Consider the following 56,966-nt stretch of genomic DNA (forward strand, 5'->3'; position numbering starts at 1 on the left):
CCACCGTTACGTTCTGCATACTTAGGAGCAATTTCATCAAATAGCTTTTGTAATGCAGTAGTAACAGTTACGTCATCACCATCTTCTTTAGCATCAGCAACTACGTTTTGTAAGAAAGCAGCAGCTTGACGACGAGCATGAAGATCTCCACGCTTACCAAGAGTAATCATCTTTTCAGCAGTTGAGCGTACTTCTTTAGCACGAGCTTCAGTGGTCTTAATTTCACCGTTTACTAATAAGTCAGTAGTTAGGTTACGTAGTAATGAACGACGGTGTGCACTAGTACGTTGTAATTTACGGTAACTCATAAATGGATGTCCTCCTTTATACTAATCTTCTTTACGTAATGACAATCCAAGGGCTTCTAACTTATGTTTTACTTCAACAAGAGACTTACGTCCTAAGTTTCTAACCTTCATCATGTCAGCTTCACTTTTGTTGGTTAATTCTTGAACTGTGTTGATACCAGCACGTTTCAAACAATTGTATGAACGAACAGATAAGTCCAATTCTTCAATTGTCATTTCTAGCATTTTTTCTTTATGTGTTTCTTCCTTTTCCACCATAACTTCAGTGTTCTTGGCTTCATCAGTAAGATCAATAAACATAGCTAGGTGATCATTTAGGATCTTAGCAGCTAAACTAATTGCTTCACTTGGAGTGATAGAACCATCAGTCCAAACGTCAAGAGTTAGTTTATCAAAGTCAGATCTTTGACCAACACGCGCATTTTCAACTTGATAATTAACACGTTCGATTGGGGTATAAATGGAATCAACTGGTAAGACACCGATTGGCATTCCATCATTACGAGCCTTATTCTCATCCGCAGAAACGTATCCGCGACCCTTATTTGCAGTCATTCTCATATGGAATGTAGAACCTTCAGCAACTGTAGCAATGTGTAGATCTGGATTTAGAACTGTCACATCACCGTCAGCTTGAATGTCACCAGCAGTTACTTGAGCTGGACCTGTAACGTTGATTTCCATTTCTTTGTCTTCGCCATCTTCGGCTTCCAACTTCAATGAAATCTTTTTAACATTTAAAATGATTTGAGTTACATCTTCTACAACACCAGGTACTGTAGAAAATTCATGTAATACATCATCGATTTGAATGCTAGTTACGGCTGCACCAGGTAAAGATGAAAGTAAAATTCTACGCAACGAGTTTCCAAGAGTTGTTCCGTATCCACGTTCTAGTGGTTCAACAACAACTTCTCCATAATTATCAGTTTCATCAATCTTATGAATATTAGGTTTTTCAAATTCAATCATTCTTATCTTCTACCCCTTTCAAAACGCTCTGAGTTAATAATTAATTATTTCTCCATACAGAGACGAGAATAAATTAAACTCTACGACGCTTTGGAGGACGAGATCCATTATGTGGAACTGGAGTAACATCACGAATAGCAGCAACTTCTAAACCAGTTGATTGAAGTGCACGGATAGCTGATTCACGACCTGAACCAGGACCTTTAACAGCAACTTCAACAGTCTTCATACCATGTTCCATAGCTGTCTTAGCAGCGGCTTCTGAAGCCATTTGAGCAGCAAATGGAGTTGATTTACGACTTCCACGGAATCCTAAAGCACCAGCAGATGACCAAGCAATAGCATTACCTTGCATATCGGTAATCATAACTAATGTGTTATTAAAAGTAGAGTGAATGTGAGCAACACCGGCTTCGATGTTCTTCTTTACTCTACGTTTACGAGAACCTTTCTTTTGAACCATGATTTACTAACCTCCTTTATTTATTATTTTTTCTTACCAGCGATAGTTACTTTTTTACCCTTACGAGTACGGGCGTTGTTCTTTGTGTGTTGACCTCTAACAGGTAAACCACGACGGTGACGCATTCCACGGTAAGAACCAATTTCTTGAAGCTTCTTGATATTCATTCTTACTTCACGACGTAAGTCACCTTCAATTTTGTAATTGTCAACAACTGCACGAATCTTATCTTCTTGGTCTGGAGTTAAATCGCGAACACGAACATCTTCTGAAACGCCAGCCTTTTCAAGAATTTCTGCAGCTCTACTTTGACCAATTCCAAAGATGCTAGTTAGACCAATAACGATACGTTTATCACGTGGTAAATCAATTCCGGCGATACGAGCCATTCAAACACACCTCCTGTTTTATTAAAATTACTTGCCTTGTCTTTGTTTATGTTTTGGATTTGAACAAATGACCATAACACGGCCTTTTCTTCTAATTATTTTACAATTTTCACACATTGGTTTTACTGATGGACGAACCTTCATTATATAACCCTCCTATACTTCAAGACAGTATCCTTACTTATAACGGTAAGTAATACGTCCCTTGCTTAAATCATATGGTGACATTTCAACAGTGACACGGTCACCAGGCAAGATACGAATGTAATGCATTCTGATCTTTCCGGATACGTGAGCTAAGATTTCGTGACCATTTTCTAGTTCAACACGAAACATAGCATTTGGTAAAGTTTCACTAACTTTACCTTCAATTTCAATAACATTATCTTTAGACAAAGAATTTCCTCCTCGAAAAATACGATTCTACACGGTTAGCCATATGCCAAGATATCAAGACAAAAGCCCGTTGTATAGCAATCGCAAATACACATGGGTTAGTTTATCACACAAATATACTTACGGCAACAATACCAGTCATCTCAACGATTTCTAGAATTGTTTAAGTATTTTGTCAATGTCCTTAGTAACATCATTAATATCTTGACTACCATCTACAGTAAATAGTAAATCACGTTGTTTGTAAAAATCGATTAATGGTGTATTCATTTCGATATTTACATCTAAACGGTTCTTAACTGTTTCAGGCTTGTCATCACTACGTTGATAAAATTCATGGCCACCACAAATATCACAAGTATCTTCAACTTTAGGCATTTTGTAAAGTTTGTGGTAAGTAGCACCACAGTTCTTACAAATAAATCTACCTGATAGTCGATCAACAAGAACTTTAGGGTCAACGTCAATATTTATAACAGCATCCAATGGTCGATCAAGCTCTTCACAAATTTCTTGTAAAGCATTTGCTTGTTCGATAGTTCTAGGAAAACCGTCTAACATATAGCCTTTTTTAGTATCATCTTGTGCAAGACGATCTTTAACAATTCCACATGTTACATCATCAGGAACTAAATTCCCTTTATCAATATATTGTTTTGCCTTTAATCCCATTTCAGTTTGGTCTTTTATAGCAGCACGAAAGATATCTCCAGTAGAGATATGTGGAATTCCATAATTTTCAATAATGGATTCTGCTTGTGTACCTTTACCAGCTCCAGGAAGCCCCATTAAGATTAAGTTCATTGACATTTTTAATTACCTCCATACACACTTTTATAAATCATTTGGTCGAGTTGATTGAATGAATCCAACATATTCTTGTTTCATCATCAATCCACGAATTTGTCTAATTGTTTCGATGGCAACACCGACAACGATTAGTAAACTAGTACCACCTAAACCGATGGATTCGTCTAAATTCCAAACGTTTTGTGCAATTAAAGGAATTAATGCAACAACCCCTAGGAATAAAGCACCAACAACACTTAGTCTCATCAATACTTGAGAAACATAAGTTTGAGTACCATTCCCTGGCCAAACACCAGGAATGTAACTTCCTTGCTTTTGTAAGTTTTCTGAAAGTTTTTCAGGGTTAACTTGAACAAATGCATAGAAGAATGTAAAGACAACAATTAATACAGTGTATAGGGTAGCACCAGATAGAGTTTGCATATTGAATATGCTACTCATAAGTTGGTACCAACCATCACCAGAATGTTTACTTGCAAAGAAAAGCAAAATAGCTTGTGGTGTTGAAATAAACGAACTGGCGAAGATAACAGGGATAACACCAGCAACGTTAACCTTCAATGGAAGGTAACTGTTTTCGCCAGCACCTGTTTCTCTTCTAGTATATTGAATTGGAATCCTACGTTCAGCTTGTTGGAACCAGGTAACAAAAGTAACAATTACTAGGATTACTAAGAATAGCGCAACTAAGAATAAGATAGATGGCCATAATTGTGAAGAAGTATCTCCAACGATGTATTCCTTATATAATTGTTGAACTCCTGTAGGGATTCTTGCGATGATACCAGCGAAAATGATCATTGAAACACCTTGACCAATTCCTCGATCTGTAATCATGTCACCCATCCAAGTTGTTAACATTGAACCACCGGTTAAAATTAAACCGATACTCAAATAAGTAGCAGGACCAGGATTTTGAACAAGGTTCAAACTGCTTAAAGTGTTAAATCCGGCTGTAATTCCAATTGACTGCACGAAAGCAAGGAATACTGTAAGTACTCGAGTAACTTGGTTCAACTTACGTCTACCAACGTCACCTTGCTTACTCCATTCAACAAAACGTGGGACAATGTCCATTTGTAATAGTTGAACGATGATTTGCGCAGTAATATATGGTGAAACACCCATAGCAAATAGTGAATAATTAGTTAATCCACCACCACTAAAGGTGTTTAAAATGCTAACTAAGCCAGATGAAGCAACGCTTTGGAGTGCTTTAGCGTTTATACCAGGGACTGTAATATAAGCACCTAGTCTAAATACAATCAATACTCCCAAAGTAAACATGATCTTATTTCTAATATCTTTCACTTTAAAAGCGTTTTTCAAGGCTGATAGCATTAGATCACCTCGATCTTACCGCCAGCATTTTCGATTGCTGACTTAGCAGCGTCAGAAAACTTGTTAGCTTTAACAGTTAGCTTCTTGTTAAGTTCACCGTTACCAAGAATCTTGATACCGTCTTTAGCGTTCTTAACAATACCAGCTTCCATTAGGCTTTCTGGTGTAACTTCAGCACCGTCGTCAAATAAATCTAAAGTAGATAAGTTAACGATAGCGTATTCCTTACGGTTAATGTTAGTGAAACCACGTTTTGGAATTCTACGGTAGAAAGGCATTTGGCCCCCTTCGAATCCTACACGTGTCTTACTACGAGCCTTTTGACCCTTTTGTCCACGACCAGAAGTCTTACCTTTACTTCCTAATCCACGACCTAGACGTTGTCTTGATGAGCGTGAACCTTCGGCAGCTTTTAATTCATGTAATTTCATTTGAAGTGCACCTCCTTGTTATTTATTACTTAACTTGTTCAACTTTAACTAAGTGTGCAATATGGAACAGAGCTCCACGAGTTGCTTCGTTATCAGGTTTAACAACAGTACTGTTAATACGACCTAAACCTAGCGCCTTAACAATTTTACGTTGTTTGGGGAGACGGTGTTCTGCACTGTGAGTTAAAGTAATCTTTAATTGAGCCATCTTCTAACCCCTCCTTATTCTGCTAAATGTTGAGCAGATACGCCACGTAAAGTAGCAACTTTGTCTGCACTCTTCAATGCTTTTAGTCCTTCGAAAGTAGCACGAATTGCATTGATTGGAGTATCTGAACCTAAACGTTTACTTGTAACATCGTCAATACCAGCTAATTCCATAACTGAACGAACGGCACCACCAGCGGCAACACCAGAACCTTCTTCAGCAGGTTTTAACATGATCTTACCGCCACCGTAAGTACCGATAATTTCATGAGGAATAGTAGTACCAACCTTGGGAACAGTAATTAAGTTCTTACGACCATCTTCAACAGCTTTACGGATTGCGTCTGGAACTTCTTGAGCTTTACCAGTACCAAATCCTACGTGACCGTTTCTATCACCAACAACAACTAATGCAGCAAAACGTAGACGACGTCCACCCTTTACAACCTTAGTAATACGGTTGATTGATACGACAGTATCTTCAAGTTCTAATTTATTTGGATCAATAAATTCAGCCATTGTGGTTATTCCTCCTTTTATTAAAATTCTAGTCCGTTTTCACGTGCAGCTTCAGCAAGAGCTTGAACACGTCCGTGGTATAAGTAACCACCACGATCGAAAACAACATTTTTAACATTTTTTTCAACGGCACGTTTTGCGACTACAGCACCAACAGATGATGCTTGTTCAGTCTTGTTTGAACCGCTAACTTCTTTATCTAGAGTTGAGGCACTAGCAAGCGTAACACCCGCTACGTCATCAATAACTTGAGCGTAGATGTTTTTGTTAGAACGGTAAACGTTCAAACGTGGGCACACAGCAGTACCAGAGATTTTGTTACGGACACGTAAATGACGACGTTGACGTGTCTTATTTTTATCTGGTTTATTAATCAAAATAGTCACCTCTTAAATATTAATTAAAATAGTTAAGCAACGAGATTTAACTCATTACTTACCAGTCTTACCTTCTTTACGACGTACAACTTCGTTTTCGTAACGAATACCTTTACCCTTGTAAGGTTCTGGTGAACGTACGGCACGAACACGAGCTGCAAAGTCACCAACGTGTTCTTTGTTAATACCGCTAACAGTAATAGTTAAACTGTCAGGAGTTTCAACTTTAAGATCTTCGTTGATTTCCATTTCAACAGGGTTAGAGTAACCAACGTTTAATTCTAGGACAGAACCTTTAGCTTGAGCACGGTAACCAACACCGACTAGCTTAAGTGTCTTAGTAAAACCATTTGATACACCTTCAACCATGTTGTTTAAGTTAGCACGCATAGTACCGTGCATTGCACGGGTCTTGTTATCGTATCTAACTGCTGGTTCGAATGATACGACGTTTCCGTCAACATTCATCTTGATGATTGGTGAGAATTCACGAGTTAGTGAACCCTTAGCACCTTTAACAGTTACGTTGTTACCTTCAGTTGATAATTCAACACCTTCAGGTAAAACAATCTTTCTGTAACCAATACGACTCATTTCATTACACCTCCAGTTCAAGCAAAAAGTATTACCAAATGTATGCTAATACTTCTCCACCAATTTTTTTAGCACGAGCTTCTTTATCAGTGATAACACCTTCAGAAGTTGAGATAATTGCAATACCTAAACCATTTAATACCTTAGGAATTGAATCAGATTTTACGTATGAACGTAGACCTGGTTTTGAGATACGTTTCAAACCAGAGATAACACGTTCGTTGTCTTTACCATATTTTAGGAATACGCGGATAACGCCTTGTTTGTCGTCTTCAACGTATTCAACGTCGCGTACGAAACCTTCACGTTTTAAGATTTCAGCGATGTTCTTTTTGATTTTTGAAGCTGGAACTTCAACAGAATCGTGACGTACCATGTTGGCGTTACGAATTCTAGTTAAAAAGTCAGCGATTGGATCTGTCATGGACATTAACGTAGACCTCCTATCTAAATGTAGTTAATTTTACCAACTTGCCTTCTTCATACCAGGGATTTGGCCTTTGTGAGCTAGATCTCTGATACATAGACGGCATAAATGAAATTTCTTGTAAACTGAATGAGGTCTACCACAGCGTTCACAACGAGTGTAATTTCTTGTTGAGAATTTGGCAGGACGTTCACTTTTTACAACTAATGCTTTTCTAGCCATAGTATTTATACCCTCCTATTATTTTGCAAATGGCATACCGAATTGAGTTAACAATTCTTTGGATTCTTCGTCAGTGTTAGCAGTTGTAACAATAACAATGTCTAATCCACGTACACGATTAACGTTATCGTAGTTAATTTCTGGGAAAATTAATTGTTCACGAATACCTAGAGTGTAGTTACCACGTCCATCAAATGAACGCTTGTTAACACCGTGGAAATCACGAACACGTGGTAATGAAACGTTAACTAACTTGTCTAAGAAGTCGTACATACGTTCACCACGTAAAGTAACTTTCGCACCAATTGACATACCTTCACGTAAACGGAAACCAGCGATTGATTTCTTAGCTTTGGTAACAAGTGGTTTTTGACCAGAGATTTGAGTTAATTCAGCGACAGCTTCGTCTAGGTTCTTAGCGTTAGTAACAGCGTCACCAACACCCATGTTAAGAACGATTTTTTCGATCTTTGGAGCTTGCATGATTGATGAGTAGTTAAACTTATCAACTAATGCTTTTGAAATTTCAGTTTTGTATTTATCTTGTAAACGGTTTGACATGGAAAGGTATCCTCCTTTCAATTAAATTTTAATCGATTGATTTGTTTGATTTTTTAGAAATACGAACTTTCTTACCATTTTCAAATTTGAATCCAACCTTAGTTGGTTCGTTTGTTGATGGGTCAATTAACATAACGTTTGAAACATGAATTGGAGCTTCAACTTCATTAATGCCACCTTGTGGGTTAGCTTGAGAAGCTTTTTGATGTTTCTTTACGATGTTAATACCTTCAACGATTACGCGATCTTTTGAGGCAATAGTCTTGGTAACAGTTCCTTCTTTACCTTTGTCTTTACCACTAATAACGCGAACTTTGTCACCAGTTTTAATAAACATTTATTGGCACCTCCTTGGTTGACATTTGTTAATTAAAGTACTTCAGGGGCTAGAGAAACGATCTTCATGAATTCGTTGTCACGTAGTTCACGTGCAACTGGTCCAAAGATACGAGTTCCCTTAGGACTTTTATCATCTTGAACAAGTACGGCAGCATTTTCATCGAAACGGATGTATGAACCATCTGCACGACGTGATACTGACTTAGTTCTTACGATAACAGCTTTAACAACGTCACCCTTTTTGACAACGCCACCTGGTGTTGCTTGTTTTACAGTAGCAACAATAATATCACCGATACCTGCATATCTTCTGCTTGATCCGCCTAAAACTTTGATAGTTAAAAGTTCACGAGCACCTGAGTTATCAGCAACTTTCAAACGACTTTCTTGTTGAATCATAGCTAATACCCTCCTTCCGGTATTTACTCAGAATACGATAAAAATTAATCACTTATATTAGATAATAACGGCTTTTTCAACGATATTAACTAAACGGAAATTCTTAGTAGCTGATAGCTTACGTGTTTCCATAATTTCTACAATGTCACCAATTTTTGCTTCATTGTTTTCATCATGAGCTTTGTACTTCTTTGAGTACTTAACACGTTTTCCGTAAGTAGAATGTGTTTTGTAAGTTTCAACAACAACTGTGATGGTTTTGTCCATCTTGTCAGAAACAACACGGCCTCTGTAGACCTTACGCATATTACGTTCCATATTACGTTGACCTCCTATCGTATTCTATTTGTTTAGTTCTTGTTGACGCAATGCAGTTTTGATACGTGCAATGTTCTTACGAACTTGTTTCAATCTTGCAGTGTTTTCCAATTGACCAGTAGCTAATTGAAAACGAAGGTTGAATAATTCTTCTTTGTAGCTTTGTTCTTTTTCATGCATTTGAGCAGTGGTTAGTTCATTAATTTCTTTAGCCTTCATTTGATTCGCCACCTACTTCCTCACGTTTAATAATCTTTGTTCGAACAGGAAGTTTAGCTGAAGCTAAACGTAAAGCTTCTAGAGCAACTTCTTCAGAAACTCCACCAACTTCGAATAGGACTTTTCCACGTTTAACTGGAGCAACCCATCCGGCTGGAGTACCTTTACCATTACCCATACGAACCCCTACACCTTTTTCAGTGTAAGACTTGTGAGGGAAAATTTTAATCCAAACTTTCCCACCACGCTTCATGTGTCTTGTCATAGCAATACGACAAGCTTCGATTTGACGGTTAGTGATCCAATGTGAATCAGTTGATTGTAAACCAAATTCACCGAATGAAACAGTGTTTCCACCTTTTGAAGTACCGCGTAATTTACCACGGTGTTCACGACGGAACTTAACACGTTTTGGTACTAGCATGTTTATTTCCCTCCTTTATCGTTTTCTTGAGCATCGTTAACTGCTTGTGGTAAAACTTCACCACGGTAGATCCAAGTTTTTACACCAATTGATCCGTAAGTAGTGTGAGCTTCTTCCCATGAGTAGTCGATGTCTGCTCTCAATGTGTGCAATGGAACAGTTCCTTCAGCGTATGCTTCCACACGTGACATATCTGCACCATTTAGACGACCAGCAACTTGAGTTTTGATACCCTTAGCACCGGCACGACGAGCACGTTGCATTGATTGACGCATTGCACGACGGAATGCTACACGGCCTTCCAATTGACGAGCAATGTTTTCACCAACAAGTTTAGCATCTAAATCAGGTTTCTTGATTTCGATGATGTTGATGTGAACTCTCTTACCTGTTAAATTGTTTAATTCGTTACGAAGATTTTCGACTTCTGATCCGCCCTTACCAATAACCATACCTGGTTTAGCAGTATGAATTGAAACGTTAACACGCTTTGCAGCACGTTCAATAACAACTCTTGATACGGAAGCGTCAGCGAGTCTCTTACTAATGTATTCACGGATTTTTAGGTCTTCATTAATGTTGTTAGCAAAATCAGCTTTTTCAGCGTACCATTTTGCGTCCCAATCGCGAATAATTCCGACACGTAATCCAGTAGGATTTACTTTTTGACCCACGGCTAATCCCTCCTATTTTTCTGAAACTACAACTGTGATATGACTAGTACGTTTGTTAATTGGAGAAGCAGAACCCTTTGCACGAGGACGGAAACGTTTTAGTGTTGGTCCTTCGTTAACAAAAACTTCGCTTACTACCAAGTCTTCACGATCTAAATCAAAATTATTTTCTGCATTTGCTACAGCTGACATTAAAACTTTTGAAACAACTGGTGAAGCTCCTCTTGGAGTGAACTTCAAGATTGCAGCTGCTTCTGAAACGCTTTTACCTCTAATAAGATCAACTACAAGGCGGACCTTACGTGCGGCGATGCGAACAGTTCTAGCAGTAGCTTTTGCTGATGTAACTTGTTCAGCCATTTGTTATCCTCCTTGCTTAAACAGTTTTCTTATCGTCATTTCCATGTCCATGGAAAGTACGAGTTGGTACAAATTCACCTAATTTGTGACCTACCATATCTTCTTGAATATATACTGGAACGTTTTTTCTTCCATCATAAACAGCGATAGTGTAGCCAATGAAACTAGGGAAGATTGTTGAACGACGTGACCATGTCTTGATTACGTCTTTTTTGTCTTGGTCTTTTTGAGCATCAATTTTCTTTAAAAGATGCGCATCGGCAAAAGGTCCCTTTTTTAAACTACGAGACATTATGAAACCTCCTCTTCAAAATCAGTATAGGGAAGTATATACCCGAAGGTATAACTTAGTTTATTACATCTTTGATCCCTTACGACGGCGAACAATGAACTTGTTAGAACGAGCACTCTTACTACGAGTCTTCTTACCAACAGTCTTTTTGTGCCATGGTGATAATGGTGATGGGTAACCAACAGGAGCTTTACCTTCACCACCACCATGAGGGTGATCGTTAGGGTTCATTACAGAACCACGAACGTGTGGACGTTGGCCCTTGTAACGGTTACGACCAGCTTTACCAACATTAACTAATGAGTGTTCTTCGTTACCGATACTACCGATAGTGGCACGGTTAACTGAAAGAATCATACGAACTTCTCCAGATGCTAGACGAACTAGTACGTATTTTCCTTCCTTACCCAATAGTTGAGCTGAAGTACCAGCAGAACGAACTAATTGTCCACCCTTACCTGGTTTTAATTCGATATTGTGAATAACAGTACCTACAGGGATATCCTTCAATGCTAAAGCATTACCAGGTTTGATGTCAGCGTTTGGTCCTGATTGAACCTTATCACCAACTTTTAGACCCTTAGGTGCTAGAATGTATGACTTAATACCGTCAGTGTATACAACTAACGCAATGTTAGCAGTACGGTTTGGATCGTATTCGATAGTCTTAACGATACCGTCTACATCATCATGGTTACGTTTGAAATCAATAATACGGTATTGATTCTTGTTACCACCACCACGGTGACGAACAGTCATGCGACCAGAGTTGTTACGACCAGCTGAGTGTGACTTAGAAGCCAATAATGACTTTTCAGGCTTTGTCTTAGTCAAACCGCTGTAGTCAAGACTAGTCATGTTACGGCGACCATTGCTGGTTGGTTTGTATTTTTTAATAGCCACGGTGTTTTCCTCCTAAATTGATATTTTATTTATTGCTAAATAAGTTAATTTCTTTTGAATCGTTTGATAAAGTAACGATAGCCTTACGACGCTTCTTAGTGTAACCTGAGAAACGGCCTTGGCGCTTTAGCTTACCTTTTAGATTCATAATATTTACATTTGCAACTGTAACATCAAAGATGTCTTCGATTGCGTTTTTCACTTGTGTTTTAGTTGCTCGTAAGTCAACATCAAAAGTGTATTTCTTTTCATCCATCATTGCAGTTGATTGTTCTGTAATTACAGGACGTAGGATAATATCACGTGATTCCATTATGCGAGCACCTCCTCTACTTGAGAAAGAGCAGCCTTTGTGATGACAATCTTGTCACTGTTTACTACGCTCAAAGTGTTTAAACCTTTAGCTGAAACGATTTCAACATTCTTAAGGTTACGAGCTGATAAAGCAGCATTCTTGTTGTCTTCTTCCAAGACTACTAATGTCTTAGTTGAAGCATTTAGCTTGTTTAGTGCTTCTGAGAAATCTTTAGTCTTAGGAGCATCGAAACTTAATGAATCAACAACTACGAAGCTGTCGTTAGCAACTTTTTCTGATAAAACAGACTTGATAGCTAAACGGCTAACTTTCTTTGGTAAGTGGTAGCTGTATGAACGAGGAGTAGGTCCGAAGACGATTCCACCTCCACGCCATTGTGGTGAACGGATTGAACCTTGACGAGCACGTCCAGTACCCTTTTGACGCCATGGCTTCTTACCACCACCTCTAACAGCGCTTCTGTTCTTTACAGCGTGTGTACCTTGGCGCATTGATGCTCTTTGCATCAAAACAACGTCAAATACAACACTGTCGTTTTGTTCGATAGCAAAAATTTCATCGTTTAATTCAACGTTACCGTTTTTGCTACCATCTTGTTTGTATAATGCTACGCTTGTCATTTATGGTTCCTCCTTTCTTATTTTTGTGATCCGCGAGCTGCAGATTTAACAGTAAGGAATGACTTGTTGGCACCAGGAACGTTACCTTTAATTAAAAGTACGTTGTTGTCAACGTCAGCCTTAACAATTTCAAGATTTTGAATTGTAACTTGTTTGTTACCCATTCTACCTGGTAATTTCATACCCTTAGTAACACGGTTGATAATTACACCAAGTGAACCAGGACGACGGTGGTATCTAGAACCGTGAGTTTCAGGACCTCTAGCTTGACCATCCTTATGAATGTTACCTTGGTAACCATGACCCTTTGTGATACCTGTTACATCTACGATGTCACCGGCTTCAAAAATGTCTGCCTTGATTTCGTCTGCTACATTGTAATCGCTAAGCTCAACATCTCTGATTTCTTTAATGAAGCGCTTAGGATTTGTATTTGCTTTTGCTACATGACCCTTTTCTGGTTTGTTACTTAAAACATCACGTTTATCTTCGTAACCAAGTTGAATAGCATTGTATCCATCAGTTTCAGTTGATTTAGTTTGTAGAACAACGTTAGGAGTTACATCTACAACAGTAACTGGAACTAATTCACCGTTATCAGTGAAAACTTGAGTCATTCCGATTTTTCTACCTAAGATTCCTTTTTTGGTCATGAGTACACCTCCGATATATTGTAATTTTGATTAATTATAGTTTAATTTCGATATCAACACCACTTGGTAAATCAAGTTTCATTAATGAATCAACTGTTTTTGGTGTTGGGTTTAAGATGTCGATTAAACGCTTGTGAGTCAACATTTCAAATTGTTCACGTGACTTCTTAAACTTATGTGGTGAAGCTAGAACAGTATAAACGGTTCTATCAGTTGGCAATGGAATTGGACCAGAAACACTAGCACCAGTTCTTTGCGCAGTAGCCACAATCTTTTCAGCTGATTGATCTAAAGTACGGTGTTCATATGCCTTTAAACGGATACGAATCTTTTGTTTTGCCATTATTTTCCCTCCTCGTCTGTATTTAAAATACGACTAACTCCGTGGAAATTACCGGCACGCCCCATCATGGCAAAGCGGCCGGGTGTGTCGCAACCTCCCACATCAACGCTACTCTCGTATCTGCTTGAGAGCATACTAATCCCTCGAACAGGTACTTGTCTATAATACTAGAATTTTCAAGCCTTTTCAAGGGTTTTAGCTCTTTTTTTGAAATTTTTTTGAAATATTTTTTCATAAACTTTTTTCAATTTTTTGAAATTTTTTTATTTTTTTCGAAAAAAAGCATAAAAAAAGAAACGTAATAAAAATTACGTTTCTTTTTGAGGAAACTATTAAGCGTTTCCACCATTCTTTTCAATGATTTCAGTTTGTACTGCAGCAGGAACTGGTGAGTAGTGATCAAATGTCATTGAGAAAGTACCTCTACCTTGAGATGCTGAACGCAATGTAGTTGCGTAACCAAACATTTCTGATAGTGGAACCATAGCATGGATAAGTTGAGCTTTGTTTCTAACTTCCATACCATCAACGTTACCACGACGAGCAGTAACTTGTCCCATAACGTCACCCATGTATTCTTCTGGAACCACGATATCAACTTTCATGATTGGTTCTAGAATAACAGGACCAGCTGACTTAGCAGCTTCTTTCAATGCGATTGATGCAGCAACCTTAAATGCGGCTTCTGATGAATCGACATCATGGTAACTACCATCGTATAACTTAGCCTTAACGTCAATCAATGGGTAACCGGCAAGAACACCGTTTTCCATTGATTCTTTAAGACCTTGTTCTACTGAAGGAATGTATTCACGAGGAACAACCCCACCAACGATAGCGTTTTCGAATTCGAAACCTTTACCAGTTTCGTTAGGAGTAAATTCAATCCATACGTCCCCGTATTGACCTTTACCACCAGATTGACGAACGAATTTACCTTGAGCCTTAGTTGGCTTAGTAAATGCTTCTCTGTAAGCAACTTGAGGTTGACCAATAGTTGCTTCAACCTTAAATTCACGTTTCATACGGTCAACGATGATGTTCAAGTGAAGTTCACCCATTCCGGCGATAATAGTTTCACCAGTTTCACTATCAGTTTCAGCCTTGAAAGTAGGATCTTCTTCAGATAGTTTTTGTAGGGCAATGTTCATCTTGTCTTGGTCAGCCTTAGTCTTAGGTTCAACAGAAACAGAGATAACTGGATCTGGGAAGACCATTGATTCTAGATGTAATGGGTGCTTTTGATCAGTTAGAGAATCACCAGTAGTAGTGTTCTTCAAACCGATAGCGGCAGCGATATCACCTGAGAATACTTCATCAATTTCAGTTCTATCATTTGAGTGCATTTGTAGTAAACGACCAACACGTTCACGTTTGTCCTTAGTTGCGTTAAGAACGTATGAACCTGATTCTAGAGTACCTTGGTATACACGGATAAATGTTAGACGACCAACGAATGGGTCAGTTGCAACCTTAAATGCTAAGGCAGCAAATGGCTTTTCGTCATCAGCTTTAAGTTCGATGTTTTCACCACTGTCAGGATCAGTAGCCTTGTATGGGCGAACATCTAGAGGTGATGGTAGGTAATCTAAAACGGCGTCCATTAACATTTGGATACCTTTGTTCTTGAATGCAGAACCAGCAAGAACTGGGTAGAATTCAAGGTTCAAAGTACCTCTACGGATACCAGCTTTGATTTCATCGTTGGTAACTTCTTCACCTTCAAGGAATTTTTCCATAACACTGTCATCAATATCAGCAATTGCTTCAATTAAGTCAGCACGAGCTTGTTCAGCTTTTTCTTTGTATTCTTCTGGAATTTCAACGATGTCATATTCTGAACCGTTTTCATCCAAATCGTAAACGTATGCTTTCATTTCAATTAAGTCGATAACACCTTCAAAGGTATCTTCTTTACCAATTGGTAATTGAATAGCATGTGCGTTAGCATCTAGACGTTCATGTAATGATTCAACAGATGCTTCAAAGTCAGCACCTAGCTTATCCATCTTGTTAGCAAATACGATACGTGGTACTTCGTATTCTGAAGCTTGACGCCAAACAGTTTCTGTTTGAGGTTCTACCCCAGCGGCAGCATCCAAAATAGTAATTGAACCATCTAGAACACGAAGTGAACGTTCAACTTCGGCAGTGAAGTCCACGTGTCCTGGTGTATCGATAATGTTGATACGAGTATCTTTCCAACGAGCTGTAGTAGCGGCTGAAGTAATAGTGATACCACGTTCTTGTTCTTGAACCATCCAGTCCATTTGTGAAGCACCATCATGAGTTTCACCAATCTTGTGGATTCTACCAGTGTAGTACAAGATACGTTCTGTAGCAGTTGTTTTACCAGCATCGATATGAGCAGTGATACCGATGTTACGAGTTTTTTCTAATGGGAATTCACGTTTGTTAGCCATTATAAAAAATTTCTCCTCTCAAAATAAATCACTTTTGTAAAAAAGTGGCTAATACCAGTTCATTAGCCACTAATTAAATGTACGTTAGTCGTACGGTTATTTTACCAACGGAAGTGAGCAAATGCACGGTTAGCTTCTGCCATCTTATGAGTGTCTTCACGTTTCTTAACTGAAGCACCTGTATTGTTAGCAGCATCCATGATTTCACGACCTAGTCGTTCAACCATTGTGTGTTCACCACGTAGACGTGCGTAGTTTACGATCCAACGTAAACCAAGAGTAACACGACGGTCTGGACGTACTTCGATAGGAACTTGGTAGTTTGATCCACCAACACGACGAGCCTTAACTTCTAGTACAGGCATAACGTTGTTCATAGCTTCTTCGAATACGTCAACTGGTTCGTTACCAGTTTCTTTCTTAATAAGATCGAATGCACCATATAAAATTTCTGATGCAGTTCCTCTCTTACCATCTAACATCAAACGGTTAATTAAACTTGTAACTAACTTTGAGTTGTAGATTGGATCAGGAAGAACTTCACGTTTTTGAATGTTTCCTTTTCTTGGCATTTAAAAATCCTCCTCGTTTTTTATAGCGGAATTAATGTTTTAGTCCTTAGGTTTCTTAGTACCGTATTTTGAACGACTTTGACGACGATCAGCAACACCGGCAGTATCTAGAGCACCACGGATGATGTGGTAACGTACCCCAGGTAAATCCTTAACACGACCACCACGAATTAAAACAACACTATGTTCTTGAAGGTTGTGACCAATACCAGGAATGTATGCAGTAACTTCAATCAAGTTTGATAGTCTAACACGGGCGTACTTACGTAGAGCTGAGTTAGGCTTCTTTGGAGTCATAGTACCCACACGGGTAGCTACTCCACGTTTTTGAGGAGCAGGGTTGTTAGTTTGCTTCTTCTTGTAACTGTTATACCCATGGTTTAAAGCTGGGGCTTTTGATTTAGAACTTCTAGAATGACGACCTTTACGTACTAATTGGTTAATAGTAGGCATCTAAAAATTCCTCCTTCCAATAAAATTTATTTTTAAGTCCACACATCCAGGTGGTTCTTTTTTATGTAAAAGTTCACCGGATGAATAAGCACTTAATAATATTATCACGCTGATAAAATAGTGTCAACGTTTTTCCGAATTCTTTCGTATTTATTGTTGAGGTGTTTTTAATGTTAATTATTTCTATTTTAGGCGCTTGTGTTGGTTCGTTCATTGCTGCCCTCTTCAATCGCTACAAACATCATCAATCACTTTCTGGCAGATCACAGTGCGATCACTGTCATCATAGATTAAAGTGGATTGATTTAATTCCAATTATTAGTTTTGTATTACTGGCAGGAAAGTGTCGTTACTGTCGACAAACGATTTCTTCTTTCTCAACTTTTATTGAAATTAATTTATTGATTTTGTATCCGTTAATTTATTCAATTGCGCATTCAATATCCCTATTAATCATCATATCGATTTTATTATATTTATCAATGCAAGATATGGAATCGATGAAAGTTTCCAATAATCCGTTACTCGCTTTATTATGTTTTACTATCGTCCACAGTAATCTTTTATCTATTGAAATCATTCTGCCGATTTATTTATCATTTTCGATATTAAATCAACGACTATCTATGGTTGGCCAAGCTGACATTGATATTTTATGCATATTATATTTAATGTTCTCTACTGCCATTCTTTACATTATTATCATTGCCTGCGTATATGCATTAATCTATTTTTTTATAAACCGATTTCGAGTTCATTATATTCCATTTGTTCCATATATATACTTAGCCGTTTTAACTTTTCTATGTATACAAAAATAGCAACCACATAAATGTGGTTGCTATTTTTTAAATATTATTGATTTACATCGTCTTCGTTTTCGTGCATGCGTTGTTCAATATCGCTTAGCGTGAAAACATCGTTTGAACCTACTTTTGGTGTTTCTGGTTCTTCAACTTTAGCGTTAATTTCGCCGTAAGTCTTCATACCAGTACCAGCAGGGATTAGCTTACCAATAATAACATTTTCCTTAAGACCAACTAATGGATCGTTCTTACCACGGATAGCAGCATCAGTTAATACACGAGTAGTTTCTTGGAATGATGCAGCTGATAAGAAACTGTTAGTTTCTAGGGCAGCCTTAGTAATTCCTAGGATAACTGGACGTGCAGTTGCTGGAATCTTACCAGTAATAACTGCTTCAGCATTAGCTTCCTTAAAGTCATTAATATCCATTAAAGTACCTGGAAGAACATCAGTGTCACCTGAATCCATGATTCTAACCTTACGTAGCATTTGACGAACCATGATTTCAGCATGCTTATCACTAACTTCTACCCCTTGCATACGGTAAGTCTTTTGAACTTCACTTAGCAAGTATACTTCAGTTGATAGTGAGTCACGAACCTTGATAAGTTCCTTAGGATCAATTGAACCTTCGTTAATTGCTTGTCCTCTGTGGATGAAGTCACCTTCAACAACGTTCATACGAGCATTAATTGGAACTTTGTAAGTTCTAGTGTCAGCGTCACCCTTAATAGTAACTTCTTTAACTCTTTCAGCAGGGTTTTCTTCGATTAAGCTTACAGTACCAGTAACTTCGGTAATTTCAGCTTTACCTTTAGGATTTCTTGCTTCAAAGATTTCTTGAACACGAGGAAGACCTTGAGTGATATCGGCGTTACCGGCAACCCCACCAGTATGGAAGTTTCTCATAGTTAATTGAGTACCAGGTTCACCAATTGATTGAGCAGCAACAGTACCAACTGCTTCACCAACTTCAACAGGTGATCCAGTTGCTAAGTTACGACCATAACATCTTTCACAAACCCCGTGAACTGTGTTACAAGTGAATGCTGAACGAATTTCAACTTCTTCGATACCAGCAGCTTCAATTGCTTTAGCTTCTGGTTCGTTGATCATTTGATTATGCTTAACAATTACTTCACCAGTTTCTGGGTGTTTAACTGTCTTCATAGCATATCTACCAATGATACGATCGTATAATGGTTCAATCATTTCGTTACCTTGAGTCAAGGCAGCAACGATAACACCACGGTCAGTACCACAGTCTTGTTCTCTGATAATAACGTCTTGAGCAACATCAACCAAACGACGGGTTAAGTAACCTGAGTTGGCAGTCTTCAAGGCAGTATCAGTCATACCTTTACGGGCACCATGGGTAGAAATGAACATTTCCAAAACAGATAGACCTTCACGGAAGTTCGCAGTGATAGGAAGTTCCATGATTTCACCGTTAGGAGCGGCCATCAATCCACGCATACCAGCTAGTTGAGTAAAGTTAGAGATGTTACCACGAGCTCCAGAATCACTCATCATAAAGATAGGGTTTTGAGGGTCGAAGTTCTTCAACAAGTCGTTTTGAATTTCATCCTTAGCATCACTCCAGATACCAATAACTCTTTCATAACGTTCTTGATCAGTAATCAAACCACGACGGAATTGTTTAGTAACGTTTTCAACTTTCTTGTGTGATTCAGCAATAATTTGAGGTTTTGATTTCAAATCAGTGATATCAGTAACCCCAACAGTTAAACCAGACTTAGTTGATTCGTTGTAACCTAAGTCCTTCATTCTATCTAGTAGTTGTGAAGTTTCAGTTACTTTGTATTGTTTGTAAACTTCAGCGATGATATCTGATAGGAAACCTTTCTTAAATGCACCGTTTAATGGAGCATTCTTTAGGTGTTCATGGATATCTTCACCTGGTTCTAGGAAGAAACTATCTGATAAGTGACCGTGTAGGTTAGTATCAGTTGGTTCATTCAAGTATTGGAATGAATCTGGAAGAATACCGTTAAAGATAATCTTACCAATAGTTGTAACTAGAATCTTGTTCTTTTGTTCGTCAGTGAATGGCTTTTCACTCATTGATGAAGCAGCAATACCAACACGTGTGTGCCAGTGGGTTAAACCACTTTGGTATGAAAGCTTAGCTTCTTCAGGAGTGTTAAAGATCATACCTTCACCTTCACGACCTTCTTCTTCCATAGTTAGGTAGTAGTTACCGATAACCATATCTTGAGAAGGAGCAACGATAGGATTACCGTCACGAGGTGCAAGGATATGAGTTGCAGCAAGCATTAATAGTCTTGATTCAGCTTGTGCTTCATCTGATAAAGGAACATGGATGGCCATTTGGTCACCATCAAAATCGGCGTTGTAAGCTTCACAGGCTAATGGGTGAAGACGCATTGATTTACCTGAAACCAACACTGGTTCGAATGCTTGAATACCTAATCTATGCAATGTAGGCGCACGGTTAAGTAATACTGGATGTTCTTTAATAACATCATCTAAAACATCGAATACTTCTTCATCTTTACGTTCGATTTGACGTTTAGCAGACTTAATGTTTGATGCACTACCACGTTTTACAAGTTCTTTCATAATGAAAGGCTTGAATAATTCCATGGCCATTGGAACTGGAAGTCCCATTTGGTTGAACTTCAAGAAAGGTCCAACATCAATAACTGAACGACCAGAGTAATCAACACGCTTACCAAGTAAGTTTTGTCTGAAACGACCTTGCTTACCTTTAAGCATATGTGATAGAGACTTAAGTGGACGGTTACCAGGACCGGCAACAGGACGACCACGACGACCGTTATCGATTAAAGCATCAACAGCTTCTTGTAACATACGTTTTTCGTTTTGAACGATGATACCAGGAGCATGTAGATCTAATAGTCTCTTCAAACGGTTATTTCTGTTAATAACACGACGGTACAAGTCATTTAAGTCAGAAGTAGCGAAACGGCCACCTTCTAGTTGTACCATCGGTCTTAAGTCAGGTGGAATAACAGGAATTGCTTCCATTACCATCCAAGATAAGTCATTACCAGATTGTAAGAAGGCTTCTAGAATATCTAGACGTCTAACCGCTCTAACACGTTTTTGACCAGTAGCTTTCTTAAGTTCATCTTTTAGTTCTGCAACTTCTTTATTGATATCAACATTGTTCAATAAAGTTCTAATTGCTTCAGCACCAATTTTTGCTTGGAAACGATTACCGTATTCTAGTTTCTTGTCACGGTAATCTTGTTCTGAAATTAGTTGCTTGTTTTCTAGTGGAGTATCACCAGGATCAGTAACAACGTATGAAGCAAAGTAGATAATTTCTTCCAAAGCACGTGGACTCATGTCTAATACAAGACCCATTCTACTTGGAATACCCTTGAAGTACCAAATGTGTGTTACTGGAGCAGCAAGTTCAATGTGTCCCATACGTTCACGACGTACTTTGGCACGAGTAACTTCAACTCCACAACGGTCACAGACAATACCTTTATATCTAATACGTTTATATTTACCACAAGCACATTCCCAATCCTTTGTAGGACCAAAAATTCTTTCGTCGAATAGACCGTCTTTTTCTGGTTTTAAGGTTCTGTAGTTAATAGTTTCTGGCTTTTTAACTTCACCAAATGACCAACTACGAATCTTATCAGAAGAAGCTAATCCAATTTGCATGCTTGAAAATTTATTTACATCGACCAATGGATAGTCCCCTTTCTTTATTCCTTAAAGTTGGTGTTTGCTTTATCATCTTGTTCAGACTTTTCTTCGTCTGTTTCTTCCTTGCCTTGTCTTTGCTTTTCAGCTAGTTTGCTTAAAGCATCAGTGTTTAAGACATTGTCATCGTCTTCACTATCTAAGTCGCGAAGTTCGATTTCTTCATTGTCATCATTTAGAACCTTCATGTCTAATCCAAGAGCTTGAAGTTCTTTAACAAGAACACGGAATGATTCAGGAACACCTGGCTTAGGAATTGGTTCACCCTTAACGATTGCTTCGTATGTCTTAACACGACCAACAACATCATCTGACTTGTAAGTCAAGATTTCTTGTAGTGTGTATGCGGCACCATAAGCTTCTAGGGCCCAAACTTCCATTTCCCCGAAACGTTGTCCCCCAAATTGGGCTTTACCACCAAGTGGTTGTTGAGTAACTAATGAGTAAGGTCCAATTGAACGAGCATGGATCTTGTCATCAACCATGTGGGCAAGTTTCAAGTAGTGCATAACCCCAACAGCGACACGTTTGTCAAATGGTTCACCAGTTCTACCATCGTAAACAACTGATTTACCGTCTGAAGCCATACCAGCTTCCTTAACAGCATCCCAAATATCAGAATCACGAGCACCATCGAATACCGGAGTACTTACGTGGATACCAAGTTTTCTAGCAGCCATACCTAAGTGAAGTTCAAGAACTTGTCCGATGTTCATACGTGAAGGCACACCCATGGGACTCAATAGGATATCGATTGGAGTACCATCTGGTAAGTAAGGCATATCTTCTTCAGGGATAACAATTGATACAGTACCTTTGTTACCGTGACGACCAGACATCTTGTCCCCTACTTGAATCTTACGTTTTTGAGCAATGTATACTCGAACCATCTTGTTAACACCTGGAGCTAATTCGTCACCGTTTTCACGAGTGAAGACCTTAACGTCTTGAACGATACCGCCACCACCGTGAGGCACACGTAGTGAAGTATCACGAACTTCTCTAGATTTTTCACCGAAGATAGCATGTAGCAATCTTTCTTCAGCTGATAATTCTGTTACACCCTTAGGAGTAACCTTACCAACTAAGATGTCACCATCATGTACTTCAGCACCAATTCTGATAGTTCCTTCTTCGTCAAGGTTTCTTAGAGCTTCTTCCCCAACATTAGGAATTTCTCTAGTCATTTCTTCAGGTCCAAGTTTGGTATCTCTAGTTTCTGATTCGTATTCTTCAATATGAATTGAAGTATATACATCTTCTCTAACTAAACGTTCTGAAATACCAATGGCATCTTCGAAGTTGTAACCTTGCCAAGTCATAAATGCAACAACAGGGTTTTGACCTAGGGCCAATTCACCGTTTTCCATTGATGGACCATCAGCAAGAATTTCATCAGCGTCAACCTTGTCGTTTACACGAACGATTGGACGTTGGTTGTAGTTTTTACCACCGTTTGAACGTTGGAATTTCATTAGCTTGTAAGTATCTAATGAACCGTCTTCTCTTCTAACACGAACTTCGTCAGCGTCAACATATTCAACAGTACCTGGGTGTTTACAGATTAGAGCAACCCCAGAATCATGAGCTGCCTTGTATTCGATCCCAGTTCCAACAAGTGGAGCATGTGGATTTACCAAAGGAACAGCTTGACGTTGCATGTTGGCACCCATTAGGGCACGGTTGGAGTCATCGTTTTCCAAGAAAGGAATACATGCAGTCGCAACAGAAACAACTTGTTTAGGTGAAACATCCATGTAATCGACGTTTTCAATCTTAGTTTCGATGTTGTTTGACTTGTATCTAGCCATAACAACGTCGTTCTTGAATGAACCATCTTCATTTAATGGTGAGTTAGCTTGAGCAACTACGAAGTTATCTTCTTCGTCAGCTGATAAGTAATCAATCTTATCAGTAACTTTGTGAGTATCCCATGAAACACGACGGTATGGTGTTTCCACGAAACCGTACTTGTTAACTTTAGAATAACTTGAAAGTGAGTTAATCAAACCAATGTTAGGTCCTTCAGGAGTTTCAATAGGACAAATACGACCATAGTGAGTGTAGTGAACGTCACGAACTTCGTATCCGGCACGGTCTCTAGTTAAACCACCAGGTCCCAATGCAGATAGACGACGTTTATGAGTTAATTCACCCAATGGGTTAGTTTGGTCCATGAATTGTGATAATTGTGATGAACCAAAGAATTCCTTAATTGAAGCAACTACAGGACGAATGTTGATTAATTGTTGTGGAGTAACAGTTGTAGTGTCTTGAATTGACATACGTTCTCTAACAACACGTTCCATTCTAGCTAAACCAATTCTGAATTGGTTTTGTAGTAATTCACCAACAGAACGAATACGACGGTTACCTAAATGGTCAATATCATCAGGTTCACCAATTCCTTCTTGTAAGTTAAAGAAGTAGTTGATTGAGGCAATGATATCTGCCGGAGTAATGTGGTGGAAATCTTCAGGAATGTTATCATTTCCGATCATGTTAACAACATGGTCTGGATCAGTTTCTGATTGTACTTTAATGATTTGAACAGTCATTGGCTCAGGAACTACTGATTCATCTGAAGGGTTGAATGTGTATGCTTTGAAGTCTTCACGATCCAAGTATGGAGCTAGTTCCTTCATAACATTCTTATCAACAACAGTACCCTTCTTAGCAATAATTTCACCAGTATCTGGGTCAGCTAAAGTTTCAGCAAGGGTTAATCCAAGTAAACGAGTCTTTAAGCTCAACTTGTTGTTGGTCTTGTATCTACCAACTGGAGCCATGTCGTAACGTTTTGGATCAAAGAATCTAGTAGTTAATAGGCTACGAGAAGAGTCAGCAGTCTTAGGTTCACCAGGACGTAGACGTTCGTAGATGTCTTTTAGGGCTTCTTCAACACGTGAATCAGTTGTATCTTTGTGAACATCCTTTTCAAGAGTTAATGAAAGGCTGTCATTGCTACCTAAAATTTGAGTAATTTCATCGTCAGAGCCAAAACCTAAAGCACGTACTAATTCAGTAATTGGTAGCTTTCTAGTTCTATCAATACGTACGTAAGATAAGTTCTTTGCATCAGTTTCGAATTCCATCCATGCACCACGGTTAGGAATTACAGTAGTACCGTAACTGATACGGCCGTTCTTGTCTTCTTCTTTATGGAAGAAAACACCAGGAGAACGAACTAATTGTGAAACAATTACACGTTCTGCTCCATTGATAATAAAAGTACCTTGATCTGTCATTAATGGAAAATCACCAAAGAAAACATCTTGGGTCTTGATTTCACCAGTTTCATGATTAGTCAATTTTAATGTGATATGAAGTGGAGCTGAGTAGTTAGCCTCATGATCTCTTGCTTCATTAACAGTGTACTTAGGTTCTAATAGTTGGTAATCAACGAATTCTAAGGATAGTTTTCCTTGGAAATCATCAATTGGCATAATGCTGTTAAACATTTCACGCAAACCTTCATCTAAGAACCACTTGTATGAATCGGTTTGAATTTCAATTAAATTAGGTAAATCAAGAACTTCCTTGATTTGTGAGTAACTTCTACGAATACGGTGTTTACCATATTTAACTAAATGTCCTGCCAAGTTCTTCACCCCTCCAAAAAATTCTATGAAAATGAAATATTACAATTGTGTTACAATTGCACTTTTTTACTGATTTTTTCTAAAAATGAGCAAAAAAAAACCAAAACAAGCAATCTCGATTGACGCTTATTTTTGGTTGATATAGGCGCATCTGACGGACAATAGATCGCCGACACGCATTTCATTTCATAGTTATATACTCAGTATGATACTCTAAAAGAATAGTTAAGTCAATGCTTTGCATATAAAAAAGAGAGGGCTAAATCCTCTCTTTTTTTATGCGTGAACAGTTTCTTTTTTCGTAACTGTAATTTTTCCTTTGGAAGCTCCGATTGAAACTTCATCCCCTGGTTTAATTGAACCAGCAAGAATTTCTTCAGAAATTTTATCTTCAACATCATTTTGAAGCGCTCTTCTAATTGGACGCGCACCATATTCAGGATTAAAGCCATTCTTAGCAATCAATTCAATTGCAGCCGGCGTCATCTTGATGTTGATACCTAAATCATGAACTCTCTTCAACAAGTCGTTTGTCATTAACTTAACGATTTCTTGAACTTGTTTTTGGTTTAGTTCATGGAAAATAATTGTTTCATCAATTCGGTTTAAGAATTCTGGTCTGAAGAAACGTTTCATTTGTTCTTCAACAGTCTTCTTCATTAGCTTGTAGCTTTCATCGTCTTTATCTAATTCAGCACCGAAACCAACTGTCTTCTTATCACGAAGTGCGGCAGCACCTAAGTTAGAAGTCATAATTAGCACAGTGTTTCTGAAGTCAACGTGGCGACCCTTGGAATCAGTTAGGTATCCATCATCTAGCACTTGTAATAGCAAGTTGAAGACATCTGGATGGGCCTTTTCTACTTCATCAAATAAAACAACTGAGTATGGGTGTTGTCTTACCTTTTCAGTTAATTGGCCACCTTCTTCGTATCCAACGTATCCAGGAGCTGAACCAACCATTCGAGAAGCTGATTCCTTTTGCATGTATTCTGACATATCAATTCTGATAATATCGTCTTTTGAACCAAACATTTCTTCAGCTAAATCCTTAGCCAATTCAGTCTTACCAACACCCGTTGGTCCTAAGAAGATAAATGAACCAATTGGACGGTTAGGATCTTTAATTCCACTTCTTGCACGTCTGATTGCTCTAGATACTGCAGAGACAGCTTCGTTTTGACCAATAATCTTCTTATGCAAAATGCTTTCTAGGTTGACTAAACGCTTACTATCAGTCTTAGTCATCTTAGTAACAGGTACACCAGTCCATTCAGATACAACTTTAGCAACATCTTCACCAGTTTCTGAAATATTGTACTTGTGTTCTTTTTGGTCTTTTTCACGTTGGCTTGCAATCTTATCACGTTTTTCAGCTAATTCTTTTTGAGCTGCTTGTTCTTTTTCTCTTAAACTAACAGCATCTTCAAAACGTTGTTCTTCAATAGCACTTTCTAGTGCCTTACTGTAATCAGCGATTTGGTTTTGTAATTCATCCAATGGATCTTCATCGTCTAAATTATCAATCCTAATCATCGCTGCTGCTTCATCCATCAAATCAATCGCCTTATCAGGTAAGAAACGGTTACTAATGTAGCGAGATGATAAATCAACCGCTTGTTCAATGGCTTCATCAGTAATCTTAACTTGATGATGAGTTTCATACTTAGGACGAATTCCCTTTAGAATTTGAATTGCTTCATCTCTAGTTGGTTCTTCCACAGAAACAGTGGCGAAACGACGAGCTAAAGCGCCATCTTTTTCAATGTACTTTTGATATTCGTTCAATGTAGTGGCACCGATAGTTTGTAAGTCGCCTCGAGCTAATGCTGGTTTTAAAATGTTAGAAGCATCAATGGCTCCTTCAGCACCACCAGCGCCCATTAAGGTGTGTAATTCATCGATGAACAAAATGACGTTACCCACTGATTTAATTTCGCTGATAATCTTCATTAAACGTTTTTCGAATTCACCACGATACTTAGTTCCAGCAACTAAAGTTCCCATTTCAAGCATCATGACACGTTTGCTTTCCATATCTTCTGGTACTTGGCGGTTAGCAATCTTTAGCGCTAATCCTTCCACAACAGCAGTCTTACCAACCCCTGCTTCACCAACTAACACAGGGTTATTCTTAGTACGACGACTTAGAATTTGGACGACACGTTTGATAACGTCATCTCGACCAATTGTAGGATCGATTAACCCATCTTTAGCAGCCTTAGTTAAGTCGGTTGCTAATGAATCCAATGTTGGTGTAGTTCCGTTAGCCACTGATGGTTTGCCACCTGGCAATGGAATATTTTTCGCATTTGGGTTTGAATTTGGGTTTGATGAAAAGCCCATCTTACGTAATAGCACTTTTTTAATAAAGTTCATGTCTCTTACGTTCATGCTTTCCAAAATTCTAGTAGCGACAGTTTCTGGTGTATCTAAAATGGCGATTAATAAGTGTTCAGTCCCAATTCTAGCAGCACCATATTTCTTTGAAACTTGACCTGCAATAGTTAGCATTTGTTCTGTCTTTGGTGAATATGGCAAGTATGAATCTTGATCGTATTGATCTAGGTTACCATAACCAACTAAAATTTCGATTTCACCCTTGATATCTTCTTCATTAATATCGCATTGTTTTAATGCCGACTTTGCGATTCCGTTAGTTTCCATCGCTAAAGCTAGTAATAAATGTTCAGTTCCGATAGCCTGATGACCAAAAATTTTGGCTTGTTCTTGCGCTATAATTAAAACGTTTTTTGCACTAGGAGTAAAAATGTTATCCATGTTATGCCTCACTTTCTAGCTCTTGTATCTTAAATGATCTAAAATGGCGATCATTATGTTTGCTCTAATCTGATTTTCAAGTAATGTGTTACCGATTGCTAGAGTTTGTTTAGTTATAGATGCTAACACTAAATCAGCTTCATTGTCAGTAATTAGCTCATTTACTACTAAAGTATTTATTACTGCTTTAGCTTCCCTTTGAGTTAGGTCAGTGCCAATTGCATCTATTAACGTGTCTAGAATTTCAATATTATCTAATAATTTCACTTTTTCAATGCGGATGTAACCCCCGCCACCTCGTTTACTTTCTACGACGTATCCATTTTGGATAGTAAAACGAGTCTTAATCACATAATTAATCTGTGATGGTACAACATCAAAGTGACTGGCAATATCAGATCTACTAATCTCAACACGTTCATCTTCAGCAATCATTTCCTTTAGATATCTTTCGATAATATCGGAAATGTTTTTTCCTTGCATGTTACCACCCCAATTCTTTGACTAATCTTGACTATAATTATACGGAATTATAGTTGAAATGCAAAGATTTTTACCGAAAATAAAAAGAGAAAATGAATTAACATTTTCTCTTTTTTATCTATATTATCGGGAAGACAGGATTCGAACCTGCGACCCCCTGGTCCCAAACCAGGTGCTCTACCAAGCTGAGCTACTTCCCGAAATAAAAAAAATGCACCCAGTAGGAGTCGAACCTACAACCTTCTGATTCGTAGTCAGACACTCTATCCAGTTGCGCTATGGGTGCATAATAAATATTAAATTAAAAATAATGCCGAGGACCGGGATCGAACCGGTACGGTCATCACTGACCGCAGGATTTTAAGTCCTGTGCGTCTGCCAATTCCGCCACCCCGGCAGAAGTATGCAAAGCGGAAGACGGGATTCGAACCCGCGACCCCCAGCATGGCAAGCTGATGTTCTACCACTGAACTACTTCCGCATAAATGCCGACTAGATGATTCGAACACCCGACCTCTTCATTACTAGTGAAGCGCTCTAGCCAACTGAGCTAAGTCGGCAGCATTTTTGCAAATAATGCAATGCGGGCGAAGGGATTCGAACCCCCACTTCCATAAGGAAACTAGAACCTAAATCTAGCGCGTCTGCCAGTTCCGCCACGCCCGCATGGTAAATATTAAATTGTATATGGCATTGAGCCAATGAGCCGTGGCAGGTTCGAACTGCCGACCCTCTGATTAAAAGTCAGATGCTCTACCGGCTGAGCTAACGGCTCAATGGAGGATACAGGGCTCGAACCTGTGACCTCCTGCTTGTAAGGCAGATGCTCTCCCAACTGAGCTAATCCTCCATGAGGTCAATCAAGTTATCTCTTAAGAAGACAACTATTAAATATTATCATTTAAAGCAATTCATGTCAAGAAAAATTTTAAATATTTTACTTTGCATTGCTATTGGTAAGCCGTTTAATAACTCAACAAAAAATATTATATCGAAAAATGCATTCCTCGTCTACCTTTTTTTGCAAAAAATGACTATTAATTCATTTTTGATCTTTTTTACTAGCATCTCCTCATATAATATCAGCTTATTTTTATATATAAAGAACCGCCTAAGAGAATATCTTAGGCGGTTCTTTATTGTTTTAAATAGTATTAATCTTCTTTGGCAATAGTAGTACGACCACCCATGTATGGTTGTAGTACCTTTGGAATACTGATTGAACCGTCTTCATTTTGGAAGTTTTCCAAAATAGCAGCAACAGTTCTACCAACGGCTAATCCTGAACCATTTAATGTGTGAACGAATTGAAGTTTACCATTTTCATCTCTGTATTGGATGTGAGCACGACGAGCTTGGAAATCAGTAGTGTTTGAACAACTTGAAATTTCACGGTAACGACCTTGAGCAGGCATCCAAACTTCAATATCATGTGTCATAGCAGCAGTGAAACTCATATCACTAGTAGTTAAAGTAATTACGTGGTATGGAATTTCTAGCATATCTAGTAATTCTTCGGCATGAGCAGTAATGCTTTCTAGTGCATCCCATGAATCTTCTGGTTTAGTGAATTGTACCATTTCTACCTTATTAAATTGATGCAAACGAATTAAACCTCTGGTATCACGTCCAGCACTTCCTGCTTCAGATCTAAATGCTGGTGAAAGTGCAGTAAACTTAACAGGTAACTTCTCAGCATCCATTACTTCATCTCTGTAGTAATTTACTAATGGAACTTCGGCTGTTGGAATCATAGTTAAATCACTATCTGCGATTTCGAAACCAGCCTTAGTTTCTTTAAACTTAGGAAATTGTCCAGTTCCAAACATTGAGTCTGAGTTAACCATGTATGGAGGAAGGACTTCCTTGTAACCAGCTTTAGCGTTTTGATCCAAGTAGAAGTTGTAGATGGCACGTTCTAATTGTGCTCCTGCTCCCATGTAGTAAACAAAACGGCTACCAGCAACTTTAGCACTAGCTTCGAAGTCTAAAATTCCTAAGTCTTCACCGATTTCCCAGTGGTTCTTAGGTTGGAAGTCAAACTTACGTGGTTCACCATGTTTTCTTAATTCCACAGCACCTTCTTCAGTTAAACTGATTGGGACTTCATCTGCTGGAATATTTGGTAAGTGGGCAGCTAAATCTTGTTGATCTTGTTGAACCTTTTCTAGTTCAGCATCTAAATCTTTAACTTCCTTACCAACTTGTTGCATTTCTTCAATAGCTGAAGTAGCATCTTCTTTGTTACGCTTTGCTTCGGCAATTTTCTTTGAAACATCATTTTTCTTCGCTTTTAGGCTTTCACTCTTCACAATAAGTTCACGACGCTTTTCATCGTAACCTAATAGTTCATCGATAGTTTCAGCTTTAACATTTCTAGTAGCTAACTTTTCTTTTACCCAATCTGCGTTTTGACGAATCATTTTCATATCTAACATAATACATACCTCCTGAAAATAAAAAAGAAGACCTCCATCCATTGGGACGAAGGTCTTCTTTTCGCGGTACCACCCAAGTTCTTAGCATAAGCTAAACACTCGTATGGTGATAACGGTCACTAACCGTGTAGCATTACCTACCCGCTTTTTCGTATGCTGGAATTTCGACTTGTAATTCGCACCAACCATTACATCTCTTAAGTGTCTACTTAAAACATACATTGCGTTTATTTGTTGACTTAATAGTATTACAAAAGTTTTAAATTAGCAACTACTTTAATTGTAATTCTGCAATTTTTTCATCAATTTGTTTTAATACTTTCGCTAAATCATCTTCGCTTTCAATGAAGTCTAACTTATCGCCGTCGATTTCCATCTTTGGTGATAAGTCATAGTTAGCATACCAATCATCATATCTTTGGTTTAAATCTTTGTAGTAATCATAAAGTTCTGGATCCTTATCCACTTGTTCGTAACTACGACCACGTTTTTGAATACGTTTTAACATTGTTTCAAAAGAAATGTTGATGTGGATTAATAAATCCGGATTTTTTTGATTAGGTGAACCTGGAATTTCTTCCATCATATTATCTAACAATGAGTCGTAGATATCGGCTTCAGTGGAAGTGGCACGTTGCATGTCCGCATTCAGACGAAATAATAATGAATCTTCATAGATTGAACGATCCATAACGCTTAACTTTTCATGTTGTGCCTTTTCAATGTTGTTTAAACGAGTATTTAAAAAGTAGATTTGTAGTAAAAATGCATACTTCTTAGGGTCTTTATAAAATAAAGGTAGAATTTCGTTGTCATCAACAGATTCATAGTAACCAGTTGATCCTAAGTGTTCTGACAATAATTTAGTTAAAGAGGTCTTTCCCGCTCCAATTGTTCCAGCAAGTACAATCATATTAGTCTCCTTAAGTTGAGTTTCATCTATATATTATTTTAATACATCAGACTATTTTTGAATACGACAATCTCGCGGGAAAATAAAAAAGATGCTAATTCTTAGCATCTTTTAATCTTATTTTTCTTGTTCTCTTAAATCTGATGGCGCAACATCAACTTCGTCTAACGGAATTAGATGAGTCTTGTTCTTAATCTTGTAACCAATGTATAGGATTAATACAAGTGGAACTGAAATGTAAGTAATTCCAATTTGTTCCCAATCTAAATTCGCAAATGAAGTTAAGTTTTGACCACAGATAACTAGAATACATAGAATCAAAGTAATGATTGGTCCAATTGGGAACCATGTTGCAGAGTACTTCAATTCATCTAGACTATGACCTTGCTTGATGAATGCTCGTCTGAAACGGTAATGTGAAATTGCAATTCCGACCCAAGCAATGAATCCAGTTAAACCAGAAGCAGCCACTAACCATAGGTAGATTTGTGGTCCTTCGATACTAGTGATAAATGTGAATAATGCAATCACAGTAGTAACTAATAATGCCCCAACCGGGATTCCGCGACGGTTAGTTTTACCCATAATCTTAGGCGCGAAACCTTGGTGAGCCATTGAGTATAACATTCTAGTTGATGCATACATACCTGAGTTAGCTGATGAAATAACAGAAGTTAAGATAACAGCGTTCATCACAGACGCAGCGGCAGCCAATCCAGCACGCTTGAAGACAATTGTGAATGGACTGATTGCAACATCAGTAGCACTTGAACCTAATAAATCAGGACTAGTGTAAGGAATAATTGCTCCAATAACAAAAATAGCAAGAATGTAGAATAAAATGATTCTCCAGAAAACATCACGAATTGCTAGTGGAACAGCTTTTCTGGGATTATCTGATTCACCAGCAGTAATTCCAACTAATTCAGTTCCTTGGAATGAGAAACCAGCCACAACGAACACTGCTAGGATCATTGGAAGACCACCAACAAATGGTGCCTTCTTAAATGTAAAGTTAGATAGACCAACGAAGTGACCACCCATGATACCGAAAATAGTTAAAATACCGACACCTAGAAAAATAAAGATAGTTACCACTTTAATAATGGACATCCAAAATTCTGTTTCCCCGAATGACTTAACCGATAGTGCATTGATAGCTAATATCAATACCAAAGTAGCGGCACTAAAAATCCAACTTGGGAAATGTGGTAACCAGAACTTTACAACTAGGGCTGCGGTACTAATATCAACCGCAACAGTAATTGCCCAGTTAAACCAATAGTTCCAACCCATCGCAAAACCAAGCGCAGGATCAACGTACTTACCGGCATAGGCAGCAAATGAACCTGAAATTGGTGTATTAGTTGCCATTTCACCTAAACTAGTCATTAAAAAGTAAACCATTAATCCCATTAATAAATATGCAACTAATGCTCCACCCGGTCCAGCTTGACTAATTACTGAACCTGAGGCAACAAAAAGACCAGTTCCGATTGAACCCCCTAAGGCAATCATTGAAACATGGCGGGTCTTTAAACCTCTCTTCACTGTGTTATCTGAATTTTGACTCATTGACTTCACCCTCTTTTATTATTTCTAAGAGGTACTAATGATAAATAACTAAAAAAGTCCCTTCCTGCAAAACGCAAGAAGAGACCACATAATCAGTAACTTTAATTATCGATCATAAAAGCACTCCGTGATAAATTATCACGACAGTCCCTAGTCTATTAAACTAGAGCCCAACGCACAATCCATAAAGTGATTGCTTGTTTCGGCAGTCTTTCCCTTTCACTAATCTTCATCACTGCTTTATCAGCTCAGATTAGCTACTCTTGTTAGCTGCGCCTCTTCTTAGATTTATGAAAATAATTATATCCTAAGATATCCCCAATTACAACATGATTATTTTAATTTTTGTGAATAAACTAAATTATCATCGTACTTATCCACCTGTGTAAAACCTAATTTTAATAGTAAATGTTGTGATGCGATATTATTAACATCAACGGTGGCTTCTACTATTGACACCCCATCCATTTCCTGATCTAGCACCCATTGTAATGCATAGGTCATATATCCACGTTGTTGATAACTTGTGTTGATAAAATATCCTAGTTCGACATTTTCAAAATCAGGTTCAAAGTTATCCCCAATTTCTGGGAAAATGTTAATAAGTCCCACTAATCTGTGGGTATCTTTTAGCCTAATTGCGTACGTTTTATTTGTATCATTTTCGGATTCAAATAACATTTTAGCTTTTTGTTCATCTTCTACCGGTTCAAACCCGGTCTTTTGAGCCATCACTGAATCACTCATCATTTCAAAATAGGCAGGAAAGTCAGTATCATATAATTCTGTTACTTCTATTTCTTTATTCACATTTTTATCCACACTTATTGCTCCTTGCGTTAAAATATAGTTAATTATTTTTAGTAAACGAGGTCCATTCATGAAAATTATTCGAGAATCAATCCGCGAAAACTCAAGTGCATTTCTTCAAGGATATCTTAAATCTGCAGATGTGCAAACTAATCAATATAAATATCCAGCAGTAATTATTGTCCCTGGTGGATCTTATACCCATATCTCACTACAACAAGCCGAAAACTTTGCCCTTAATTTCTCCGCGCAAGGTTATCAAAGTTTCTATTTAAGATATACCTTTGAACACGAAGCATTACCATTAATGCCTAATCCGCTAGTCGAACTAGCCAACAGCATTAAATTCATTAAAGAACATGCCAATGAATATAACGTTGATACCAGCCGCATTGTTATCGCTGGTTTCTCCATCGGTGGCCACATCTGCAGTCTCTATAATAACTTTTACCATGAACAATGGCTAATGGATTATGCACATGTGGATAATTCAGATATTTTAAAACCCAATGCAGTTATCCTCAGCTACCCTGTAATTAACTTACACGACGGTTTTCCCAAAGACTCTGAAAGCATCTTAAATTGGGTCAATGATGACCGACAAATTGAAGCTAATAAATACGTTAGCAAGAAAAACGCACCTACTTTCATCTGGCATACCGCTGACGATCCATTCGTCCCAGTGCAAAACGCATTGAAATATTCAATTAGTTTAAATGAAGTCGGTGTGGATAACGAATTACATATTTTCCATCACGGTCCTCACGGAATGGGATTAGCCAACTCTACAACATCATGGAATGATGATTCAAATAACGAACGCGTTGCAACTTGGTTTAACCTAGCAATTACTTGGTTAGCTGAAATTTGGCAAAATAAAAAGAACTGATAATATCAGTTCTTTTTTATTTTATAAGTATGAATGTAAAACGGGACGCCAATTTTTCTTCAATCTTGGTGCGTATTTTACATAGAAAATTTCTGAAATTTGAACCCATGTGTAAGCAATTAATACTGCTCCAATGGTATCTGTTGGGTAATGCGCATTTAGGTATACTCTAGACATCATTACCATTAGTAAGAAAATAACAGATAGAATTTGAATTGCAATTCTCCATCTATCACTCTTCATTACCGGAATAATGATGATCCAAATGATACTGATAACAATAAAGATTCCTAATACGTGACCTGATGGGAAACTAAAACCAGTATCTGAAGCACTGTGTAATGCTGGTCTAGCTCTTCTCACAATTTCTTTGAAGACGAAACCAACTATATCCCCACCAATAATAGTAAAGATTGCCCAAAGCGCTTGTAGCTTGAACTTAAAGCCCCACATAAAAAATGCCATGATTAATACGTAAATAATATCAAATTTAGGACTGGCCAATGTAGTACTTAAGTGCATTAAAGCATCCTTAATTCCTCCATCAGACTTTTGGATTGCTCCAATCATTACTGAATCTAAAAATCTTAAATACCCTGAATCAATCATTACAGATAGAGTCACAATTAGTGATAGTACTGCTCCACCGAAGATTCTAAAACCACGGGTATAATCTTTATCGATGATCATAATCGCATCGATCCTCCCTAATCACTTTTAAAATTATTATAACATATTTCCAGAGCCTAAAATAATTAAGAATTGCTTTATTAAGTGCAATGATTCTAATAATTGTTATAATATTAAATGATTTTAATTTTTTAGGAGGAAAATATTTTGATTGAAACAGCCGTACTAATGATCATCATCGGTATCATTGCCGGTATTGGTGGTGCTATTTTAGGACTTGGTGGTGGAATTATCGTTACCCCCGTCCTAACACTCTTCTTCCACATGGACATTAAATACGCAATAGGCGCTAGTATCATCGTAGTTATTGCTACTAGTTCTGGTTCAACCATTGCTTATTTAAAGGATGAAGTTTTAAATTTGCGTGTCGCAATGTTCTTAGAAATTGCTACTACCATTGGTGCTTTATCTGGTGCTTTACTTACTGGCGTGTTAGAGCCTAAATACCTTTACATATTATTTGGACTTTTGCTATTATTCTCTGGTTTCAACATGGTTAAAAAACTATTAAACAAAAGTAAGTCAAATCTAAGTACTAAAGATGATAAACTAGCTGAAAAGCTTCGTTTAAACTCTTCATACTATGATAAGTCAGAAAAGAAACAAATTGATTATAAAGTAGAAAACATCCCCGGTGGACTATCAGTAATGTTTGGTGCCGGCCTAGCTTCTGGTTTATTAGGAATTGGTTCTGGTGCATTTAAAGTTATCGCCATGGATACTTTCATGAAGATGCCTTTAAAACCATCAAGTGCTACTAGTAACTTAATGATGGGAGTTACCGCTGCAGCTTCTGCAACAGTCTACTTCTTCAACGGATCAATCCTACCTCAAGTCGCAGTTCCACTAGCATTAGGAATTTTAGGTGGTGCTACTGTTGGTTCCAGAATTATGCAAGTGTTACCAGCAAAATGGATTAGAATGATTTTCGTTCCAATCATTGTCTACATTGGTTTCAACATGCTAATCAACGGTTTTAAAGGATTCTAGGAGGTAAATTATGAATAAAGAACAACCTGCAACTAAAGAAGAAATGGGTCGTATCGAATTAGTAATTGGTAAGATTCTTCGTGTCGGTGTTATTATCTCCGCAACCATCATGATTCTTGGTTTACTATTATTTTTAATTACTGGTAAGTCCGGTTATCCTACCAATGTCTTTCCTACTAAGTTCCATGATATTTTTACTGGAATTGCCCACGTTAAACCATATGCGATTATGATGCTTGGAATCTTTTGCTTGATTCTAACTCCAGTATTACGAGTAATCGTATCTATCTATTCTTTCTACAAAGAAAAAGACATGCTATATGTCTGGATTACCACTTTCGTGTTAATCGTCTTAATCATTAGTTTCTTCTTCGGATAAAACAAAATAAAAAGAGCAATGAGAATTATCTCATTGCTCTTTTTTCTTTCATGTAAGCTTTAAAACGATTATATAATTGGTTTAAGAATTCAGAAAATAGGAAACCAGAAGCAATTCCTCCAGCAATAAAAATCACCTGAATTAAATTTGCTTTGGCTAATGCGTAGTTTCCAATCGCCAAACACTTCATAACTTGATATGCTTGTCCTCCTGGCACCAATGGCACTAGCGCTGGAATATTGAAAATAATAACCGGCATCTTTTTATATCTTGATGCGAAGATACTCAAAAAACCGACTGTAAAAGTTCCTAAGATATCGGCAAAAAGATAACTATTAAGGTGCACATCAACAATATGATAAACTAACCAGCCACAAAGACTTACGATTCCGGCAACGTTAAGTGCTTTTCTAGGTAGATTAATTAAAATTCCAAAACCAATAGTCGCAAAGTAAACGCATAAAATATTTATTATTAATGGAAAAATGATTATCACCCCAAAATTTTAATCGCCATCGACACACCGAAACCTAATGCACAGGCACTCATAATGGCTTCGATTCCTCGAGATGGTCCAGACACTAAGTTTCCTGATAAGACATCGCGGACCGCATTTGTAATTGGTACCCCTGGTACCAATGGCATTAGTCCTCCGATGATTAAGTCATCAGCAGATATCGCAATCTTTGCACGAATTAAAAAGATTGATACGAATCCAATACAGATTGCGGCAATGAATTCATTTAAAAATCGAATATTAGTGTACTTATCGGTTAGTGAGTAAACAAACCACCCTAACATCCCCACAATTCCAGCTGCCCAGAAATCGTAATAGTTACTTCTAAAGACAATTTCTAGCGTCGAACTAACCATAAAGGCACCAATTAATTGCAACCAGAAAGGAAATGGCAGGATATCTTTATCGATTCTTTTTAAGCGACGGTAAAATTCGCCCAATGAAATTTTCTTATTGGCGAACTGGCGAGAATAGTCATTAACTGTCGACACCTTTTCTAAGTCAAAAGTACGCTTATCAATTGCGGTTACTTGCGCTCCCATATCTGGACTCCCCGACATGATAATCCCTGTAAGCGTAACATACGATCGTGCTTCTTTCGCGCCAGCATTAATTGAAATACGGTCAATTGTGTCAGTCACTCTGACCATTTCAGAACCATTTTCAATCATTATCTTTCCAGCTAGTAAACAGGTCTCAACTAATAACTTACTTTTTTGTCTTTCGTTCAACCATCTCACCTCTCTTTAAGCGTAATTTTTTTTATTATAACATTTAACGATTAGAATAAAACAGCCCATTTCGGCGTGAAGCCAGCAAAAAACTCGTCTTAAAACGAGTTTTTAATTTATTGATTAAAGAAGACCTTTTTAATTTTTATTCCAAAATTATAGAAATCGCCTTCGAAACCAATATATTTATCTTTATATTTACCCGCAAAGTAAAATAGTTTGCCTGAACCTTGATCATCAGTAATCCCGGTTAATTGATGGTCATGATTATCCCGAATATATTGATATACGGCATCATTTTCCGCAACTTTTCTTAATTCAGTTTTATTTCTAGTTAATTGGTTAAATTGTTGTGCAGCATAAAAACTAGATTGGCGATACATCCAAAAGGCAAACACCGCAATCATAACTACTACCACTGCGACAATCACTGATATAATTTTCTTCATTTTGATACCATCTTCTTTATGTATGAATTATTTAATCATTAGTTTATCACTTGTAATCAACCATGTAAAAAAGGACTGAATTTTTCAATTCAGCCCTTTACTTTATTCTGCAACTTTACGAATAAACACGTAATGTGATGCTTTATAACTAATATCACTTTCTTGATTATCAGTTAGGTTTTGCACCGTTACCGGTCCTTCAAATGGCGAATGCTTAATCACCTTTAATTTATCACCAATATCCAATTGGATATCACCTAGATAAGTTAATAGGTCATGGTTATCGATAAAACGATCAACAACCACCATTTCACCATCTTCAGCATCATTTAATAGTCGATGACTATCTTCTTTGTAATGTCCCGACATGTTAGGAATTACTCCACCATGCGGACAATGTGATGGTTCATTTAACTTTTCATACATTGATTCTAGCAAATGTCCACTTGTGACATGTTCTAGAACTTCAGCTTCCTTATCCACATCAGGGAGTGGATAACCTAATTCGTTTACTAAGAAACTTTCCCAAATACGGTGTTTTCTAACTAGCACTTCTGCTAATTTGATTCCGTCTTCGGTTAAACATACCCCAGCATATGGTTCGTGTTCTACTAAACCTTCATCTAGTAACTTATTCACCATTTCGGTTACAGATCCAGGTGCGATATCTAAGCTAATCGCGATGCGTTTATTGGATACCTTTTCCTTGGTTCCACCTAGTTCAAAAATAATTTTTAAATAGTCCTCTTTTTTTGGGGTCATCTCTATATCTATGTCTCCTAAATAAAATCTACTAAAGAGTATCTTACAACTTTAATATCTATTTTACCATTTTTATTTCTTTTTTTTGAAGAAAATTATATAATTACGACGAGATATTGAATATTGATATCTACGATACGAAAGTGAGGCATTTTTATGGGAGAGAAGTTGTACCATTTTAGTGAACTTAGCGAACAGGCCAAAGTTACTAGTATCAAAGCATTTAGTAAGTTTTATGTCATCTGCTATCGCAGTGAAAACATGGAGATTTTAAGTCAGGTTCCTGACCAATCCATGCTATGGCAAATCAATCAGGAGGTATATCGTAACAAGTATGAGTCGGTAGAACATGCTGCTAAAGATACGATCATCTATTGTAGTCATAGTTATGAAAAACTACTAAATGAAATAGATATGCGATATCTTGCTAACGGTAGCACAGAGTTCCCTTGGGAATTGTGGTACCAGCAAAAATACGCCGCTTTACCACACGGCGTGTAATTAAAAAGACGTTTTTCCAATTACAAAAAACGCTTTTCCGAATTGGAAAAGCGTCTTTTTTTATTCTATATCAGTTTTAGTATCGAAATATAAATCTTCTTTAGTTCCTCGTTTTACTTCTGCTTGCAGCGTAACGTGTTCGATACCATATTTATCGTGCAATAATTTCGAAACTGGATCATAAATCTTTTCAGCTTCAGAAATTAGCATATCGTCCATGTTGACGTGCGCTGAGAAAATAACACTATTTTCATCTACAGACCAGATGTGAACATGGTGGACACCGGTAATCCCATCGATTTGCATCATGTCATTTTGGATATCATAGCAATCAATCATTGGTGATCCTTGCATCAAAATCTTAACGGTCTTCTTAATGATTGGATATGCTTCTGCCGAAATATAAATCGCCACAATAATGGTTACAATTGGATCGACTAAGACCCAGTTAAATAATTTAATTAAAACCCCACCGAAAATAACACCAAGTGATGCCAATGTATCACTCAATAAGTGTAAATATGTAGCGCGAATATTTAAATTATGTTTGGAACCACGACTCAGCATGACAGTAGAAATCAAATTAGCAACCGTCGAAACCACAGCAACTATTAACATCAAGTTTCCGTTAATCTGTTCTGGTTTAAATAGTTTTTGCACCCCTTCAACAATCAACACAACCGAGATAATCACTAAAAATAGTGAATTTAAAAAGGCTGAAATAATTTGTGCTCTTTTATATCCAAACGTGTTCAATTGATTTTGTGGTCTTTGACTAATTCGATGAGCGTAGTAACTACCTACTACTGAAGCAGAGTCGGCGAAGTTGTGAAATGCATCTGATAGTAGTGATAAACTACCTGATAAAATTCCACCAACGAATTCAACTAAGGTAATCAATGTATTTAAAATTGTAACCGTGAAGAATCGTTGTTGTGACATTGCTTCATTATGATTATGTTCGTGCATCTGTTTCACCTCCTGGTAATAATTATACCTTTATAAGCGCAACAAAAAAAGCTGATTTAAAAAAATCAGCTTAAGCAATTAACATTGGTTGTTTGATAACTCTTTCGTATGCGAAGTTCATTACTACGTTTGTAGGATCAACTGCAGAAATTGGAACAACTCTGCCAGTTTCAACAAATCCAGCTTTTTTGATGACATGTTGCATGCCTAAATTCATTGGATTTGTGTCGATGCGTACACTTTGAACATCATCCATCTTTTCAACAGCAGCAAAGATTCCTTCAAATAGTTGTTGAGCTAGACCTCTGCCGTGGTGTCTGTTTGAAACGGCCACACGATGAATTGATAGGTAAGGGCCGTTAGATAACCATTGACCATCAAGGTTTTCGTAACTAGTGTCTAGTCCTGGAATAACAGCTGCTGTGCCTAGAATTTCGCCATCTTCTTCTAGTACGACAGTCCATCCATTGATGATATCGTTCATTAATGATTCCGCGTTTGGGTAACCTGTTTGCCATTGGTTAACACCCTGTTTGGCGAGCAATTCCTTCCCTTCGAAAATAATTTGTTCAATTGCGTTAAAATCTTCGATTTGTGCTCTTCTCATTAACATGATCTAAGCCCCCCTTTTTGTGTTTGATTTAAAAATTTAAAAGCATTTTAGCGACTTAAAAATATTACCACCATTTTTCAAAAAAGCAAAGCTTTTTTTACAAAAAAATAGGCTTTTACAAAAACGCTTGCAAAGCCCATCATGACGCATGTTGAGAAGTCCTTTAAAATCAATGATTTTTAGTCTTCAATCATTCTCCAATCACCCTCATTAGCTTTGGAAATTTGGTTCAAAAAATGCAGTACAGAAGCAGCTGATTTTTCATCATGTGAATTCAAAACATTTAAACCATTTCCAGAAACCATTGGTTCACTTAATGAGAAATTACCATCGCTCATTTCACCTTGTGAAAATGCGATAACAGTTTCACCACTTTCAATCTTAGTTAGAATGAAGAACATTGAAAAATCATCGTCTTCTTTCATGTATGCAGGCATTGCCCATACATCTTCAGCAATTTCTTGCATTTCTTCATCATTAAATTTGTAGTACTTGTGGTTGTCATCAGTAATCGGTGACTTTAAGACGAACATCATCTTATCAAAAACTGGTTCTCCCAATGAAATATTATCTTCCATTTTTAATTCTCCTTTTGGTGTAACTTATCTTTTAGTTTACTATTTTCCTCACGTAACTTGGCTAATTCGGTTCTCACTTCACCTAAAATTTCTAGTTGTAGTTTTTCGACTTCCAAATCATGTGGCAATTGATTTTGTGTTAAGTGGTCTAATTTAGCATGCAAAATTCTTAATTCATGTTCTGACTTTAAGTTAACATGGAAATCATTTTCATAATCCAAACGGTCACGTTCAGCCGCTCTATTTTGACTCATCATAATGATGGGTGCTTGAATTGTTGAAAAACAACTTAAAAACAAATTCAATAAAATATATGGATATGGATCAAAATGAACACCAAATAGCGCCATCCCATTAATTACCATCCAAACAATCAATAGCACAATGAAAATGAAAATAAATGGCCAACTACCACCGAATTTGGCCACTGCGTCAGAAACCTTTTGGCCGAAAGTCAAACTTTCTTGTAGTGAATCATTAACGTCTTTAATGTCGTAATTATCATCACGGAGCGCTCTCGTTAGCTTACGGTTAATTTTTTGACTTTGTTTTAAATCGGCATTAATTAAGTTATCAACGTGGTTCACACGATATTTTAACAAGTGATGCGCACAAATAAAACTAGTTACCTTCGCCTTTGCGTAATCAGCTTTAACGGCATTTGAAATCGGTTGGCTTAATTCTTGCAGATAAAACCCTTCATCCGATAGCATTGGTGCATTATCAACTAAACATTTTACTTCATGAATTTCTTCATTCATTACTTTTCCTCCTTAATGACTGCTGTCATATCATTTGGCAATTCAGTCTCAAACGTTCTAATTTGATTGGTAATTCCATCATTAAATGATAAATAATAGGCGTGCAGTGCCTGTCTATTAATACCTTTATCTAGCGGACCATCGTATAGTTCATCCCCTAATAGTGGATGGCCTAGCGCCGTCATATGCACTCTAATTTGATGCGTCCGACCAGTATGTAGTTTTAATTTAACTAAGGTGTAATCACTAAAGGTTTTAATAACCCAAAATTCAGTCTTGGCTGCTTGACCGTCGTCAATCACTTCTCTTCTAAAGTTATCACCGACTCTCCCAATTGGTAAGTCAACAATGTCGTGATCAGGTAGTCCGGTGCCAGCCACAATCGCATAATAGTATTTATCAATCTTGTGTTCTGCCACTTCTTGATTGGCCAAACTATTTGCTAAACGATGCTTAGCTACTAATACTAAACCAGAAGTAAAACGGTCTAATCGAGTGATTAAATGTGGTTTTAAATCGACCGCCCCTTGTTGCTTTAAGTACCCTTTAATTCGATTTACCAGAGTATCTTCTCGGTTAGCAGGTCCTGGAACACTGGTTAATCCATCCGGTTTATTAATTACTAACCAATTATCATCTTCGTAAATCACATCAATGGGTTGGTCACTAAAAGCCACGTCATCATCACTTTCTTCTGGTGGAAAGATAATCGTGATTTTATCGCCTACCTGCAATTTATAATCTAGCTTGGTTTCGTTACCATTGACCATAATTGTACCGGATTGCTTTAAGTCGTTATACATCCGATGAGAAACGCCATGAACCCCTAAGAACTGCTTAATTCCAGCATCTACTTGATCTTGATTCGTCCAAGTGATTTGCAAAATTTTTCACCTCCGAATTGTTTTTCTATGTATGTTATATTAACATATTAAAAAAACAAACTCATATTAATATGGAAAGAAGATTATTATGTTAGATTATAATGAACAAGCTAATTGGGGAAACGGCTTTGGTCAGATTCAATCACCAATTAATTTATCAACTCATGACAATCAACATCTTGCTGATTATATGCCAATTCATGCTGATGAGTTTTATCAATTAAATACAGAAATTGACGACCACACAACAATTAGATTAACTGGAATGGGGAATGCCAGTATTTTTGATCGTCCCTATCATTTCCAACAAGTTCATTTTCATGCGCCTGCTGAACACGTCATTGATGGCAAAGTTAATCCGATTGAAATTCATTTAGTCCACGAAAATGACGTTGGTCAAACTGTCGTAGTCGCTCTATTCCCACAAATAGGAAATGCTAATTCAGACATTCAAAACATCATTAATAATTTTGAAGGCAATCATGACCACAGTGTGTCATTAAAAATCCATCATCAAATTAATGATTTTCAAACCGGATTTCATTATCTAGGTTCATTAACGACCCCACCACTTACTGAAGGTGTCGAATGGATTGTAATTAATAACTCGACACTGACAGTCAGTCAATCTCAAGTCGACTGGTTTATTCAAAAGTTCGGTAAAAATAACCGTGCTTGCCAACCAATTAACCAAAGAAATATTCAATATTACAACAAATAAAAAGGAAGCCGTAATCGGCTTCCTTTTTTAAATTGAATTAATTTCGTCTAACAATGCACGCATCTTTTCACGTTGTTCTTCAGTGGGGTTACCTTTTGACATTTTTAAAATGTCTAAAATTTGTTGCCCATCATTTATGACGTCTTCTGTTTTAGAATTCATATTCTTTAAATAAGCGGTGGTTAAGATGGTCCCTAAATGTTCTAAGGCGTCTTCTTCCCCATCCATCGCTCTTTTACTCATTCGACGAATTAACATCTTAATATTGCGTAATTTCCGTTTATTTTCGACATGTTGGTTATAGTATGGCAAGAATAAAGCAACTACCACTGATAGTGCTTCGGCAATCGCTGCCACCCATTCTGCTGCTTCTCCGCTATGCATAAAATGTCCTCCTATTGTTCTTGAATGTATTTAAAGATTCTTTGTCCTGCTTGACGACCAAAGACGACCGTTTCAGCAATTGAATTTCCACCAATACGGTTATTCCCATGCAAACCACCAGATGTTTCACCGGCTGCAAATAGTCCGTTAATCACTTGATCATCTTGATTTAAAACTTGGGTATAGTGGTTAATCTTAATTCCACCCATTGTGTAATGAACGGCAGGTGCAATATGAATTGCCATAAAGTCTGGATGATTTAATTGACGATCCATCCCTGTCTTACGACCGAATTGATCATCATGGTTTGCGACCGCTTGATTCCACGCATCAATTGTTTGCGCTAAGTTGTCAGCATCAACATCGATATTATTTGCCAATTCATCAACGCTTTGACCATGAACTACCATCCCGATTGAATCATAGAAACGAACTGCTGGCGCATGATTAACTACTTCCGCATCCAAGATTAAGTAGGCATGCTTAGTAGCTTGTTCATTAATCGCATCAGTTACTTTTTGTCTGGTGTCTAGTTCGTTCACAAAACGATTACCATCAGTATTAACTAAAATTGCGCCTTCACCACGAATCGCTTCACCAATTAAAAAGGCATGGTCATTATCTTGCTGAACAGTTGGATGAACTTGAATTTGATCCATATCCACTAAAGCAGCACCGACATCTGTGGCTAGTTTTAAACCATCACCGGTTGCCCCTTCTTGATTAGTAGTACGATATATAGTTAAGTCTTTGCGATATTGACCGATTAATTCTTTATTGGCACCAAAACCACCAGTAGCTAACAGAACCGCCTTTCCAGCTACTTGATGCTGATTGCCATTAACATCAGAAATAACTACGCCGGTAATCTTTTCATCATCTCGAGTAATCTTATCTACAGAAACATTGTTATATACTTCAATGCCCATTTTTTCGATAATTTGAAGGAAACTAGTTACCAAATATGCACCGATTGGAGCTTGTGAATTAGGACGATGCGTTCTAGTCGTATTCATTGCACCGGTAATGGTCAAATCTTCTAACTCAATACCATGTTGTTTTAGCCAATCGATAGTTAATCCTGCATGACTAGTGAAGTACTTTAATAATTCGACATTATTTTGTTTACCCCCACCAATGTATGTATCGTTATAAAAGTCTTCAAAACTATCGACAACATGGTGATTTAATTGCACATAGGTTTCAGCGGCATTCATTCCAGAAGATGCTCGAGTGGAATTACCACCTAACTTATCCATTTTTTCAAAAACAACTGGTTTTAAACCTAGTTCTGCAGCTTGAATTGCACTGATTAATCCAGTTGCACCAGAACCGACGATAATCACGTCATATTCTGATTTTAAGTCAGCAATTTGGTTAGGTTCAAATACATATTTTGCCATTGTAATTCCTCCTCATTTCCATTTATTTTTATTTTATTACAAATAAAAGCATTGTCCAAAAGACAATGCTTTGTTTTACTCAATTAATTCATTTTTATTCGGTAGTGATTGCAATAATGCCATCCCTAAAATTAAAACCGCCCCGACAATTTCGATTAAATTAAAATCGATATGTAAAAAGACAATCGATAAAATGGTGGCGGTTAATGGTTCAAATGATCCCATCGTTCCTGTCACCGCTGGTTTTAAATAGTTCAAACTAGCTTCGTAAAAGAGATATGCTAGCATCGTACCAATCAACGCAATGAATACTAATTCAATCACCAATGCCCAGCTAAAATGGATTTGCGAAGCTTTGATAATCACGATTGGTTGAAGTGGTAAACTACCGACAATCATCGCCCATCCACAAACTAGTTTGGCATCATACTTATTCAATAAATCAATCGGAATAATCGTACAGTTGGCATTAGCTACTCCCGCCGCAATACCGAAGAATAAACCTAATGCCGAAATCGAAAGTGAATCAAAATGGCCCTTAGTCGCTAATAAATATGTACCGATAACTGCTAAGACAATCGAGATAACGTCTAATCTGATCGGCCATTTTTTTCTCGTAATTGCATAATACCCAATGATAAAGACTGGTGCTGTAAATTGAAGCACTGTCGCCGTTGCAGCGTTCCCATAATTGACCGCTGATAAGTAGCAAAATTGTGACATTAACATCCCAAACACTGAAAAAATTAGTAATTGAATGATGCTTTTGCGGTCATGCCAAATTATGAAAATTGATTGATGGTTCATTAATTTATATGTAAGTAATAGTAATATGCCGGCTGATATCATTCTGACCCCCACTACCCAAATTACTGGGATATGTTGAGTTAAAAACATGTAATCAGCGACAGTCCCGGATGCTCCCCAAGCAACACTACCGATAATCACCAATAGTAGTCCGAGAAATTTCTTATGTTCTGCCATTCGTCGTCCTCCAATATAAAATCACTATCACTTACAATACATCTAATACTCCTCTAAGGCAATTCTAATTTTTTAAACAAAAATAAAAAGAGCTCAACATAAACGTTGAGCTCTTTTCAGTGAGAATATTATTCCCATTCAATTGTCGAAGGTGGCTTACTTGTAATATCGTATACTACACGGTTAACCCCATCTACTTCATTAGTAATCTTAGTTGAGATATCAGATAATACATCCCATGGAATTTGTGCAAAATCAGCAGTCATTCCATCGATTGAATTAACGGCACGGATTGCAATAGTGTAATCGTAAGTACGACCATCACCCATTACACCAACACTTCTAAATCCAGGAAGGATAGTAAAGTATTGCCAAATATCTTTATCTAAACCAGCTGCGGCGATTTCACGACGAAGAATAAAGTCACTATCTCTAACGATTTGTAACTTATCTTCAGTTACTTCACCAATAACACGAATTCCAAGACCTGGACCTGGGAATGGTTGACGCCATACTAAGTAATCTGGCATCCCCATTTCTTCACCCAAACGTCTAGTTTCGTCTTTAAATAATGAACGAACTGGTTCAATTAGTTTGAATTGTAAGTCTTCTGGAAGACCTCCAACATTATGATGAGACTTGATAGTTTCAGCAGTGTTAGTACCACTTTCAATCACGTCGGTATATAGAGTACCTTGTGCTAAGAAATCAACATCTTTTAGCTTAAGAGCTTCTTCATTGAATACTTCAATAAATTCGTTACCGATAATCTTTCTCTTTTGTTCAGGATCAGTAACACCCTTTAGCTTGTCTAAGAAGCGTTGACTTGCATCAACTTGGATAATGTTTAGACCAAACTTACCTTCTAGACTATCCATAACTTCTTTTACTTCATTTTTACGTAGTAATCCATGATCAACAAAGATACAAGTTAATTGATCACCAATTGCTTTGTTCAATAGAACACCAGTAACACTTGAATCTACCCCACCAGATAAACCAAGGATAACTTTCTTATCGCCAACTTCTTCTCTAATTTGGTCGATTTGTAAGCCGATGAAATCATTCATTGACCAGTTAGCTTCTGCGCCACAAACGTTAAACACGAAGTTCTTTAGGATGTCAGTACCGTACTTGGTATTTCTAACTTCCGCATGGAATTGAATTCCATAGAACTTTCTAGCGGTATCTTGCATTGCAGTGATAGGACAACCATCAGCGGTTGCCACATTTTCGAATCCATCTGGAACCTTTCTTACAAGGTCTCCATGACTCATCCAAACTGGTTCTTCCTTAGGTAAATCCTTGAATAGTTCCGCATTATCAGAAGTAATGTCGATGTCAGCATGACCATATTGACCATGTTCTTCTCCATCAACTCGTCCTCCACCTAGGTTATATGCCATTAGTTGCATACCATAACAAATACCTAGAATTGGAATATTCATTTCAAAAATCTTAGGGTCCACAGTTAATGCGTCTTCTGCATATACACTGTTGGGACCTCCAGAGAAGATAATTCCCTTAGGATTAAAATCTTTGATTTCGTCGATTGTCATATCATGAGGCTTTAATTCAGAGTACACTCCGAAATCACGAATACGACGGGTGATTAATTGGTTGTATTGACTTCCGAAGTCAAGAACCAAGATTTTATCAAATGATGATAAATCCATTTCAGCCAAACCGTTCACTCTCCAATCATTAAATTGTATTAATAATACCGAGAAAAATTAATGGCGTCAAATTAAATCTAGTACTTTCTAAGTAAAATTTGGTCAATTAAATGCTCATCAGTCTTATGAATAATCAAGTCAGCCCTAGTCCTAGTTGGTTTTATATTTTCTAACAGGTTAGGTAAATTAATTTCTTGCCAAACATCTTTCGCTTTTTGAATCGCCTTTTGACGATCTTTGTGCGCCATTTCGTAATAGTAGTTAGATGGCTTTTGGAATGCAGTATCCATCAACTTTTCGAAACGCTCTAAGTACCATTTTTCAATTAAATCATCATCTGCATCGATATAGATTGAAAAATCGGTAAAGTCACTAACATAAATTTGTTGATTACTTGGCAACTGCAAAGTATTAATTCCTTCAATGATTAAAACATCTGGTTGGTCAATCACATCAAATTTATCAGGAATAATATCATAAACGTCATGTGAGTACACTGGTGCCAATACATTAGGCTTACCAGATTTAACTTCATTTAAAAAGTTAATCAATGATTTCATGTCATAACTTTCCGGGAAACCTTTGCGATCCATAATATGACGACGGTTCAATTCGGCAGAATTGTATAAAAATCCATCGGTAGTGATTAATTGAATCTTTTTATCTTGAAAGTAACGACTCAATAATACTTCTAGAAGTCTGGCGGTAGTGGATTTACCCACGGCCACACTTCCGGAAATTCCAATGATAAATGGGACTTTGCGATCTTCTTTCGCTAAGAAATGGGTCTTCGTCTTTTGCCACTCATTAAAGCTTTGAGTACATAAATCTAATAAATGCACAATTGGGACATAGACGTCGCGCACGTCTTGCATTGAAATTTCATCATTAAAAGCCTTAATTTGTTTTAGACTATCCTTGGTTAAAGGCACTGTTTGTAGTTTGTATAAGTCTTTCCACTCATCTTTTTTAAATGCGTAGTAATTGATTAAATCAGCCAATTTTACGCCCCCGTTCAATAAAAATTAGTACATACATCATACCACCGATTAAACGATTTATTCATAAAAAAAGCACCTATCCTTGATAGATAGGCACTTTAAGCTGTTACTAATTGCAATTATTGTAAATCATATAAATCTGTTGGAACCACATCAAACAAGTGACTTGGCTTATTTTCAGCGATAATTGTTAATTCATGCATGGCACGAGTACAAATCGTGTAAACCAATTGACGATCTGATTCATCCCCATAATGAACGTCATCCCCATCAAACATGACCACAGAGTCAAATTCTAGCCCTTTTGCGAGGTATGCAGGGATAATTAGGGTTCCTGTAGCCAAGCGTTGGTTTTCGGTCTGTATAAGCGTATTTTTTACATCCATATCGTCTAATTGTTCGGATAATGCAACCGCATCAGCCAAAGTTTTGACAATTATGGCAGTTGTATCATGTTTTTGCTTATCATCATTAATTTTTGCAATTAATTTATCTAATGCTGCTTCATGATTATCAACCACTTGCATTGCTGGTTTATCACCAATTCTAGCAAATGATTCGATTTGACTGCCACCTTCTAAGATGTGCTTAGTGAAGTCAGTAATTTGTTCAGTTGAACGGTATGACTTGGTTAATTGAACAACGTTAGTCTTTTCTGGATCAAACATTGTTGATAGTTCAGTCAATAATGTGTGACTGTTTTCATGGGTGAAGATGGCTTGGTTTAAGTCCCCTAGTAAGGTGAAACGAGCACGTGGGAAAGTAAACTTCATAAATGCCATTTGGAAGGCAGTGTAATCTTGCACTTCATCAATGAATAGATATCTAATATCTGTCTTTGGACGTTTACCAGAAATACGGTCGAATAGGTATAGATAGATGGAAACGTCTGACATTGAGATGTGACCACTCTTCATGCGAGCGATTGAATCATCGACTGATTGAGTCCATTCTTCCTTATTAACGTTGAACTTAGCTAAGTCAATTAGGTTTGGTACGTTTCTTAAGAAATGGACGAATTGATTGTTAACCCCGATAAAACGACCATGAACGATTTGTGATCTGATTCGTTTGAAGGCACCAATAACAATATGTCTTGCTAAGAAATCAAATTCTTTTTCCGCATTCTCAAATTCATCCGGATGAGCATTTTGAATGGCTTGAATTTGTTCACGACTTAAGTCTTGAACGGCTTGTTCTACCCATGGTTTCTTCATTTCAGATTTAACACGACGGTTCAAAATCTTGATTAATCTTTCCTTGGTAGCATCTAGTCGGTTTCTTAAGTTGTAATTTTCATTGAAACTGTAGTAGATGTCTTCAATTTGTTCCTTTGAAATGAAGACATCCCCTTGGAATTTAAGGTTCTTAAACTTCATATCTTCGGTATTCAAATGGTTAGTGTAGGCAGTTTCAGCTTTAAAGAATTCTAGTGAGTTCTTTAAATTGTTGATGTTTCTAACGTACTTATCCTCAGAATTATCTTCTTCAAAACGTTCTGATAGTGTTTCCACCTTAAACTTAGGCACACGTAAACTACTGTATTGGTAGTAAGTCATTTGGACCATGTTTTGTTCACCTAATTCAGGCAACACTTGGTTAATGTAATCGTTAAACAATTGGTTAGGTGAGAATAATACCACTTGAGCAGAACTTAGCTTGCCTCTGTATTGATACAATAGAAAAGCCACTCTTTGAAGAACGGCAGCAGTCTTACCTGAACCCGCAGCTCCTTGCACGAATAGTAAGTCTGACTTAGTATCACGAATAATTTTGTTTTGTTCTCTTTGAATGGTAGTAACGATACTCTTCATCTTAGTATTGGATTTACCATTTAGGTTATCCAAAAGCATTTGATCTCCAACGACTTGATCAGTATCAAAAATGGTTTCAATCTTACCATCTTTAATTTGGAATTGACGTTTTAAAGTCACGTTAACGGTTTGTTCACCCATTGGAGTTTGGTAAGTTAATTTACCAATCTTACTATCATAGTAGATACTAGAAATTGGTGCACGCCAGTCATAGATTAAGTAATGATCTGGACTGTCCGCAAAAGAACCTAAACCGATGTAGATAGTTTCGGCTTTATTTTCACCCGCTTCTTCAAAATCTAAACGAGCAAAGTATGGTCTTTCTTGCATCTTTTGGAGCTTGTCATATTCACGGGTTGCATGTTTCCAACTGTTTTCTCTTTCTTCCAACATTTGTTGTTGTTGACGAATTGAAACAGAAGTTTCCATCATCCCTGAATAAGTACTAGTCTTTAGTCGAACATCATTATAAAAGTTCTTATTAATATCATGTTCATCTTTTTCAGCACGATTTATTTTTTTAACAGCCTCCGCCTTTGCAACTTCGACTTTGCTTAAAATATGATTTAAGTGTTTTTGTTCCGTTTCTTTAATTGAATCAGACATACGAGCAACGCTCCTATCTTCAAAATTTAGTTACCAATTTTAGCACATAAAATGATGAAAGAAAAGCTCTTCTCATCTCTATTGATTTTATGACTACCCCATCTATGATAAAATTAAGTCAATAATTATGTCAGGAGGATTTTTTATGATTAACATCTATCTTGTACGACATGGACAAACTTACTTAAATAAATATAACCGTATTCAAGGAATCGCTAACGCACCTTTAACTGAGAAAGGAATTAACGATGCTATTGATGCCGGTAAACGACTAAGCGCAATTCATTTTGATCACGCTTATTCAAGTGACATGCCCCGCGCATTTGATACTGGAAAATATGTATTAGCACAAAATTCTTCATCACTAGAAGAACCCATCAAAAAGGTGGCCTTTCGTGAAGAGAACTTTGGCTACTTCGAAGGAAATGATGGCGATGCTGCTTGGCATCAAATCGGAGGACCAGATGGTCTCGACTCATATCCTAAGATGATTGCAAAACTTGGTATGGGTGGTACCGCTGACTTAATCGCCAGTCGTGACCCATACGGTGATGCTGAAAACAACGAAGATTTATTGAATCGTTTTATTCCCGGATTACAAGAAGTAATTAAGAACGCTAACGATGGTGAAAACATATTAATCGCTGCTCATGGAACTATCATTAGATGGGCGGTTGACCAATTTAAGGATGATTCCATTGATGTTTCCGTGCCAATCCAAAACGGTAGTGTTTCAAAATTAGTTGCTAGTCCAGACGGCCAACAAATTTCCGTTGAATACTATAACAACGTTTCAAAAGACGTTTAAACTTCTTATAAAAATAACCGTTACTAATAGTAACGGTTATTTTTTTATGTTCAATTAACCTTTTAGACGACTCTTGTACATTTCAATTTCATCTTCAGCTGCACGAACATAGTGATTAGGTGCAATTTCTACTAACTTACGTTCCTTACCGTCACTTTCCACGCTAGCATCGTAATCAACGATTTCACGTTGACGTTCAAATTCTGGATCCGGAACCGGAACAGCAGAAAGTAAACTTCTAGTGTAATCGTGTAATGGGTTAGCGTATAGTTCGTCAGCGTCAGCAATTTCTAACATACGACCATAGTGCATAACCCCAATACGATCACTAATGTATTTAACCATTGATAAATCATGGGCAATAAATAGGTAAGTTAATTTGCGTTTCTTTTGTAAATCTTTTAGTAAGTTAACTACTTGTGCTTGAATAGAAACATCCAAAGCAGAGATTGGTTCATCAGCAATAATAAACTTAGGTTTAACTGCTAATGCACGAGCAATCCCGATTCTTTGACGTTGTCCACCTGAAAATTCGTGTGGGTAACGGTTAGCATGTTCCTTATTTAGACCAACAGTTTCCAATAATTCTTCCACTTGACGATCACGGTCTGCTTTATCCTTAGCAAGATGGTTAATATCAATACCTTCAGCAATGATATCTTTAACCTTCATACGGGGGTTTAAAGAAGCATATGGATCTTGAAAAATAGTTTGGATGTCGCTTCTAAATTCTTTTTCTTGCGCTTTAGTTTTTAATTTGGAAACATCTTTGCCTTCAAAGATGATTTCGCCATCAGTTGGTTCATATAAATGACTAATGGCACGTCCAGTAGTGGTTTTACCAGAACCAGATTCTCCAACTAGTCCGAACGTTTCACCTTCATAAACATTGAAAGTAATGTCATCGACGGCTTTAACAACTTCTTTTTTACCAACATTAAAGTATTGTTTTAAGTTTTTAACTTCTAAAATCTTGGGTGCATCTTTATCTAACATACTTTCACCACCTATCCTTGTGTTTGATTACGGTTCTTAAAGTGTTCTTGTCGTTTTACAATGTCTGCTGGTGGTGTCACCTTAGGTGCACGTTCATCTAACAACCATGTTGCGGCATAGTGAGTATCTGACACTTTGAAGAAAGGTGGTTCTTCGATTGTATCAATCTTTAATGCGTAACTATTTCTAGCAGCAAAGGCATCACCTACAGGTGGTTCCAATAAGTCAGGAGGAGTTCCTGGAATTGAAGGTAATACATCTTCATTAGTATCTAAAGTAGGCATTGAACCTAATAGCCCCCAAGTATATGGGTGTTTTGGATTGTAGAAGATTTCATCAACAGTTCCATATTCTACGATCTTACCTGCATACATAACGGCAACACGATCAGCCATTCCAGCAACAACACCCAAATCATGAGTGATGAAGATGATTGATGTATTAATCTTTTGTTGCAATTCTTTCATTAATTGTAGAATCTTAGCTTGGATTGTAACATCCAAAGCAGTAGTAGGTTCATCAGCAATTAAGATTTCAGGGTAGTTAACCAAAGCAATTGCAATCACAATTCTTTGTCTCATCCCACCTGAGAATTGGTATGGATAGTCATTAATACGTTCTTCCGCATTAGTGATACCCACTAGTTTTAGCATTTCCAAGGCTTTTTCCATCGCTTTTTCGCGACTTAAACCTTGGTGGATCATTAGTGGTTCAGCAACTTGACGACCAATCTTCATAGTTGGATCCAATGAAGTCATTGGGTCTTGGAAGATTTCCGCGATACTCTTACCACGTAATTGACCTAATTCTTTTTCGCTTTTTTCAAGGATGTCTTCACCCTTAAAATTAATACTTCCACTAACAACATCAGCATTTGAGGCGTTTAACCCCATGATACTTCTAGTTGTTACTGATTTACCAGAACCAGATTCCCCAACGATTGCTAGGGTTTCACCCTTCTTTAAATCAAAACTAATATCTCTAATTGCTTGAACTGTTCCAGCGTAGGTTTGGAAGTTAATAGATAGGTTTCTTACTTCTAATATGTTTTCATTGTTTTCCATTCTAGTCACCTACTCTCTTGATTTAGGATCAAAGGCATCTCGTAAACCATCACCTAAAATGTTAAATGCAATCATTAATAATGAAAGCACGATGGCTGGTACCCACATTTGATATGGTAGGAATTGGAATGACTTTTGACCGTTACTAATCAAAGTACCTAATGAAGCAGCTGGAGCAGGAACCCCGATACCAATAAATGATAGGAATGCTTCGAAGAAAATAGCACTTGGAATTGTAAACATTGTATTAATGATAATTACAGATGTTAAGTTTGGTAATAAGTGTTTGAATGCAATCTTCAATGAGCTTTCACCCAATGATCTAGCGGCTAACACAAATTCTTGGTTCTTTAGTTCAAGTGTTTGCGCACGAACTAAACGCGCCATGTTAATCCAACTAGAGAATGCAATCGCAATAATGATTGCGCCGATACCTGGTTTTAATACTAATAGTAATAAAATCATGACAACTAAGTTAGGAATTGAAAGTAGAATTTCAATTACACGTTGCATGAAAGTATCAACCTTACCACCAATCCATCCAGAAATAATTCCGTAGGCAACCCCGATAGTTAAATCGAAGAATGTGGCAACAACCGCAATGATTAATGAAATACGAGTTCCATATAATGTTCTTGCGAATAAGTCACGACCTAAGTAGTCACTACCTAACCAGAAGTAATGGTTAGCTGCAGAGCCAGTATAGGCGTTAATACGATTTCCACCTTGAACTAAAGTTCCGTTAAAACCAGGAATGTCGATTCCAGGAATACGTGGTGGTAAGTTGTTTAATGTTGGATGAGTAGCAATATTTCTAATTGATGGGAATAATGCTGATCCAAATGAAACAACAAATAGGAAAATTAAAATGTATAGCGAAATCATCGCTGCTTTGTTTTTCTTTAGACGACGCCATGAATCTTTTACGAAAGTTAATGAAGGAGCGGCAATTTTTTCGTTATCTAAATGAGCTCCATCAGATAACATTTCAAAGGCATCTTGTGGTAGTTCTTTTGTCTTATCTGCCATTAGTTCTTACCTCCCGCAATTCTGATTCGAGGGTCAATTAATCCATAAACAATGTCAGTGATTAATAGAACCACACATAATAGGAAACAATACATAATTGTTAGTCCCATGATGGTTGGGTAATCATTAGTTAAAACGGAGTTAACAAATTGTTCTCCAATACCTGGAATCGCAAAGATGTTTTCAACAACTAGTGATCCAGTCATAATGTTAACTGCCAATGGTCCAATGATTGTAACCAACGGAATCAAACTATTTCTAAGTGCATGGTGATAAATAATCCCAAACTTACTTAGACCTTTTG

Annotated in this window: 67 protein-coding genes, 8 tRNA genes and 1 riboswitch (2 of these 76 cut by a window edge); of the genes, 7 read left to right on the top strand and 68 right to left on the bottom strand. The window is 37.4% G+C overall.

Features of this window, described 5'->3' with window-relative positions:
• The 32 genes from rplQ to rpsL all read right to left on the bottom strand — a co-directional run.
• Positions 1-308, bottom strand: the 5' portion of a protein-coding gene (gene rplQ, locus ABWU86_RS01640; protein ID WP_034531537.1) for a 50S ribosomal protein L17. It extends 76 nt beyond the left edge of the window; only the first 308 of its 384 coding nucleotides appear in the window; it begins with the start codon at positions 306-308; its stop codon lies beyond the left edge, outside the window.
• 21 nt (positions 309-329) lie between these two features.
• Positions 330-1,280 (bottom strand): DNA-directed RNA polymerase subunit alpha, encoded by a 951-nt coding sequence (locus tag ABWU86_RS01645; protein ID WP_053950314.1) that lies wholly within the window; start codon positions 1,278-1,280, stop codon positions 330-332.
• A 73-nt stretch (positions 1,281-1,353) separates the two neighbouring features.
• Entirely contained in the window at positions 1,354-1,743 is a 390-nt protein-coding gene (rpsK, locus tag ABWU86_RS01650; protein ID WP_053950315.1) for a 30S ribosomal protein S11, read from the bottom strand.
• A 23-nt stretch (positions 1,744-1,766) separates the two neighbouring features.
• Entirely contained in the window at positions 1,767-2,132 is a 366-nt protein-coding gene (rpsM, locus tag ABWU86_RS01655) for a 30S ribosomal protein S13 (protein WP_053950316.1), read from the bottom strand.
• Positions 2,133-2,159: 27 nt separating this feature from the next.
• Positions 2,160-2,276: a 50S ribosomal protein L36 gene (gene rpmJ, locus ABWU86_RS01660; RefSeq protein ID WP_053950317.1), complete on the bottom strand. Its 117-nt coding sequence runs from the start codon at positions 2,274-2,276 to the stop codon at positions 2,160-2,162.
• Between the two features lie 33 nt (positions 2,277-2,309).
• On the bottom strand, positions 2,310-2,528 hold the full coding sequence (gene infA / locus ABWU86_RS01665; protein WP_034531529.1) for a translation initiation factor IF-1: 219 nt from the start codon (positions 2,526-2,528) through the stop codon (positions 2,310-2,312).
• 153 nt (positions 2,529-2,681) lie between these two features.
• Positions 2,682-3,332: an adenylate kinase gene (locus ABWU86_RS01670; RefSeq protein WP_148562094.1), complete on the bottom strand. Its 651-nt coding sequence runs from the start codon at positions 3,330-3,332 to the stop codon at positions 2,682-2,684.
• Positions 3,333-3,362: 30 nt separating this feature from the next.
• Entirely contained in the window at positions 3,363-4,679 is a 1,317-nt protein-coding gene (gene secY, locus ABWU86_RS01675) for a preprotein translocase subunit SecY (RefSeq protein WP_293794407.1), read from the bottom strand.
• Positions 4,679-5,110, bottom strand: coding sequence for a 50S ribosomal protein L15 (rplO, locus tag ABWU86_RS01680; RefSeq protein WP_053950320.1), 432 nt, complete (start codon positions 5,108-5,110; stop codon positions 4,679-4,681). Before rplO ends, secY begins: the two co-directional genes overlap by 1 nt.
• 25 nt (positions 5,111-5,135) lie before the next feature.
• The gene (rpmD, locus tag ABWU86_RS01685; RefSeq protein ID WP_034531522.1) at positions 5,136-5,318 is read right to left on the bottom strand and encodes a 50S ribosomal protein L30; all 183 of its coding nucleotides are present in this window, start codon (positions 5,316-5,318) and stop codon (positions 5,136-5,138) included.
• Positions 5,319-5,332: 14 nt separating this feature from the next.
• Positions 5,333-5,836, bottom strand: coding sequence for a 30S ribosomal protein S5 (gene rpsE / locus ABWU86_RS01690; RefSeq protein ID WP_053950321.1), 504 nt, complete (start codon positions 5,834-5,836; stop codon positions 5,333-5,335).
• Positions 5,837-5,856: 20 nt separating this feature from the next.
• Entirely contained in the window at positions 5,857-6,213 is a 357-nt protein-coding gene (gene rplR / locus ABWU86_RS01695) for a 50S ribosomal protein L18 (protein ID WP_353321093.1), read from the bottom strand.
• Between the two features lie 54 nt (positions 6,214-6,267).
• Complete coding sequence (rplF, locus tag ABWU86_RS01700) at positions 6,268-6,807, bottom strand: 50S ribosomal protein L6 (protein ID WP_053950323.1); 540 nt, start codon at positions 6,805-6,807, stop codon at positions 6,268-6,270.
• A gap of 31 nt (positions 6,808-6,838) precedes the next feature.
• The gene (rpsH, locus tag ABWU86_RS01705; protein ID WP_053950324.1) at positions 6,839-7,237 is read right to left on the bottom strand and encodes a 30S ribosomal protein S8; all 399 of its coding nucleotides are present in this window, start codon (positions 7,235-7,237) and stop codon (positions 6,839-6,841) included.
• Between the two features lie 33 nt (positions 7,238-7,270).
• Positions 7,271-7,456 carry a type Z 30S ribosomal protein S14 gene (locus ABWU86_RS01710; RefSeq protein ID WP_034531514.1) on the bottom strand — a complete coding sequence of 62 codons (186 nt, stop codon included), beginning with the start codon at positions 7,454-7,456 and terminating at the stop codon, positions 7,271-7,273.
• 18 nt (positions 7,457-7,474) lie between these two features.
• Positions 7,475-8,017, bottom strand: coding sequence for a 50S ribosomal protein L5 (gene rplE / locus ABWU86_RS01715; protein ID WP_053950325.1), 543 nt, complete (start codon positions 8,015-8,017; stop codon positions 7,475-7,477).
• A 28-nt stretch (positions 8,018-8,045) separates the two neighbouring features.
• Positions 8,046-8,354: a 50S ribosomal protein L24 gene (rplX, locus tag ABWU86_RS01720; RefSeq protein WP_053950326.1), complete on the bottom strand. Its 309-nt coding sequence runs from the start codon at positions 8,352-8,354 to the stop codon at positions 8,046-8,048.
• 32 nt (positions 8,355-8,386) lie between these two features.
• The gene (rplN, locus tag ABWU86_RS01725; RefSeq protein ID WP_034531509.1) at positions 8,387-8,755 is read right to left on the bottom strand and encodes a 50S ribosomal protein L14; all 369 of its coding nucleotides are present in this window, start codon (positions 8,753-8,755) and stop codon (positions 8,387-8,389) included.
• A 57-nt stretch (positions 8,756-8,812) separates the two neighbouring features.
• Positions 8,813-9,073, bottom strand: a complete 261-nt coding sequence (gene rpsQ / locus ABWU86_RS01730; RefSeq protein WP_053950327.1) for a 30S ribosomal protein S17 — start codon at positions 9,071-9,073, stop codon at positions 8,813-8,815.
• 24 nt (positions 9,074-9,097) lie between these two features.
• Positions 9,098-9,292, bottom strand: coding sequence for a 50S ribosomal protein L29 (gene rpmC / locus ABWU86_RS01735; RefSeq protein ID WP_034531506.1), 195 nt, complete (start codon positions 9,290-9,292; stop codon positions 9,098-9,100).
• The gene (gene rplP / locus ABWU86_RS01740; protein WP_053950328.1) at positions 9,282-9,716 is read right to left on the bottom strand and encodes a 50S ribosomal protein L16; all 435 of its coding nucleotides are present in this window, start codon (positions 9,714-9,716) and stop codon (positions 9,282-9,284) included. Before rplP ends, rpmC begins: the two co-directional genes overlap by 11 nt.
• 2 nt (positions 9,717-9,718) lie before the next feature.
• Positions 9,719-10,390, bottom strand: coding sequence for a 30S ribosomal protein S3 (gene rpsC / locus ABWU86_RS01745; RefSeq protein WP_353321095.1), 672 nt, complete (start codon positions 10,388-10,390; stop codon positions 9,719-9,721).
• Positions 10,391-10,402: 12 nt separating this feature from the next.
• The gene (gene rplV, locus ABWU86_RS01750; RefSeq protein WP_034531503.1) at positions 10,403-10,750 is read right to left on the bottom strand and encodes a 50S ribosomal protein L22; all 348 of its coding nucleotides are present in this window, start codon (positions 10,748-10,750) and stop codon (positions 10,403-10,405) included.
• A 16-nt stretch (positions 10,751-10,766) separates the two neighbouring features.
• A complete protein-coding gene (rpsS, locus tag ABWU86_RS01755) occupies positions 10,767-11,042 on the bottom strand; it encodes a 30S ribosomal protein S19 (RefSeq protein WP_053950330.1) in 276 nt (91 codons plus the stop codon).
• A gap of 63 nt (positions 11,043-11,105) precedes the next feature.
• The gene (gene rplB, locus ABWU86_RS01760; protein WP_353321097.1) at positions 11,106-11,945 is read right to left on the bottom strand and encodes a 50S ribosomal protein L2; all 840 of its coding nucleotides are present in this window, start codon (positions 11,943-11,945) and stop codon (positions 11,106-11,108) included.
• 25 nt (positions 11,946-11,970) lie between these two features.
• Entirely contained in the window at positions 11,971-12,258 is a 288-nt protein-coding gene (rplW, locus tag ABWU86_RS01765) for a 50S ribosomal protein L23 (RefSeq protein ID WP_053950332.1), read from the bottom strand.
• Positions 12,258-12,881, bottom strand: a complete 624-nt coding sequence (rplD, locus tag ABWU86_RS01770; RefSeq protein ID WP_053950333.1) for a 50S ribosomal protein L4 — start codon at positions 12,879-12,881, stop codon at positions 12,258-12,260. The genes rplW and rplD overlap by 1 nt, the downstream gene beginning before the upstream one ends.
• 17 nt (positions 12,882-12,898) lie before the next feature.
• Entirely contained in the window at positions 12,899-13,534 is a 636-nt protein-coding gene (rplC, locus tag ABWU86_RS01775; RefSeq protein ID WP_053950334.1) for a 50S ribosomal protein L3, read from the bottom strand.
• A gap of 34 nt (positions 13,535-13,568) precedes the next feature.
• Positions 13,569-13,877, bottom strand: coding sequence for a 30S ribosomal protein S10 (gene rpsJ, locus ABWU86_RS01780; protein ID WP_034531495.1), 309 nt, complete (start codon positions 13,875-13,877; stop codon positions 13,569-13,571).
• A gap of 332 nt (positions 13,878-14,209) precedes the next feature.
• Positions 14,210-16,300, bottom strand: a complete 2,091-nt coding sequence (fusA, locus tag ABWU86_RS01785) for an elongation factor G (RefSeq protein ID WP_353321100.1) — start codon at positions 16,298-16,300, stop codon at positions 14,210-14,212.
• 101 nt (positions 16,301-16,401) lie between these two features.
• On the bottom strand, positions 16,402-16,872 hold the full coding sequence (gene rpsG, locus ABWU86_RS01790; RefSeq protein ID WP_053950336.1) for a 30S ribosomal protein S7: 471 nt from the start codon (positions 16,870-16,872) through the stop codon (positions 16,402-16,404).
• 39 nt (positions 16,873-16,911) lie between these two features.
• Complete coding sequence (gene rpsL, locus ABWU86_RS01795; protein WP_053950337.1) at positions 16,912-17,325, bottom strand: 30S ribosomal protein S12; 414 nt, start codon at positions 17,323-17,325, stop codon at positions 16,912-16,914.
• Between the two features lie 170 nt (positions 17,326-17,495).
• Here rpsL and ABWU86_RS01800 point away from each other — a divergent pair, with 170 nt between their 5' ends.
• The gene (locus ABWU86_RS01800; protein ID WP_353321102.1) at positions 17,496-18,146 is read left to right on the top strand and encodes a prepilin peptidase; all 651 of its coding nucleotides are present in this window, start codon (positions 17,496-17,498) and stop codon (positions 18,144-18,146) included.
• A gap of 34 nt (positions 18,147-18,180) precedes the next feature.
• On the opposite strand, the gene rpoC is transcribed toward ABWU86_RS01800, so the two are convergent.
• The 16 genes from rpoC to ABWU86_RS01880 all read right to left on the bottom strand — a co-directional run bounded on the left by rpoC (position 18,181) and on the right by ABWU86_RS01880 (position 34,475).
• Positions 18,181-21,846, bottom strand: coding sequence for a DNA-directed RNA polymerase subunit beta' (rpoC, locus tag ABWU86_RS01805; protein WP_353321104.1), 3,666 nt, complete (start codon positions 21,844-21,846; stop codon positions 18,181-18,183).
• 17 nt (positions 21,847-21,863) lie between these two features.
• On the bottom strand, positions 21,864-25,463 hold the full coding sequence (gene rpoB / locus ABWU86_RS01810) for a DNA-directed RNA polymerase subunit beta (RefSeq protein WP_435370526.1): 3,600 nt from the start codon (positions 25,461-25,463) through the stop codon (positions 21,864-21,866).
• A gap of 276 nt (positions 25,464-25,739) precedes the next feature.
• Positions 25,740-28,244 carry an ATP-dependent Clp protease ATP-binding subunit gene (locus ABWU86_RS01815; RefSeq protein WP_353321108.1) on the bottom strand — a complete coding sequence of 835 codons (2,505 nt, stop codon included), beginning with the start codon at positions 28,242-28,244 and terminating at the stop codon, positions 25,740-25,742.
• Between the two features lie 15 nt (positions 28,245-28,259).
• On the bottom strand, positions 28,260-28,727 hold the full coding sequence (locus tag ABWU86_RS01820; protein ID WP_293794534.1) for a CtsR family transcriptional regulator: 468 nt from the start codon (positions 28,725-28,727) through the stop codon (positions 28,260-28,262).
• Between the two features lie 126 nt (positions 28,728-28,853).
• Positions 28,854-28,927: transfer RNA gene (locus ABWU86_RS01825), tRNA-Pro, on the bottom strand.
• A 12-nt stretch (positions 28,928-28,939) separates the two neighbouring features.
• Positions 28,940-29,013 (bottom strand) — tRNA-Arg (locus ABWU86_RS01830).
• A 25-nt stretch (positions 29,014-29,038) separates the two neighbouring features.
• Positions 29,039-29,124: transfer RNA gene (locus ABWU86_RS01835), tRNA-Leu, on the bottom strand.
• 12 nt (positions 29,125-29,136) lie between these two features.
• A tRNA-Gly gene (locus ABWU86_RS01840) sits at positions 29,137-29,208 on the bottom strand.
• Between the two features lie 5 nt (positions 29,209-29,213).
• Positions 29,214-29,287: transfer RNA gene (locus tag ABWU86_RS01845), tRNA-Thr, on the bottom strand.
• 22 nt (positions 29,288-29,309) lie between these two features.
• Positions 29,310-29,393, bottom strand: a tRNA-Leu gene (locus ABWU86_RS01850).
• A 36-nt stretch (positions 29,394-29,429) separates the two neighbouring features.
• A tRNA-Lys gene (locus ABWU86_RS01855) sits at positions 29,430-29,502 on the bottom strand.
• A gap of 2 nt (positions 29,503-29,504) precedes the next feature.
• Positions 29,505-29,577, bottom strand: a tRNA-Val gene (locus tag ABWU86_RS01860).
• Positions 29,578-29,881: 304 nt separating this feature from the next.
• Entirely contained in the window at positions 29,882-31,165 is a 1,284-nt protein-coding gene (gene serS / locus ABWU86_RS01865; RefSeq protein WP_293794368.1) for a serine--tRNA ligase, read from the bottom strand.
• A 271-nt stretch (positions 31,166-31,436) separates the two neighbouring features.
• Positions 31,437-32,078, bottom strand: a complete 642-nt coding sequence (locus tag ABWU86_RS01870) for a deoxynucleoside kinase (protein WP_293794366.1) — start codon at positions 32,076-32,078, stop codon at positions 31,437-31,439.
• A gap of 117 nt (positions 32,079-32,195) precedes the next feature.
• Positions 32,196-33,653 carry an amino acid permease gene (locus ABWU86_RS01875; RefSeq protein WP_353321112.1) on the bottom strand — a complete coding sequence of 486 codons (1,458 nt, stop codon included), beginning with the start codon at positions 33,651-33,653 and terminating at the stop codon, positions 32,196-32,198.
• A 110-nt stretch (positions 33,654-33,763) separates the two neighbouring features.
• Positions 33,764-33,942, bottom strand: a riboswitch (Lysine riboswitch).
• 44 nt (positions 33,943-33,986) lie between these two features.
• Positions 33,987-34,475, bottom strand: coding sequence for a GNAT family N-acetyltransferase (locus tag ABWU86_RS01880; RefSeq protein WP_293794364.1), 489 nt, complete (start codon positions 34,473-34,475; stop codon positions 33,987-33,989).
• Between the two features lie 58 nt (positions 34,476-34,533).
• Between ABWU86_RS01880 and ABWU86_RS01885 the strand changes: the two genes are divergently transcribed.
• Positions 34,534-35,352, top strand: a complete 819-nt coding sequence (locus ABWU86_RS01885) for a lp_1002 family arylesterase (protein ID WP_353321114.1) — start codon at positions 34,534-34,536, stop codon at positions 35,350-35,352.
• A gap of 21 nt (positions 35,353-35,373) precedes the next feature.
• Here the strand turns inward: ABWU86_RS01885 and ABWU86_RS01890 are convergent, their stop codons facing one another.
• Positions 35,374-36,042, bottom strand: a complete 669-nt coding sequence (locus ABWU86_RS01890) for a phosphatase PAP2 family protein (RefSeq protein WP_293794361.1) — start codon at positions 36,040-36,042, stop codon at positions 35,374-35,376.
• A 147-nt stretch (positions 36,043-36,189) separates the two neighbouring features.
• Between ABWU86_RS01890 and ABWU86_RS01895 the strand changes: the two genes are divergently transcribed.
• Positions 36,190-37,032: a sulfite exporter TauE/SafE family protein gene (locus ABWU86_RS01895; protein WP_293794358.1), complete on the top strand. Its 843-nt coding sequence runs from the start codon at positions 36,190-36,192 to the stop codon at positions 37,030-37,032.
• Positions 37,033-37,042: 10 nt separating this feature from the next.
• Entirely contained in the window at positions 37,043-37,411 is a 369-nt protein-coding gene (locus tag ABWU86_RS01900; protein WP_053950348.1) for a DUF1634 domain-containing protein, read from the top strand.
• A gap of 25 nt (positions 37,412-37,436) precedes the next feature.
• Here the strand turns inward: ABWU86_RS01900 and ABWU86_RS01905 are convergent, their stop codons facing one another.
• From ABWU86_RS01905 to ABWU86_RS01920, 4 genes are all read right to left on the bottom strand, one after another.
• On the bottom strand, positions 37,437-37,907 hold the full coding sequence (locus ABWU86_RS01905) for a threonine/serine exporter family protein (protein WP_263505217.1): 471 nt from the start codon (positions 37,905-37,907) through the stop codon (positions 37,437-37,439).
• A complete protein-coding gene (locus ABWU86_RS01910; RefSeq protein ID WP_330376134.1) occupies positions 37,904-38,668 on the bottom strand; it encodes a threonine/serine exporter family protein in 765 nt (254 codons plus the stop codon). The genes ABWU86_RS01905 and ABWU86_RS01910 overlap by 4 nt, the downstream gene beginning before the upstream one ends.
• A gap of 107 nt (positions 38,669-38,775) precedes the next feature.
• Entirely contained in the window at positions 38,776-39,108 is a 333-nt protein-coding gene (locus ABWU86_RS01915) for a hypothetical protein (protein WP_053950350.1), read from the bottom strand.
• A 102-nt stretch (positions 39,109-39,210) separates the two neighbouring features.
• Positions 39,211-39,870 (bottom strand): metal-dependent transcriptional regulator, encoded by a 660-nt coding sequence (locus ABWU86_RS01920; RefSeq protein WP_053950351.1) that lies wholly within the window; start codon positions 39,868-39,870, stop codon positions 39,211-39,213.
• Positions 39,871-40,026: 156 nt separating this feature from the next.
• Between ABWU86_RS01920 and ABWU86_RS01925 the strand changes: the two genes are divergently transcribed.
• Positions 40,027-40,371, top strand: coding sequence for a hypothetical protein (locus tag ABWU86_RS01925; RefSeq protein WP_353321119.1), 345 nt, complete (start codon positions 40,027-40,029; stop codon positions 40,369-40,371).
• A gap of 60 nt (positions 40,372-40,431) precedes the next feature.
• On the opposite strand, the gene ABWU86_RS01930 is transcribed toward ABWU86_RS01925, so the two are convergent.
• The 5 genes from ABWU86_RS01930 to ABWU86_RS01950 all read right to left on the bottom strand — a co-directional run bounded on the left by ABWU86_RS01930 (position 40,432) and on the right by ABWU86_RS01950 (position 44,176).
• On the bottom strand, positions 40,432-41,340 hold the full coding sequence (locus tag ABWU86_RS01930) for a cation diffusion facilitator family transporter (protein WP_353321121.1): 909 nt from the start codon (positions 41,338-41,340) through the stop codon (positions 40,432-40,434).
• Positions 41,341-41,410: 70 nt separating this feature from the next.
• Entirely contained in the window at positions 41,411-41,953 is a 543-nt protein-coding gene (locus tag ABWU86_RS01935; RefSeq protein ID WP_293794347.1) for a GNAT family N-acetyltransferase, read from the bottom strand.
• A 179-nt stretch (positions 41,954-42,132) separates the two neighbouring features.
• Positions 42,133-42,531 carry a hypothetical protein gene (locus ABWU86_RS01940; RefSeq protein WP_353321123.1) on the bottom strand — a complete coding sequence of 133 codons (399 nt, stop codon included), beginning with the start codon at positions 42,529-42,531 and terminating at the stop codon, positions 42,133-42,135.
• A 2-nt stretch (positions 42,532-42,533) separates the two neighbouring features.
• Positions 42,534-43,292: a DUF1003 domain-containing protein gene (locus ABWU86_RS01945; RefSeq protein ID WP_353321125.1), complete on the bottom strand. Its 759-nt coding sequence runs from the start codon at positions 43,290-43,292 to the stop codon at positions 42,534-42,536.
• Complete coding sequence (locus ABWU86_RS01950) at positions 43,292-44,176, bottom strand: RluA family pseudouridine synthase (RefSeq protein WP_353321127.1); 885 nt, start codon at positions 44,174-44,176, stop codon at positions 43,292-43,294. The genes ABWU86_RS01945 and ABWU86_RS01950 overlap by 1 nt, the downstream gene beginning before the upstream one ends.
• Positions 44,177-44,264: 88 nt before the next feature.
• On the opposite strand from ABWU86_RS01950, the gene ABWU86_RS01955 reads away from it, so the two are divergent.
• Positions 44,265-44,897 carry a carbonic anhydrase family protein gene (locus tag ABWU86_RS01955; RefSeq protein WP_353321129.1) on the top strand — a complete coding sequence of 211 codons (633 nt, stop codon included), beginning with the start codon at positions 44,265-44,267 and terminating at the stop codon, positions 44,895-44,897.
• Between the two features lie 27 nt (positions 44,898-44,924).
• Here ABWU86_RS01955 and ABWU86_RS01960 read toward each other — a convergent pair whose 3' ends face one another.
• From ABWU86_RS01960 to helD, 6 genes are all read right to left on the bottom strand, one after another.
• Positions 44,925-45,281 (bottom strand): hypothetical protein, encoded by a 357-nt coding sequence (locus tag ABWU86_RS01960; RefSeq protein ID WP_293794530.1) that lies wholly within the window; start codon positions 45,279-45,281, stop codon positions 44,925-44,927.
• Positions 45,282-45,292: 11 nt separating this feature from the next.
• Complete coding sequence (locus ABWU86_RS01965) at positions 45,293-46,684, bottom strand: flavocytochrome c (protein ID WP_293794531.1); 1,392 nt, start codon at positions 46,682-46,684, stop codon at positions 45,293-45,295.
• Between the two features lie 75 nt (positions 46,685-46,759).
• The gene (locus ABWU86_RS01970; RefSeq protein ID WP_293794532.1) at positions 46,760-47,668 is read right to left on the bottom strand and encodes a DMT family transporter; all 909 of its coding nucleotides are present in this window, start codon (positions 47,666-47,668) and stop codon (positions 46,760-46,762) included.
• A 128-nt stretch (positions 47,669-47,796) separates the two neighbouring features.
• Positions 47,797-49,344: a glutamine-hydrolyzing GMP synthase gene (gene guaA / locus ABWU86_RS01975; RefSeq protein WP_435370528.1), complete on the bottom strand. Its 1,548-nt coding sequence runs from the start codon at positions 49,342-49,344 to the stop codon at positions 47,797-47,799.
• 77 nt (positions 49,345-49,421) lie between these two features.
• On the bottom strand, positions 49,422-50,345 hold the full coding sequence (gene coaA / locus ABWU86_RS01980; RefSeq protein WP_293793224.1) for a type I pantothenate kinase: 924 nt from the start codon (positions 50,343-50,345) through the stop codon (positions 49,422-49,424).
• Positions 50,346-50,464: 119 nt separating this feature from the next.
• Complete coding sequence (gene helD, locus ABWU86_RS01985; protein ID WP_293793226.1) at positions 50,465-52,765, bottom strand: RNA polymerase recycling motor HelD; 2,301 nt, start codon at positions 52,763-52,765, stop codon at positions 50,465-50,467.
• 145 nt (positions 52,766-52,910) lie between these two features.
• Between helD and ABWU86_RS01990 the strand changes: the two genes are divergently transcribed.
• The gene (locus ABWU86_RS01990; RefSeq protein WP_293793228.1) at positions 52,911-53,573 is read left to right on the top strand and encodes a histidine phosphatase family protein; all 663 of its coding nucleotides are present in this window, start codon (positions 52,911-52,913) and stop codon (positions 53,571-53,573) included.
• A 54-nt stretch (positions 53,574-53,627) separates the two neighbouring features.
• On the opposite strand, the gene ABWU86_RS01995 is transcribed toward ABWU86_RS01990, so the two are convergent.
• The 4 genes in view from ABWU86_RS01995 to opp3b are tightly spaced (at most 11 nt apart) and all read right to left on the bottom strand, a layout consistent with a single transcriptional unit that may run on beyond the window.
• Positions 53,628-54,569, bottom strand: a complete 942-nt coding sequence (locus ABWU86_RS01995) for an ABC transporter ATP-binding protein (RefSeq protein WP_293793230.1) — start codon at positions 54,567-54,569, stop codon at positions 53,628-53,630.
• A gap of 11 nt (positions 54,570-54,580) precedes the next feature.
• A complete protein-coding gene (locus ABWU86_RS02000) occupies positions 54,581-55,633 on the bottom strand; it encodes an ABC transporter ATP-binding protein (RefSeq protein WP_293793232.1) in 1,053 nt (350 codons plus the stop codon).
• Between the two features lie 9 nt (positions 55,634-55,642).
• Positions 55,643-56,662 carry an ABC transporter permease gene (locus ABWU86_RS02005; protein ID WP_293793234.1) on the bottom strand — a complete coding sequence of 340 codons (1,020 nt, stop codon included), beginning with the start codon at positions 56,660-56,662 and terminating at the stop codon, positions 55,643-55,645.
• Positions 56,662-56,966: the 3' portion of an oligopeptide ABC transporter permease gene (gene opp3b / locus ABWU86_RS02010; RefSeq protein WP_293793236.1), read on the bottom strand. Its footprint extends 625 nt past the window's final position; the window shows 305 of its 930 coding nt (coding positions 626-930); the start codon falls outside the window, past its right edge — the gene reads right to left on this strand; it ends in the stop codon at positions 56,662-56,664. The genes ABWU86_RS02005 and opp3b overlap by 1 nt, the downstream gene beginning before the upstream one ends.

The organism is Apilactobacillus pseudapinorum, from assembly GCF_040369555.1.
GTDB lineage: Bacteria > Bacillota > Bacilli > Lactobacillales > Lactobacillaceae > Apilactobacillus.

Coding starts and splice junctions, on each gene's coding strand:
- ABWU86_RS01645 (WP_053950314.1), bottom strand. CDS start 1,280: ATGATTGAATTTGAAAAACCTAATATTCATAAGATTGATGAAACTGAT.
- rpsK (WP_053950315.1), bottom strand. CDS start 1,743: ATGGTTCAAAAGAAAGGTTCTCGTAAACGTAGAGTAAAGAAGAACATC.
- rpsM (WP_053950316.1), bottom strand. CDS start 2,132: ATGGCTCGTATCGCCGGAATTGATTTACCACGTGATAAACGTATCGTT.
- rpmJ (WP_053950317.1), bottom strand. CDS start 2,276: ATGAAGGTTCGTCCATCAGTAAAACCAATGTGTGAAAATTGTAAAATA.
- ABWU86_RS01670 (WP_148562094.1), bottom strand. CDS start 3,332: ATGAACTTAATCTTAATGGGGCTTCCTGGAGCTGGTAAAGGTACACAA.
- secY (WP_293794407.1), bottom strand. CDS start 4,679: ATGCTATCAGCCTTGAAAAACGCTTTTAAAGTGAAAGATATTAGAAAT.
- rplO (WP_053950320.1), bottom strand. CDS start 5,110: ATGAAATTACATGAATTAAAAGCTGCCGAAGGTTCACGCTCATCAAGA.
- rpmD (WP_034531522.1), bottom strand. CDS start 5,318: ATGGCTCAATTAAAGATTACTTTAACTCACAGTGCAGAACACCGTCTC.
- rpsE (WP_053950321.1), bottom strand. CDS start 5,836: ATGGCTGAATTTATTGATCCAAATAAATTAGAACTTGAAGATACTGTC.
- rplF (WP_053950323.1), bottom strand. CDS start 6,807: ATGAGTCGTATTGGTTACAGAAAGATTGTTTTACCTGAAGGTGTTGAA.
- rpsH (WP_053950324.1), bottom strand. CDS start 7,237: ATGTCCATGACAGATCCAATCGCTGACTTTTTAACTAGAATTCGTAAC.
- ABWU86_RS01710 (WP_034531514.1), bottom strand. CDS start 7,456: ATGGCTAGAAAAGCATTAGTTGTAAAAAGTGAACGTCCTGCCAAATTC.
- rplE (WP_053950325.1), bottom strand. CDS start 8,017: ATGTCAAACCGTTTACAAGATAAATACAAAACTGAAATTTCAAAAGCA.
- rplX (WP_053950326.1), bottom strand. CDS start 8,354: ATGTTTATTAAAACTGGTGACAAAGTTCGCGTTATTAGTGGTAAAGAC.
- rplN (WP_034531509.1), bottom strand. CDS start 8,755: ATGATTCAACAAGAAAGTCGTTTGAAAGTTGCTGATAACTCAGGTGCT.
- rpsQ (WP_053950327.1), bottom strand. CDS start 9,073: ATGGAACGTAATATGCGTAAGGTCTACAGAGGCCGTGTTGTTTCTGAC.
- rpmC (WP_034531506.1), bottom strand. CDS start 9,292: ATGAAGGCTAAAGAAATTAATGAACTAACCACTGCTCAAATGCATGAA.
- rplP (WP_053950328.1), bottom strand. CDS start 9,716: ATGCTAGTACCAAAACGTGTTAAGTTCCGTCGTGAACACCGTGGTAAA.
- rplV (WP_034531503.1), bottom strand. CDS start 10,750: ATGGCTGAACAAGTTACATCAGCAAAAGCTACTGCTAGAACTGTTCGC.
- rpsS (WP_053950330.1), bottom strand. CDS start 11,042: ATGTCTCGTAGTTTAAAAAAGGGACCTTTTGCCGATGCGCATCTTTTA.
- rplW (WP_053950332.1), bottom strand. CDS start 12,258: ATGGAATCACGTGATATTATCCTACGTCCTGTAATTACAGAACAATCA.
- rplD (WP_053950333.1), bottom strand. CDS start 12,881: ATGACAAGCGTAGCATTATACAAACAAGATGGTAGCAAAAACGGTAAC.
- rplC (WP_053950334.1), bottom strand. CDS start 13,534: ATGACCAAAAAAGGAATCTTAGGTAGAAAAATCGGAATGACTCAAGTT.
- rpsJ (WP_034531495.1), bottom strand. CDS start 13,877: ATGGCAAAACAAAAGATTCGTATCCGTTTAAAGGCATATGAACACCGT.
- fusA (WP_353321100.1), bottom strand. CDS start 16,300: ATGGCTAACAAACGTGAATTCCCATTAGAAAAAACTCGTAACATCGGT.
- rpsG (WP_053950336.1), bottom strand. CDS start 16,872: ATGCCAAGAAAAGGAAACATTCAAAAACGTGAAGTTCTTCCTGATCCA.
- rpsL (WP_053950337.1), bottom strand. CDS start 17,325: ATGCCTACTATTAACCAATTAGTACGTAAAGGTCGTCATTCTAGAAGT.
- ABWU86_RS01800 (WP_353321102.1), top strand. CDS start 17,496: ATGTTAATTATTTCTATTTTAGGCGCTTGTGTTGGTTCGTTCATTGCT.
- ABWU86_RS01815 (WP_353321108.1), bottom strand. CDS start 28,244: ATGGATAACATTTTTACTCCTAGTGCAAAAAACGTTTTAATTATAGCG.
- ABWU86_RS01820 (WP_293794534.1), bottom strand. CDS start 28,727: ATGCAAGGAAAAAACATTTCCGATATTATCGAAAGATATCTAAAGGAA.
- serS (WP_293794368.1), bottom strand. CDS start 31,165: ATGTTAGATATGAAAATGATTCGTCAAAACGCAGATTGGGTAAAAGAA.
- ABWU86_RS01870 (WP_293794366.1), bottom strand. CDS start 32,078: ATGATTGTACTTGCTGGAACAATTGGAGCGGGAAAGACCTCTTTAACT.
- ABWU86_RS01875 (WP_353321112.1), bottom strand. CDS start 33,653: ATGAGTCAAAATTCAGATAACACAGTGAAGAGAGGTTTAAAGACCCGC.
- ABWU86_RS01885 (WP_353321114.1), top strand. CDS start 34,534: ATGAAAATTATTCGAGAATCAATCCGCGAAAACTCAAGTGCATTTCTT.
- ABWU86_RS01890 (WP_293794361.1), bottom strand. CDS start 36,042: ATGATCATCGATAAAGATTATACCCGTGGTTTTAGAATCTTCGGTGGA.
- ABWU86_RS01900 (WP_053950348.1), top strand. CDS start 37,043: ATGAATAAAGAACAACCTGCAACTAAAGAAGAAATGGGTCGTATCGAA.
- ABWU86_RS01915 (WP_053950350.1), bottom strand. CDS start 39,108: ATGAAGAAAATTATATCAGTGATTGTCGCAGTGGTAGTAGTTATGATT.
- ABWU86_RS01920 (WP_053950351.1), bottom strand. CDS start 39,870: ATGACCCCAAAAAAAGAGGACTATTTAAAAATTATTTTTGAACTAGGT.
- ABWU86_RS01925 (WP_353321119.1), top strand. CDS start 40,027: ATGGGAGAGAAGTTGTACCATTTTAGTGAACTTAGCGAACAGGCCAAA.
- ABWU86_RS01930 (WP_353321121.1), bottom strand. CDS start 41,340: ATGCACGAACATAATCATAATGAAGCAATGTCACAACAACGATTCTTC.
- ABWU86_RS01935 (WP_293794347.1), bottom strand. CDS start 41,953: ATGTTAATGAGAAGAGCACAAATCGAAGATTTTAACGCAATTGAACAA.
- ABWU86_RS01940 (WP_353321123.1), bottom strand. CDS start 42,531: ATGGAAGATAATATTTCATTGGGAGAACCAGTTTTTGATAAGATGATG.
- ABWU86_RS01945 (WP_353321125.1), bottom strand. CDS start 43,292: ATGAATGAAGAAATTCATGAAGTAAAATGTTTAGTTGATAATGCACCA.
- ABWU86_RS01955 (WP_353321129.1), top strand. CDS start 44,265: ATGTTAGATTATAATGAACAAGCTAATTGGGGAAACGGCTTTGGTCAG.
- ABWU86_RS01960 (WP_293794530.1), bottom strand. CDS start 45,281: ATGCATAGCGGAGAAGCAGCAGAATGGGTGGCAGCGATTGCCGAAGCA.
- ABWU86_RS01965 (WP_293794531.1), bottom strand. CDS start 46,684: ATGGCAAAATATGTATTTGAACCTAACCAAATTGCTGACTTAAAATCA.
- ABWU86_RS01970 (WP_293794532.1), bottom strand. CDS start 47,668: ATGGCAGAACATAAGAAATTTCTCGGACTACTATTGGTGATTATCGGT.
- guaA (WP_435370528.1), bottom strand. CDS start 49,344: ATGGATTTATCATCATTTGATAAAATCTTGGTTCTTGACTTCGGAAGT.
- helD (WP_293793226.1), bottom strand. CDS start 52,765: ATGTCTGATTCAATTAAAGAAACGGAACAAAAACACTTAAATCATATT.
- ABWU86_RS01990 (WP_293793228.1), top strand. CDS start 52,911: ATGATTAACATCTATCTTGTACGACATGGACAAACTTACTTAAATAAA.
- ABWU86_RS01995 (WP_293793230.1), bottom strand. CDS start 54,569: ATGTTAGATAAAGATGCACCCAAGATTTTAGAAGTTAAAAACTTAAAA.
- ABWU86_RS02000 (WP_293793232.1), bottom strand. CDS start 55,633: ATGGAAAACAATGAAAACATATTAGAAGTAAGAAACCTATCTATTAAC.
- ABWU86_RS02005 (WP_293793234.1), bottom strand. CDS start 56,662: ATGGCAGATAAGACAAAAGAACTACCACAAGATGCCTTTGAAATGTTA.